Genomic DNA, 57,671 nt, shown 5'->3' with positions numbered 1-57,671 from the left:
CGGGGAACTCTTCGTAAATCAGATATTCTCCGCGATTACGATCCAGCATCATCAAACCTTGTTCAAGGCTTGGAACTTCCCGAATGGTCAGGTTTTGGACTGCATAGCTGTCGAATTCCTGCCCGAAACTGTTGTTGATGACTGTAAGCCCCTCAAGCCCGCGCAGATCCGACCATTGGCGATAATTGATATCAATGTTGGCTTTGGTCCAGATGACCGTACGCGTCCCTTGGAATGCCGGATAAAAATAATCCATGTATTCAAGTCGCGGCACCGTAAAGAAGGCACCTGCGATCATATCGATGCCACCCTCACGCATGTGCTGCTGCACACGCCCCCAACTACCGGTATTGACGACTTCAATGTTAATGCCCGCGGCATCACCAACCCGCTGCAGGAATTCAGCAGCCGCACCAATCAGATGACCAGAACCATCGTCGGCTGGCCAAAGATAGGGTGGGTAATCCGGGTTTCCCGATGCAATCAAATGGTTGCAATCCCGCACGCCACCATTATCGACCGCAAAATTCTGTGAGGCGTCCTTGGCATGGGCAATGTTTGCTGCGATTAAACCAGCAACGCAAATGGACGCTAAATACCCTGTCCGGGTCATCAACTGCATATCCATCACTCTCCAACCGCATCACCAATCTCGCAGCGTCGATTATTTTGTGAGTAATGTAAGGAGACTCACGAGCATATTCATCATCCGGTATGTGTTTTTTTTCGCACATTACCACAATTACACACCAACCGTTGGATGATACTGAAATCAAAAAAGCCCCCGCAAAGCGGAGGCTTCTTTTAAAATCTTCAGATTGCCCGGAACTGTCAGCAAAAGGCGGAAAGAGAAAGGCAAAATGACTTAGGCGGAACGGCGCTTCATGCCCTGGTTTCCACCACGGACTTCACCACGACCACCTTCGGCACGGCGCGGACGATCACTGAAATCACGACCGCGGGTATCACGATCTCGATTTTTGAAACCGCGTTCGCCACGTGGTTTGTCAGCAAAACGACGCTCGCCATCACGTGCCGGTGCACCTTCGCCACGCGGGCGGAAGTTGGTGCCACGGTCCGTGCGCTCGGTACGATCAGAACGCTCTGCACGATCAGGGCGCTGGTCGGCAGCAGCGCGATCAAAGCGCGGCTTGCGATCAAAACGGTCACCACCGCGGTCGTTGCGATCCGAACGGGCCGGACGATCACCACCGCGATCACCACGCGGCTGATCTGACTGGCCAAAACGACGGTCGCCATCACGACCACCGTCACGATCACCACCAAAAGCCCGACCGCCTTCGCGATCCCCTTCGAAACGGCGTGCACCATCACGGTCACCTTCGGCACGACGCGGGCCGCCGAATGAACGGGCACCGTCGCGGGCACCATCACGGCCACCAGCAAATCCACCGCGACCACCACGGCCAGCATCGCGACCGCCGCCGAAACCACCACGGCCACGACCGCCATCACGGCCGCCGCCAAATCCGCCGCGACCACCACGAGCACCATCGCGACCGCCACCACCCGACGAACGGGCCGGAGGAGCCGAATGGAATTCATGATCTTCGTCGATCTCGACCTGCTGGCCGATCACGCGTTCGATGTTACGCAGATGACGAACGTCACGCGGTTCGCAGAACGAAATCGCGATGCCTTCGGCACTGCCGCGACCGGTACGGCCAATGCGGTGCACATAGTTTTCCGGATCGGTCGGCAGGTCATAGTTGATGACATGCGTGATGCCCGGAACGTCAATCCCACGTGCTGCAACGTCAGTTGCAATCAGGACCGGGAACTGGCCATTACGGAAGTTACGCAGGATTTTCTGGCGAATACGCTGCTGCTTGTCACCATGGATGGCGTCGGTATCGACACCTTCATCGCGCAGTTGGAACGAAAGCTCGTCCGCATCGGCTTTGGTTTTGGTGAAAACCAGAACGCGTTCGCTTTCCTGACGTTTCAGCAACTGAACCAGAAGCGAGGTCTTGTCGTGACGTTTCACGAACATGCCGCGCTGGGTCACACGCTCGGTCACGCTGGACTGCGGCGCGGTTTCAACCTTAACCGGATTGTTCAGCAAACGGTCGGTCAGATGTTTGACAGCTGGCGGCATGGTTGCCGAGAACATCACCGTCTGGTGATCACGCGGCAGCACTTCGGCAACGGTCAGAACGTCTTCCGAGAAGCCCATATCGAGCATACGGTCGGCTTCGTCGAGAATGAAGACTTCGATGTCATCAAAACGAATGGTATTGCGTGACATATGGTCAAGCAGACGACCCGGGGTCGCAACCAGAATGTCAACACCACGGCGCAGTTCCTGAATCTGCGGACCCATCGGCGAGCCACCGTAAACAACAGAAGAGAACAGGCGAATGCCTTTTTTGAAATCACGCAGGCACTGACCGATCTGGTTTACCAGTTCACGCGTCGGCGCAAGAATAAGCGCGCGCGGCTGGCCCGGTGCCGGGCGTTTCGGGTTTTCGGCAAGGCGCTGCAACAGCGGAAGGCAGAATGCAGCGGTTTTACCACCGCCCGTCTGGGAAATCCCCATCAGGTCACGACCCTCAAGCAAAGCCGGAATGGTTTTTGCCTGAATCTCGGTCGGTGCGGTGAAACCAGAAGCTTCAACGTTGCGCAGCAGGGGCTCGATAAGGTTGAGCCCTTCAAAATTAGTCATAAAGGAAAGTCCTTCAAAATCCGGTCGGCGCCATGTTCGCGCCATGATGTGCCTGCTCGACAGCAATAGCGACCGGTGCACGGCGATCAAGCCGCTGCTTCGGACCCTGCATGAGAGGCATATGATGAGGCCATGACGTCATCACGTCATCGCCGCCCTCGCCTTTTCACACAGTTCCTGACAGCTCAATCTGCCCTACAAGCGAAGGAATGAACGGGGTGATACATGCCCCCCGAAACAAAGTCAATCAATCCCTGCGCCGGGCAGCCATGCAAAAACGCATTCACCATTCCCATATGTAACGCGGAATTAATCTATGCATGCCTAATTTGTGTGCATTATCGGTCGCTTAAATAACGCGTAAGGGGAAGAAATATGCGTTTTCGGGTTGTTACGGGGATTTTTTCGATCCCGGCCATCTGCCTGCTGACACTTCTCGCGATTATCGCGACAGTCGCTTTGAATTATCAAAGCAGCCTGCGTAACGGTAAGTTCGAACAGATCGAACATCTGACCGAGGGTGCGGTAACGATCGTTGATTCATATATTGCCAAGGTCAAAGCGGGCGATATGGATGAAAACGCCGCCAAGGCAGAAGTGCTTTCATTGCTCAATGCGTATCGCTTTGATGGGGAGAACTACATATACGCCACCGATTATAACCATTGCATGGTTCTTGATCCGCTCAGCCCCGAAGATGTCGGCAAATGCAACCCCGACAGCAAAGTGCGCCAGATGATCGTCAAAACCGCCAAGGCCGGTGGTGGCGTGATAACCTATGAAACCAAAAAACCAGGCATGGGCGATACATTGGTCGAAAAGGCCGCATATGTTCGCCCGATTCCGGGCTGGAACTGGGCATTAGGTGCGGGCGTCTATATGGATGACGTCGCCGCAGAATTTCAGTCTGTGATGCAACGTATCGCGATTATCTCTGTGATCGCGATCGTCATCGCCGGCGTGTTGTCCTGGTTCGTCGGCACCCGTATCACCAAAAGCATCGTCGGCCTGAACCGTTCGATCGCGACAATTGCCGAAGGCAATTATCAGGCACCAGTTGAGACGGATTCCAACTTTACCGAAATCGGCGACATGGCATCTGGCGTTCTTGCCCTGCGTGACAAATCCGCGCAGGCCCAGCAGCTTGAAAAAGACGCCGCCATCCAGAAACAGAGAGCCGAAGAAGAACGGCGCACCAATATCCGCAACATCGCCAAAAAACTCGAGAGCGAAGTTGGTGGTATTGCCGGTGCCGTTGACCAATCGGTTAAACGCAGCGGTGAACTTGCAGTTAGTATGTCACACAACGCCGAAGGCATTCTTGATCAAAGCCAGCAGGTCGCATCTGCCGCCGGGTCCGTGTCACAGAATGTTGACGCGGTTGCCGCCGCGACCGAGGAACTTTCTTCCTCGATCACGGAAATCAACGTTCAGATTTCTCAGATGTCAAACACTGTCGAACGCGCAACGCATGAAAGCCAAAGCGCCTCTGACGATGTTGGCGGCCTGTCCGAAGCCGTTGATAAAATCAAGGAAATCGTCAGCCTGATTAACGACATCGCGGGCCAGACCAACCTCTTGGCCCTGAACGCAACCATCGAAGCCGCCCGTGCAGGTGATGCGGGCAAGGGCTTTGCGGTGGTCGCAAGCGAAGTCAAAAACCTTGCCACCCAGACCGGGCGCGCGACCGAGGAAATCGCGGCCCAGATCAACGGCATCGTCGAAGGCACCGAGCGTGCGGTTACGGGTATTTCGCGCGTGTCGGAAACCATTGATCAGGTCCGGTCTGCGTCAACCGCCATTGCGGCGGCAATTGAAGAACAGGGCGCAGCCACACAGGAAATCGCGGGCAATGCCAATCGCAGTGCGGATGGCGTCAAACAGATTTCGTATAGTGTCGATCAAACCATGAAGAACGCGCAAAGCACAACCACCCATGCGGGCGATCTGCGCAACGCGTCCGAAGAACTTTCGTCGCGGTCTTCGGAACTGACACAGATCATTCACCGCTTCTCGAACGATCTGATCAAGCAGGCTGAGAATTGATCGCTGCGAAGAAAATAGCCTCAAACAAAACGGATGAGGCTTAAGCAAAACGGGCCATTTCGCAGGAAATGGCCCGTTTTCTTTATCGAAAAGGATCTAAGCCGATCTATTCGGCGGGAAGATCATTTTCCCGACGGAAGGAATGAGACGGGTAAACACCCAAAATCCGGACCTCGTGCGAGAAGAACTGAAGTTCTTCAAGCGCATGGCGAAGACCAAGCTGTTCTGGATGGGCTTCGACCTCGGCAAAGAACTGGGTTGCGGTGAAATGTCCCTCGACCATATAGCTTTCAAGCTTGGTCATGTTGATCCCATTGGTCGCAAAACCGCCAAGCGCCTTGTAAAGGGCCGCCGCAACGTTACGGACGCGGAAGACAAAGCTTGTCACTACCGGCGTGCCGTCATTGGCGATATCAAGCGGCTCGCGCGCCAGAATGATGAAACGGGTCGTATTATGTGCCGCATCTTCGACCTCGGTGCGCAGCACATCAAGGCCATAAATCTCTGCTGCCAGAACCGGAGCAATCGCAGCAATGCTTTTATCGCCCAGATCGGCCACTTCCTTTGCGCAGCCTGCCGTATCTGGCCCGACAACGGTATTAACGCCAAGTTCCTGACGGATTTTACGGCACTGGCCCAGCGCGTGAACGTGGCTTCGGATTTCCTTGATATCCGAAATCCTGGCACCGGGAACTGCGACAAGCGCGTGATTGATGCGCAGGAACGTCTCGCCAATGATATGCACTCCAGAGTCAGGCAAAATGTGGTGAACATCCGCTACACGACCGGCCAGAGTGTTATCAATCGGGATCACCGCCAGATCGACATCACCATCGCGCAATGCACCAAATGCGCCCTCAAACGTCCGGCAAGGTACGGTCGTCGCACCCGGAAAGGCGCGCCGCGCTGCCTGATCGGAATAGGCACCGTGCATTCCCTGAAAAGCAATACGTTGTTGGGCAGTCATCTGGTTGTTTCCTGATATCTAATATGATTTCCATGTCATGCCCCGCGGCTTTACCGCCAGACAAGACATAGAAAAGCCTAATTACGCGCCCAGCACAAGTCGTGCGCGTTCAAGGTCTTCCGGGGTATCGACGCCAAGCGGCACGCCGTTCACAAGGGCAACCGCGATCACCATGCCGTTTTCAAGTGCGCGCAGCTGCTCAAGCTTTTCACGCTTTTCAAGTTCGGCCGGTGGAAGACTTACAAACCGGTCAAGTGCTGCCCGGCGATAGGTGTAAAGACCGATATGATGGTAAAGCGGCCCGTCGCCATGCGGGGCCGTTGCCCGCGTGAAGTAAAGCGCACGCGCCACACGACCGGCACCAAAGGCCGCTACCGCCTTCACCACATTGGGATTTGTACGTTCTTCTTGCCGCGAGATTTCAGCCGCCAGAGTCGCGATGTCGACATTCGGATCGACAAGCGGCTCAAAAACCGCACGAATATCGGCTGCATCAATCGTCGGAAGATCACCCTGAACATTGACCACGGCGTCGTATTTTCCATCCGGGTCAAAGCCTTGCAACGCCTGATGCACCCGATCCGATCCGCTTGGCAAATCCGGATCGGTCAAAACGGCAATACCACCAGCCGCCGTTACCGCGTCGGCAATTTCCTTTTCGGCGCACGCGACGATAACCGGGCCGATTCCGGCCTCGGTTGCCCGGCGCCAAACATGAACAATCATCGGTTCGCCGTGAATATCAGCCAACGGCTTGTTGGGCAGGCGTGTCGATGCCATACGGGCAGGAATAACGACAACGGGGTTGCGCGGCGTAGTCATGTAGGCCTCCGGTCTGGCTTGATCCTGCTTTGATCTCGCGCAAAGCGCGCGTCTGATCACCTGTGCAAGAAGCAATGTCGTGAATCGGCGGGACAATAGCCGGTTTTGGGGATTCTGCGAAAGACGGAATTGAATATGACGAAGGTATATCTCGTCTGTTTTCGCCTTTATGTTTAAGAAAGGTTGATGCAAATCTCTGAAACGTATAGTTTCCCTCCGACCGGTCTGACCTGCTGTCGCATGCGCGTTCTTGTGATCTTTAAGAGCGTTTTGGGGGCGCATGGGTCAGCTGTTAAAAAAGAAACCTGAGAGTGATTAGGCTGTAGGGATCCCGTCATGAAAACGATGGAAATCAACAAGATCGTCGCCGGTGTTATCTGTGCTGTGCTTTTGGTTATAGTTGTTGGCAAGATCGGAAGTGCTCTTGTGCACCCCGAAGAACTGGAAACGCCCGTTTACCCGTTCTCCGAGGATCTGATGGCTGGTGCCAACGCACCGGCTGCCGCACCGGCAGAGCCGGCTGGACCAGAACCGATTTTTGCATTGCTGGCATCAGCTGACCTTGCCGAAGGCGAGAAAGTCTTCAAAAAATGCGCATCCTGCCACGACACCGAGAATGGCGGCCCGAACAAAACCGGCCCGAACCTTTATGGCATCGTCGGTAACAAGTTCGCCCACAAGGATGACTTCGCCTATTCCGACGCCATGGCGAACCATGGCGGAACCTGGGGCTGGGAAGAACTGAACCACTTCCTGTACAAGCCGCGCGATTATGTCGAAGGCACGAAAATGAGCTTCGGGGGTCTGAAAAAGGCCGAAGATCGCGCTGCTGTCATCGCATGGCTTAACAGCAAGTCGGACAACCCGCTGCCTTATCCTGATCCGGCAGAAGCCACCGCAGCTGAAGGCACCGACGCCGCAGCAGATGCAGCCGCAGATACCCCGGCCGAGGCCGCGGAATCCAACGATGCCCCTGCTGAAGAAGCACCTGCCGCTGACGCCCCGGCAGAGCCCGCAGCAGAAGGTGAAGCACCCGCCCAATAAACGGGTGGGAAATTCACCGGATAATCAATTGATTTTTTACAGGGGACAGGTAACTGTCCCCTGTTTTCGTTTGCCACTAATCGTTTCAAAACAAGGAATGCGTTTTAATGGAAAATCTCGACCACTTTCTGGAGATCGCCCACAAACTGGCCGATACCGCCCGTCCGGTCGTGCACCAGTATTACCGCACCCCTGTTGCCGTGGACGTCAAAGCCGATGCAAGCCCGGTGACCATTGCCGACCGCGAAGTTGAAACCGCGATGCGGGCAATCCTGATTGCGGAACTTCCCGATCACGGAATTCTTGGCGAAGAACATGGCCGCCACAATATTGATGCCGATTTTGTCTGGGTCCTTGATCCGATTGACGGCACCAAGTCATTCATCGCGGGCAAACCAAGCTTTGCGACACTGATCGCCCTTTGCCACAAAGGCGTTCCCGTTATTGGCATTATTGATCAGGCCATCACCAATGAACGCTGGGTTGGTGTTATGGGTCGCGCCAGCACAATGAATGGTGACGAAATCAACGCCCGCGAATGCGAAACGCTTGATGCTGCCACCTTCTTTACCACGGCACCGGAACTGTTCCGCACCGATGCCTCGGCGCGCGCCTATAAGGCAGTTTCGAACAAATGTCGACAGCCGATGTATGGCGTTGATGCCTATGCCTATGGGTTGGTTGCGCTTGGCTTTGCCGATACCGTGGTTGAATGTGGTTTGCAGGCCTATGATTTTTGTGCCCTTGTCCCGGTCGTCGAAGGTGCCGGTGGCGTTATGACCGATTGGCAGGGCAAGCCGCTGACGATTTTCAGTGACGGTTCCGTCATCGCGAGTGGCGACGCCCGATGCCATCAGGACGTTCTTTCGACCATCCGGGCAGCAACGGTCTGATCTCTGCGCCCGCTTTCCGTTAGGCCGCATCATGTTCGAATGGGTCATCATCCTGTTTCTGGGAACCGGACTGCTTTACGGCCTGCAATCACGCAGGCTGCAACGGCGTAACATATCCTCGCCGATGATGATGGTTATAACCGGTGCGTTGATCGCATTGCCATTGGGCATATGGCACGAAGCACCCCTTGCCCCGTTCGCTGATCGCATCCATTTCGCCACCGGGTTTTCCGAAATGACGCTGGCGATCATTCTGTTTCTTGATTCCGCTGTCCTTGACTATCGCAAGGAAAAACCTGCCATACGGCTTGCCAACCGGTTGCTCCTGATTGGGTTGCCGTTGACCATCGGTGTGACATGGGCTTTCATCATTGGCCTTCACCCTTCCATCGGGATTCTTCCGGCACTGATCCTTGCCCTGATTGTAAGCCCGACCGATGCGGCCCTTGGCCGACCGGTATTGGAAAACAAATCGGTTCCCGATCCGATCAGACAGGGGATCAATATCGAAAGCGGTCTGAATGACGGGCTGGTTTTACCAATATTCACAGCCGTTGTATTGCTCGAAGCCGATATTGTCGGTGAAGGCAGCAACAACTGGCTGACCGAGGCGATCATCGAAATTTCCGTCGGGGCCGGGGTTGGGCTTCTGGCTGGCTATGTCATCGGCCAGATCGTCAATCACGCGGTTACCACCAACACCATCCTTGACCGGTTCGAACGCTTGCTTGGCGTGCTTTCAGCACTTTTCATCTTCTTCCTGTCTGAGAAGCTCGGAGGGAACGGCTTTGTCGCGGCCTTCGCTGGTGGTCTTGCATTGAACATATTCTCCGAAAAGGTCCGCGAAACTATCGAAAGTTTTGGCGAAGCAGAATCAGAACTACTTACCATGCTGACCTTCTTCATTTTCGGTCTGGTGGTTATCCCGGCTGTGTATCAGCTTTGGACATGGGAGATGCTGATCTTCTCGATTGTCAGCCTCGCGATCCTGCGCCCGCTTTGCGTCTGGATTTGCATGATCGGCAGCCCCTACAGTCTGGCGGAAAAACTCTATGTCGGCTGGTTTGGCCCACGCGGCATCGCGTCGGTTATTTACCTGCTGATCATGATCACCATGATCGATCCAAAGGGCTATGAATCCCTGATTGCTGCCGCCGTCATGATCGTCGCCATCAGCGTAACCGCACATGGTCTGTCGGCTGCCCCGCTTTCAAATATGCTGGTGCGTCACCTTGCAAAAAAAGGCGCCCGGTCCTGAGGATATCCCAGCCGGGCGCAAGTCTTGGTTTGCAGTAAGAGAGCTCTGGATGGAGTGCAAAATCCAGAGGGCCCGGCTACCAATCCGGACCAAGGACCTTTGCGCCTGAATGCAAAGGCCCGGCATCGTCATCCTTCCCAACCGGTTGGGAACGAAGGGTGACGAATTCAATAAATCAACGCTCGGTCAGCGCCAACCGGACACCCAACGCGATAAACATCCCGCCAAGTGAACGTTGCAGCCAGATACCGAGCGACCCGTTAGCCCGAAGGCGGGTTGCGGCAAATCCGATGGCAAACACCACGACCGTCTCGACACAAAAACCGATGACATTCACCAGGGTACCAAGCACCAGAAACTGGATCGCACCATCCCCCGCCACCGGATCGACAAACTGGGGCAGAAACGCCATAAAGAAAATCGCGACCTTAGGATTAAGGACATCGATCATCGCGCCCTGACGCCATGCGTGAAACGCTGTCATGGTTGGTATCGGAGGCCGCTTTACCGCAGATATTTCAGATGCCGCATCATCCGGACCACGCTTGGCAAAACTGCTGCGCAAGGCACCGATCCCCAGCCACACCAGATATGCCACACCAACCCATTTCACCACCGAGAATGCCAGTGTCGATGTGGCCAGAATGGCCGAAAGCCCAAGGGCTGCGGCAACCACATGGACAAACGCACCGGAACAAACGCCAAGACTGGAAAACACCCCGATCTTGCGACCATGGATCGCGGTCTGGGCACTGATATAAGCCAGATCCGGCCCGGGCGAGATATTGAGCAACAGGGCGGCAATCAGAAACGGCGTATATTGGATCAGAAGATCGGCCATCACGCATCGACCTCCAGGCAATAGTAAACCAGATCCATTGAAAGTGACTTGGCACCGGCCTCGATCAGCATGGAATGAAGCTGCCCGCGATGATGTGTTTGGTGGTTGAACATATGCGCCAAGACAATCTCGCGCGGCAGTGTATATGCCCCGGCCAGCATCGATTGATAGGACAGATCACTTGCCAATGTGTCCGCGTCAAGTTGTTCGGTAAAGGCGATGATTTTGGCATCCTGTGCCTCACGCGCGGTTCGGAATTCTGAAAATCCGGCGTACAGCACGGCATCAAGCGCCAGACGTTCAGGCACCCCGACCAGACGCCCCAACCACAGACGATCCGCCACCAGAATATGGTTCAGTGTCTTGATGATCGACGGGAAAAAAGCAGCCCGCGGGGCGGTAAGTTCGCCCGCTTCAAGACCCGCACATGCGTCCAGAATATGCTGGTTCGCCCACGCATTATAATTGGCCATGCGCTGAAAGTAGGCAACTCCGTTCATAATATTTCATCCATCTTGATTCCGCCTCCCCCGTCACTTCAAAAGCTTTATCTGGCCTTTGCGTCGTAGGGGCCTGTCGTCTGGTTAGCACCACCTGTCGCATCTGCTGTTGTGTTCATGGCAAGGACGGGCGGTTTGGGCATCCGTTTGGTCAGGATCACGATATTACCCAGCAAAGTCAGGCCAACGCCTAGAACGATATTGCTGTCCCAGACAAATCCTTCAAACCAGGTCGACAGTAATAGCGCTACTACCGGAAACATGACGGAACTGTATGCCGCGCGATCCGGGCCGATCTTGCCCAGAAGTGTCAGATAGGACCCAAACGCCAGAACAGAGCCAAACAGGGAAAGGTAAATCAGTGCGGTAATAAAAGACGGGCTGGTGTCAAAGGTAAACGGAATACCGGTAACAAGGATGTATCCGATCAACAGGATCGAGCCATACATCATGCCAAAGGCATTGGCCTGCAACACCGGAATACCGCGCGCCTGATTGCGTGCCGATGCCATATTGCCAAGCGACGCGATATAGCTGCCCGCAAGCGAAACCAGCAACCCAACGCTACCACCCGCCGCCAGATCAAACGTTGCGAGATCGCGCGCAAACACCAGCGAAATCCCGCCAAGCCCGATTGCCGCCCCGATCAATGTCCGGGTTTCCGGGCGTCGCTTGAAAAAGATCGCACCATTAATCATGTTCATGATCACGATGGTCGAAAACACTACCGCCAGAAGACCCGACGTCAAATGCGCACTTGCGATGTAAATCAGTACGTAGTTCAGCGAAAACAGGCATATGCCAAGGGCCGCCATAAACACATGATCACGCAGGGAATAGCGCATAGGCAAACGGCGGATAACACACCATGCCATCAAAATTACTGCCGCCAGGACAAAACGATAGGCAACAGCCAGTTCCGGCCCGACCGAAAGCTGATACTGGATTGCGATCCAGGTGCTTCCCCAGATCAGAACAACAACACTATATAATCCAAGCGGGCCCATGACGGCACTCCAACGAAATCAATCGTTGGTATTTAGGGCAGTTTTTGCCAAACAGACAAACCAGCAAAACTCATCTATTCATTAGACACACTAATGGACTTTCCGTCCCATCCCTAAGATTTATCGCTTTTACCCGATTCTGCCCGCACCGGCCCGATATCATCATTTTCGCCATCATTTGCGGCATCGTCGACAACCGACATGTCATCTCCGGGTTCTTTGACGTCATCGGTATCGAGAACATCATCACCACGCTTCTTGCGCATTTTTTCGCGCAGGCGACGACGCTGCCATTCCTTCCAGATTGCCAGCAATTCTGTGCGCGAATGGAACATCGGCAGATGGCGTTTGGGCTTGACCGGTTTCTGTTCGACCGCCATGCCAACTTCGACAATCTCGTGCGTATCATCGATCCGACGAACAATCAGTTCAACCATGCCATAGGCAACCCGGTCCCCAGGTTCGATATCGCCCGAAAGGTTGCGTTCAAGGATTTCGGCAACGGTCGCTTCTTCGTCCGCGTCCCCAACCACAAAGCCATACAAACGGCCAAGATCGGCAATACGGGTATCGGGTGGGAAACTGAAATCACCAAACAGGTCGACGTCATTTGCCCCCTCGGCCGGACCGGCGAACAATTGATCAAGCAGTTCGACATGGCGCGGTGGGGTAATGATATAAACCTGATCACCGCCTTCGATGCGCCCGGCACTGTGCGGGCGTAACGATTTGCCGTCGCGCAAAATCAGGCTCGGCCGTGCCCAGCGCGGAATACGTTGCCCGGTTGCCACCGCACTTTCGCTGTGAACGCGATAAACGACAATCTCCTGATTGGCGTTGCCCGGCAGTTCAAGGTCGATACGATCAACCGGCCCGTGTCGCGGCGGAATCATAATGCCCAGCCAGCGCGCCATCAGCCGGATTGTCCACCCCTGCAACAGCAGCGACGTGATCACAACAATAAAGGCCGTGTTGAAAAGAAGCTGGCCATATTCAACACCTTCCACCATCGGCACGATCGCAAGCAGGATGGAAACCGCCCCGCGCAAACCAACCCATGAAATAAAAGCGGTATCATTGCGTGAGAAGTTGAAGAACATCAGGCAAAGCCATACCGCAACCGGGCGGGCGACAAACACCAGTACAAGCGCCAGAATAACCCCGGGAATGATCACATCACCAAACTGTGACGGTGTTGCAAGCAACCCCATGGTGACAAACATCACGATCTGCGCCAGCCAGGTGGTTACGTGCTGGAACCGGCGCACCCCGACACTCATGCGCATCTGACTGTTGCCGGCATAAAGACCGGCGACATAAACTGCCAAAAAGCCACTGCCACCAACGATACTGGTTGCGCCAAAAAGGCTAAGCGCGCAGGCAAGCGTTACAATCGGAACAAGGGCAGGTTCAAGCTTGACCCGGTTGATCATCTGGACGATGGCCATGCCACCCAGAAGACCCAAAACAGCCCCAAGTCCGATTTGCAGGACAAACCGTTCAAGCAGCTCCAGCGCCAGATTATCGCCGCCGCCCTGCATGATCAGTTCGACCAGTGAAATGGTCAGAAACACCGCCATGGGATCGTTCGAACCGGACTCGACTTCAAGTGTGCTGCGCGTACGGTCGCGCAAATTTATCCCGCCCACCCGCAAAAGGAAAAACACCGCCGCCGCATCCGTCGAACTGACAATCGCCCCGAACAACAAGGCCACCAGCCATGGTACATCAAGCACAAGCCAGGTGACCCCGCCAACGACAAACGTGGTCAACATGACCCCGACCGTCGCCAGTACGAGCGAGGGTGCGGCTGCAATCTTCAAGGTTCGAAGCTGGGTTTCAAATCCGCTATCAAACAGGATCATCGCAAGCGCAATGGACCCGATAAAATAAGCCAGCGGCGCATTATCGAAATTGATGCCGCCAATCCCGTCCTCGCCAGCACCAAGGCCGACAAACAGGAAAACAAGCAACAAGGGTGCACCAACCCGGAAACTGATCAGACTGGTAAAGACCGCAACAACGACCAGAACCGATGCAATCAGGATCACCAGATTCATCGATTCGATCATATTCGCGTCTCCATCCTGTTTGTCATTATCGTGAGACAGGCCGAAAAACCCGTCAGGTTCCTGTCAAATGTTTTCTAAGACAGGAAAGTTTGAAATGCGTTACGGCAACACATCTTGCAATGATGTGCTTAAAGCGCCCAAAGGCGGCATTCTTGCGGCAGTATTACCCGATATTTGGTCAAATATCAGGCAAATGAAATCAATTCTCTCCACCGGTTATAATTCAGCACAGCCAATCATTTATCGCCATCAAGCATTGCCGGAACAAAGCCGGTTTCTTTGGCTGTAGACAGGGCAATTTCCGGAATAACCTCGACCACGCCGGGGACTTCCTTGATCGTGTCCGTCACAAAGCTTTCAAGATGAGAAGTATCGCGCAGGCGCAATTTCAACAGAAAATCAAATCGGCCGGTCATGTGATGACATTCAAGAACCTCGTCTGCCTTGATCAGCGACTTGACCAGTTTCTTGTTTCCCTTGGCCGGGTCGGTGCGCAACCAGACCATTGCGGTAAGTGCGCGACCAATCGCATTGCCGTCAACTTCGACGCGGTAAGCCTTGATAACCCCCTGTTCGCGCAATTTGCGCACACGGTCATTCACCGCCGAAACAGAAAGGCCGACCTTCGTCCCCAGCGCCGAATAAGACAAAGACGCGTCATCCTGCAAAATGTCGATCAACTTGCGATCAATGGCATCCATAAAACATCCCCCTGAAGAATTTTTATCAATATCAGACGATCTTACACGAAAACTGTGTAGGCATGAAACTTTCGGGTCGCCATCAACAAATGGTAGGACTATTTCGCTGATCAAGGCTGGATTTTTTATAAAATCAGTCTTATTCGTTGATGATCATGCATCTTTTTCGTGTTTCTCCGGATGACGATGCGCTTCGCGGCGCCCTTTTAATGACCGGTGCTGCAATCCTTTTTGCGGCGATGGCGGTGCTTATCCGCTACATCACACGCGAAGTTCATCCCTTCGAAGCAGCCTTTTTCCGTAATCTGTTCGGGTTGATCCCAATGATCCCCTGGATGCTGCGCGACCGGTTGGTTGGTCTGCGTACGCTGAAACTGAAATTGCATTTCATCCGGGCGGTCATCGGACTGGCCGGAATGCTATGCCTGTTTTCGGCACTTGCCATTGCCCCGGCGGCACAGGTGATTGCAATCAATTTCACGGTCCCGATCCTGACCACCATCCTTGCTGCCCTGATCCTTCATGAAACCGTTAGGGCGCGCCGCTGGACGGCTGTGGCACTCGGCTTTATTGGCGCAATGATCATTGTGCGTCCGATTGGACAAACGCTTGAAACCGGTGCGATCCTTGCCCTTCTGGCAACCCTGTTTACTGCCTTTGCCGTAACAACGGTCAAGATGCTCTCGCGCAGTGAAAGTGCCAACGCCATCGTCACATGGATGGGCATGATCATGACGCCCCTGTCACTGATCCCGGCCCTTTTCTTTTGGCAAAATCCGACATGGGAACAGCTTGGGGTACTTCTTGCAATCGCCGTTCTGGCGACTGCGGGACAACAGCTTTTTGTGCGCGCCAATCGCACGGCCGACCAATCCTATGTCATGGCCTTCGATTTCCTGCGTCTGCCATTTGTCGCGGCCCTTGCCTTTATCATGTTTGGTGAAACCGTCGATTTCTGGACCTGGGCCGGGGCGTCGCTGATCATTGGCTCAACCCTTTATATCGCGCGCCGCGAAGCTGTTCTGGCCAGAAAGGAAAAACGCCGCCGCCGTATGCCGACAACGGCAGCCGCGGATTCTCAGGCGATCCCGGTCACCAAGGCGAAAACCATCAACCCGCCCGAAGATCCGGAAGGCACCCCCGAAAGAAAAACAGGAAACAAAACAGGCCGCATTGATGCGTAAGTGGTTTAACAGCCTGCCCCCCTATCTTCAGGCATCTGTTTTCGCCGTGATTGCATCGCTTATGGCCGCCCTGTTTTCGGTGATTGTCCGCATAGCAACCCGTGAAATCGATCCGCTGCAGGCTGTTTTCTTTCGCAACTTATTTGGGCTTCTTTTCATCGCTCCCATCGCGCTCCGGTCCGGTTTTGCACAGATGAAAACCCAGCGGATGCCGCTGTTTCTGTTGCGCGCTTTGCTGTCGATGGGGGCCATGAGCTTCTGGTTCTCCGCCATTGCCTATATGCCGCTGGCCGAAGCAACGACGCTGAACTTCACCGTCCCGCTGTTTGGTACCGTCCTTGCCGCGATATTTCTGGGTGAAGCGGTTCGAAAATACCGCGTAGCCGCCCTTCTGGCAGGCTTTATCGGTGTCGTCATCATTATCCGCCCCGGCAGCGAAACCATGCAACTGGCAAGCCTTCTGCCAATTGCCGCCGCCCTTTGCATGGCCAGCGCAGGGTTGACGATCAAGTCGCTGTCCAGAACTGAAAACAGTACAACCATCGTGCTTTACATGATGCTGTTGACCACGCCACTGACATTCATCCCCGCGCTCCTCGTCTGGCAGACACCAAGCCTGCAGGCGCTTGGTTTGATGGCACTGGGTGCGTTTATCGCCAACATCACCCAGATCTGTAACACCAATGCTTTTCGAATATACGATTACAGTTTCGTCGTCGGCTTCAACTATCTGCGCCTGCCCTTTGTTGTCGCCATCGCCTTGGTCATGTTCGGTGAGGTCCCTGAAATCTGGCTGTTGCCCGGTGCGGGTTTGATCATCGGGTCCGCACTGTTCATTGCACGGCGCGAAGCCAAACTCGCCAAAGAAGCAAGACGGATCAATCGCGGCCCGTCAGCCGCGGCGATTGACCTTGACCCGCCCCCGTCACGCGATAATCGACAAAATATTAATGGGCCAGAACGCAGATGAAAAACTGGTTCAAAAACCAACCTGCCACGATACAGGCCAGTTTTTATGCCCTATCGGCAGCGATTCTTGCAGCCTGCTTCACATTGACAATTCGCTTTTCCACCGAGGAACTTCACCCCTATCAGGCTGTATTCCTGCGATTTCTGTTCGGACTGCTGATGATCGCACCAGTAGTTATGCGCGGTGGATTCGCCCCCTTACGCACCAAACGCCTACCGCTTCTTGGATTGCGCGGTATTCTGTCGGCATCGGAAATGTGTTTGTGGTTCTTGGCGGTGCTTTATCTGCCACTGGCCGAGGCCACGACACTTAACTTTACCGTCCCGTTATTTGGCACCATTCTGGCCGCGCTGATCCTGCGCGAAACCATCCGCATTCACCGTTGGCTTGCTGTTTTTGTCGGATTTATTGGTGTTGGGTTGATCATTCAGCCCGGAACGGCCGCCATGCAACCGGCAAGCCTTCTGCCAATTGCCGCAGCCATCTGCATGGCGAGTGCCGGGCTCATCACCAAGCGACTGGTTGCCACCGAAAGCACCACCGCCCTTCTGTTTTACCTGATGCTGATTACAACGCCAGTTTCCTTAATTCCGGCCCTGTTTGTCTGGCAAACGCCAAGCTGGCATGTGCTTGGCCTGATGGTGCTGGCGGCCGCGATGATGAACGTCATGCAGGTTTGCAATGTCAAAGCTCTGCAACTTGCCGATTACAGCTTCTTTGTCGGATTTTCCTATTTGCGCCTGCCGATCATCGCCATTCTGGCCCTGATCCTGTTTGGCGAAGTCCCCGACATCTGGATATTTCCCGGTGGTGCCCTGATTATCGCAGCGGCAGTCTATGTTGCCTTGCGTGAACGCAAAATTGCCTGAACAGCAAACCTGAACAGTTCGAAAACCACCCGGCCAGCCGGGACCACACCCACACCGCAACATCCAAACGCTTCCCCCTGAACTCAGACGGTCAAATGCCCTTGCCCGATAAACAAATAATTTGGTATAGAATTACCTATTATTTGTTTATCGGGATTAAAACAGGGAATTTCATGTCATGCAGGTCAAGGGATCCATTGCCATTGTCACCGGGGCTGCATCGGGCCTGGGCGCCGCCACTGCGCGCGTGCTTGCAGCCGCCGGGGCAAAGATTGCGGCCTTTGATCTGAATGAAGCAGGCGCCAAAACAACAGCAGTCGAACTTGACGGCATCGGTTACGAGGTTGATGTATCAAACGCCAAAAGCGTCGAAGACGCGATTTCCGACGTTATCAAGACCCAAGGCATTCCATCCATTTTGGTCAATTGCGCAGGCATCCTGCAAGGCGAACGCATTGTTGGTCGCGAAGGCCCGGCAGATCTTGATGCATTTGCGCGCGTGATCAATGTTAATCTGATCGGGACATTCAACATGATGCGCGTTGCCGCAACCGCCATGAGCCGCAATGAACCGACAAAAGGTGGTGAACGCGGGGTTATCGTCAATACCGCATCCATCGCCGCCTACGAAGGTCAGATCGGGCAGGCCGCTTATTCGGCATCCAAGGGCGGCGTTGCCGCGATGACCTTGCCAGCAGCGCGCGAACTTGCCCGGCACGGCATCCGTGTCGTTTCGATTGCTCCGGGCATGTTTGGCACGCCCATGGTCACCGCCCTGCCCGACGAAATGCAGCAGGCACTTGCGGCCAATATTCCCTTCCCCAAGCGCCTTGGCGATCCGGCGGAATATGGCCGATTGGCCCTACATATATGTGAAAATGAAATGATTAATGGCGAAACGATCCGCATCGATGGCGCGGTAAGGCTGGAGCCCAAATAAGCCAGCCCCCCAAACGGGAACCGCTGCCACGAAAAACGCCCTGCCAGTCCCGCAATGGCAGGGCGTTTATTTTCCAGCTTTGATCAAGGATCAGCCCCTACCGTCCGACACAGCACCTAGTGGGCGATAACCGTTTCGGCAAAAGTCGCCAGATCGATGTCTTTTTGCGTAACACCACCCGCGTCGTGAGTTGTCAGCGTGACCCCCACCTTGTTATAAACATTGAACCATTCCGGGTGGTGATCCATCTTTTCGGCCTGTATCGCGATGCGCGTCATGAAACCAAATGCCGAATTGAAATCACCGAACATGTAAACCTTGCCGATTGATAACCCGTCTTCTGCCAGTTTCCAGCCATCGAGTTTAACAAGCGCAGCTTCGATGGCGGTTTTGTCCAGTTTGCTCATTGTGACCTCCTGCTTTTTGCTTGATCCCATTTGACCATGACATCGGAAACTTGCCAAATATTGAACGGCGCAAAGCAGTCCTTATTTCAAAAGGCAATGCACACGTTCTCGCAACACCGGTAAAAGGTCACTTTCAAACCACGGGTTCTTTTTGATCCAACCGGTATTGCGCCAGCTTGGATGCGGCATCGGCAGTAGCCCGTCTGGCAAATACTCGGCAAATAGATGTACGGTTTCGGTCATGCTTTTTGCCCGGCGGGGGCCAAGATAACGTTCCTGCGCATACTGCCCGATCAGAAGTGTTAATCCAACATCGGGCAAATGTTTTAGCAATGCATCATGCCATGTCGGTGCACATTCGGGGCGCGGTGGCAAATCACCACCACGTTCAAACCGGCCGGGATAACAAAATCCCATCGGCATGATGGCAAGCTTGCCCGGATCATAGAAATCCTCAACCGGCATTTGCAGCCAATCGCGCAACCGGTCCCCCGATGCATCATTCCACGGCAGCCCGGTTTCATGCACCTTCGTCCCCGGTGCCTGCCCGATCACAAGGATTCTGGCACCCGCCGCCATCCGCACGACAGGTCTGGGGCCCAGGGGCAATGCACTTTCGCATATCCGACAGGCCCGGACATTGACCAGAAGATCGTCAAGTGCGGGGTCACCACCTGGCGGATCGATTTCGGGAAGCCTGCCGGTTAATCCGGCCATTGCATGCTCCTGTTTTGAGGTATCGAACTATGCGTCGGGAAGTTCGCCACCGGCAACAACCCATTCCTCGGCCATGGCGTCGCGATACCATTCCACCATTTCAGGCAATCCAAGAATGGTTTCCATATAGGCATTACCGATGGGATCAAGCGACACGTCATAAGTTTTGAACCGGGTCACCACCGGCGCAAACATCGCGTCTGCAATCGAAAAATGCCCAAAAAGGAAGTCTCCCCCCTGACCAAACTGCGTGCGGCATGTTTTGAAAATCTCGCAGATGCGCGCGATTTCTTTTTCGACGATCTCGCTTCGGCCACGCCCGGGCAATGTTTTGCGTAAGTTCATCGGCATGTTGCTGCGGATCGCACCAAACCCGCCATGCATTTCAAGCGAGACAGACCGCGCAATCGCCCTCACATCAAGATCAAGCGGCCACAACATCGCATCAGGTCGACTGTCGGCAAAATATTCCAGAATACTCAACGCTTCCCAAATGGTTTTCCGGCCATCAAAAAGTGCTGGGACCTTTTTGCTCGGCGAGACGACTTCGGCCTTGGCATGCCATTCTTCGCTATAAAGCGGGATCAGCTTTTCCTCGAAATCGATCCCTGCCACACGCAGGCCCAGCCACGCGCGAAGCGACCACGAAGAATAGTTTTTATTACCGATATACAGAATGGGGCGCGTTTCCATAGGAAGGTATCCTTCATTCAAACCAAAAGGGGCGGCCAACACACTATCGGGCTATTCAAAACCCGGTTCAAGGCCGTTCAGTCACCGGGCCGTGCTCGGTTTTGGCGATCCGGCAAATGATCATTCAAGGTCTGCCAATCAATGTCGCAGTCACCCAGCACATCCCGAATTATATTTCCGGATGCGGGGTTTTCTTTTGGGCGATTGCCGATTGACGGTGGCATCCGTAAGATCGAAGTCATATCTCGCAATAACAGGCCTAAACAGACTGCCTGCTCAAGAGCCCCACCACTCTCGCCAACACGTCACCACAAGGGAAGTATCAAATTGTTCGATCACATTATCTCGTCTGAAAAGCCCTCCAACCCGGTCCGCATCACGGCAGTTCAAGAATCCGATTTCAAAAAATGGCTCGGCAAACAGTCCGATGCTCATCAGGCATGGATTGCCTCGTCCGGCTATGATGGCAAACGCGGCACCCATCTTGCCCTTGCCGGTGACGCGGGTACCATTCAGACAATCGTGATCAGCTATGTCGACGATGCCAAAACCCAGTGGGATTTTGCTGGACTTCCGACTGCCTTGCCCGCGGGGGAATATATCCTGACAGATGATGTTACAAAAAATGATGCCATATGCGAAAAGGCCGTTCTTGGTCTTTACCTTGGCGGGTATCGTTTTGATCGCTACCGCAAGTCAGAAGCCAGCACCGCGAAACGTGCGCTATTTGCCATTCCGTCAAACGATGCGACCAAACGTGCTGAAAATATCGCGCGTGGTATCGGACTTGCACGCGACCTGATCAATATTCCGGCCAATGATATGGGGCCGGAAGAACTCGAAGCCGCCGCACGTCGCCTTGGCGAGGAGTTTGGCGCAAAGGTGACGAGCATCATTGGCGAAGACCTGAACAAACGCAATTTCCCGGCGATCTACACGGTTGGCAAAGGCAGCGATCGTGCCCCCCGCCTGATTGATCTTCATTGGGGTGATGAGAACGCGCCCAAGGTCACACTGGTCGGCAAGGGTGTCTGCTTTGACACCGGCGGCTATGACCTCAAACCGTCAAGCAACATGCTTCTGATGAAAAAGGATATGGGGGGATCGGCACAGGTTCTTGGTCTGGCCCGTATGATCATGGCATCGGGTCTTCCGGTGCGCCTGCGTGTTCTGATCCCGGCTGTTGAAAACATGGTTTCGGGCAAGGCATACCGGCCAAGCGACATCCTTCAGACCAGGAAGGGCATCACCGTCGAAGTTGGCAATACCGATGCCGAAGGTCGCCTGGTTCTTTCCGATGCCCTGACCGAAGCCGCGGCCGAGGATCCCGAAATCCTGCTTGATTTCGCAACTCTGACCGGGGCTGCACGTGTTGCACTGGGCCTTGGCCTGCCGGCACTGTTTTCCAACAATGACGACCTTGCCAATGGCCTTCTGGAAAATGGTCTGGCGCTGAATGATCCGATGTGGCGCTTGCCGCTGTGGGATGATTATCGTCCGATGCTCGATAGCAAAGCAGCCGACATGAACAACATTTCCGGTTCGCCCTATGGCGGTGCGATCATTGCGGCTCTGTTCCTTGATCGCTTCGCCGAAGGTGCAAAAGCCTGGGCCCATATCGACCTGATGGCGTGGAATCCTTCGGCACGTCCCGGACGTCCCGAAGGCGGCGAAGCCCAGGGAATCCGGGCCGCTTTCAAGCTCATTGCGGATCGTTACGGAAAGTAAACATTTCGATTTTCCCAATTAGACCTTTGACATCCGCGCAGGGGTCAGGTAGACAGGTTACGTATTCGTAACAAATTAATTGTTGGGCACAGGCATGTCGATCGAGATCAAACCGTCTCAGGCGCTTGACCTTTGGCGTATCGCGATTGTTGAAAGCGTGCGTCGGGACTCTCCCGACCTATCGGCTCGCCAGATGGCCCTTATGCTGACTGTTTATCTGACCCCGGCCCCGCATACCGTTCGGGGCCTTTCCGACGCCCTGAATATCTCCAAACCGGCGATTACACGTGCGCTTGATCGCCTCAGTTCACTGGGCATGGTCAAACGCAAGGTCGACGAAGATGATCGTCGCTCCGTTCTGATTCAGCGCACTGTGAAGGGTTCTGTCTTCCTGCGCGAATTTGGCGATATTATCGTGTCCGCGGGGAAGAAAACCGAATAGATCGATCTCTTGATCCGATGACGTTCGGGTCTCGTGACAGTAGGTCAGGCGAAATTGAATTGATATTCTGTCGCCAATAGCTGGTCTGAATATCAAAGGTCGGGAAATGGGACAGAAAATCTGTCCTAAAGCTAAAACTCTCCCTTCTCATACGTAAGAATAGGTATCAAACAGACCAGTTGGTTTGTTCGAAGCTTCTGTATTTCGTCAAACAGAATATATTTTTAGTGTTTAATATCAAAACGTTACTGACAATCACCTGTGTCACGAGCCCAAAACACGCAGCTTTGACGCCAAGAAATAATACCCGATCCAACTTTCGGCCTAGCGGGTCCGCGCCACGCTTTCAGGCATGTCAATCAGGGACAAAAGCAGGGCGGCAACAATCAAAACACCGCCACTGATCCGGCCAATCGTGTTTTTTCCACCACGTTTCAACAACCATGGCATCAGTCTTGCGGCACCAAACGCATACATCATTACGAATGTGTAATCAAAAATCACAAACGTGATCCCAAGGATCACCAATTGCGACCAAAGGTCCACCGAAGGATCGATGAACTGCGGGAATAATGCACCAAAAAACGCGATCGCTTTCGGGTTACCCGCTGCAACCAGAAAACCTTCGCTAAACAACCGACGTTTTCGTACCGGCTCAAACCCTGTTCTGATTTTTATTTCGGTATCATTATCATTTCTTGATACCTTGGGTTTTCGCAGGATTGCCGTCAGACCGATGACAATCAGGAACGCGACGCCGCACCATTTGACAACGCCAAACGCCGTCACCGATGTCGCCAGCAACGCCCCCAAGCCAACCGCGGCAATCACCATCTGGATCATGTTTGCGGTCACATCACCAAGGGCGGTAATCATGGTCGGGCGCGGTCCATAACGTAACGAATGCGACATGCCGATCAGGACACTGGGCCCAGGCGTTGCCACCATAAGCGATACAAGTGCGCAAAAGCTGAGCCATGTTTCAATCGACATTACATTCCCCGGATTACGTCAATCAAGACGGAATATCACGCCCATGTCACCATACAAGTGCACTCTGTGCACTGCTGGCATCTGCCGATCAGGCATCCTGAAAACAGGTACCCCGGCAATGGATCACACCGAACAAAAACCATTTGGGTAAGGAGAAGGAAATTGTTTTGAATTACCGATACGGTATCGGCGGGTATGCCTTTAGGCGGGCGAAATAACCTTAGCGGCCCGGCTTCTTGTCGCCGGGCCAGTTATCATAAAATTTGCGCACCTGAACCGAACGAATTGATTCTGGCGGCACGATGCCGCGTGCGGTTGCCAGAAGCCGGTTCTGAAGTGCTGCAAAATACCTATTGGTTGTTGGACGGAACGGAGAGAACGGTGGCTCGGATTTGATTTCCTCGCCCTTTTCTTTCGCCGCTTCTACGGCTTCTTTTTCTGCTTCGAGTTCTTCTGGCGTTTTGGGCGGTGGCGGTGCAATCAGCTCCGGCCCGTTATAGACAAAACCACGTTTGCCTGCTTCAAGTTTCTCGTATCGGTTCTGGGTATCGCGATACATGATGCGTTGCAGATCTCGCAGGAACGCATTCAATAATTTTGGCTCTGCCTGCTCGATGACCGCACGATCAGCAACACTTGATGCTTCAAGCCAGACATAGAACACCATTTGCCGGATCGCGCCGCTCTTGGGCAAAACAACGGTAAGCGCAATTGAATCCGGTTCGATCACCGTTTCCGGAATTTGCGGTTCTTTTGGCTCGGCACTTTCAGACGGCTTTGCGTCCTCTTGCCCACCGCCCGATGCCTGTGCATCCGGACCAAACAGCGCAATCCCGATCATCATCGCCAAAAGCGATTTGAAAAGGCAGTTCCTGAACGCCTTCGGTTTTCTTGCCGGTTCGGTCATGAACAGTTTGCTTTCAGCCCGTTATTAATTTTACGCAATACCCAACGAACGCCAATTGTCCCGTCAAGTTCCGATTTGGGGTCAGCTCTGCACAAGCTCCAGCCCCGCAGCACGCAAATCAAGTGCTGCTGCCAACAAAGCCTTTGTATAGGATTCTTTCGGATTTTCAAAGACTTCGTCGGCATTTCCGCTTTCGACAAGCCGCCCACCCTGCATCACCATTACCCGATGCGAAAGCGCACGCACAACCCGAAGGTCATGGCTGATAAACAGATAGGCCATCTTGTGGCGCGCCTGAAGATCGCGCAAAAGATCAACAATCTGCGCCTGTACAGACATATCAAGTGCCGAGGTCGGTTCATCAAGCACCATGAAACGCGGCTTTAAAACAAGTGCACGCGCAATCGAAATACGCTGGCGCTGTCCGCCGGAAAATTCATGTGGATACCGGTCCATCGCATTTAACGGCAAATCAACTTCGCGCAGGGCTTCGGCAATGCGTTCGGTACGCTCCTGCCGCGACATTTCCGGATGATGGATTTCAAGCCCTTCGCCCACGATCTGGCTGATTGACATCCTCGGGCTCAGGGATCCGAACGGGTCCTGAAACACCACCTGCATGTCGCGGCGCAGGGCCCGCAAATCCGCCCCGGAAAACTGCCGCACATCTTTACCGTCAAACCAGATATCACCAGTGGACGACAAAAGCCGCAAGATCGCCATCGCCAGTGTCGTTTTGCCCGATCCGCTTTCGCCGACAATACCCAGCGTCTCGCCCTGCCTCAGGGTAAGCGATATATGGTCTACGGCATCAAGGTAATATTCCGGACGCCCCAAAATCCCCTTCTTACCAATCGGGAACCGCACCAGAATCTCATTGGTTCGGATTAGTTCCTTTGCATTTTCGGGCAATGGCGGGGCATTACCACTTGGCACTGCCGCCAGAAGCTTTTGGGTATAAGGATGCTGCGGATTGTCAAAAAGCCCCCGGCCTGTGCCGCGCTCAACCACCTCGCCATCCTTCATGACGCAGACATTATCGGCCATCTTCTGCACGATCTGAAGATCATGGGTAATCAGCAACAAACCCATGCCAAGCTTGGCCTGCAAATCCTTCAATAATTCAAGGATCTGTGCCTGAATGGTTACATCAAGGGCCGTGGTTGGCTCGTCGGCAATCAGCAATTCCGGTTCATTTGCCAATGCCATGGCAATCATCACGCGCTGGCGCTGTCCACCCGATAATTCATGTGGCAATGCTTTAAGCCGCGAAGCCGGATCAGGAATACCCACCAGATCAAGCAGTTCAAGAATACGCGCCCGTGCTTTGGCACCGCGCAATCCCTTATGCAGCAGCAACACCTCGCCGATCTGCTTTTCGATATTGTGCAGCGGGTTTAACGATGTCATCGGTTCCTGGAAAATCATTGCAATCCGGTTGCCGCGGATGTTTCGCAGGATTTTCGCATCCGTTCCGACCATTTCCTGCCCGTCAAACAAGATCGAACCACCCGGGTGGCTGGCCCGCGGATAGGGGAGCAATTGCAGGATCGAAAGTGCGGTCACCGATTTACCCGATCCGCTTTCCCCCACAAGCGCCATGGTCTCCCCGCGCTTCATGGCAAACGAAACGCCTTTGACCGCCGGGACACCGGCAAAACTTGCCGAAAGATTCCTTACTTCCAGAAGCGGCTGTGTCGATTGATTGGTCGTCATAACCGTTCCCCTAGAAGGTTTTTCGTGGATCAAAGGCATCGCGCACCGCCTCGCCGATAAAGATCAGCAAACTCAGCATAATCGCGATTGCAAAGAACGCCGTCATGCCAAGCCACGGTGCCTGAAGGTTGTTTTTACCCTGCGCAAGCAACTCGCCAAGCGACGGCGATCCGGGCGGCATGCCCAGCCCCAGAAAATCAAGCGATGTAAGGGCCACGATCGAACCGTTCAACACAAACGGCAGGAACGTAATCGTTGCCACCATCGCGTTCGGCAGAACATGGCGATACATGATGCGATAATCGGTCATGCCCAATGCGCGCGCGGCCCGAACATATTCGAAATTGCGCGCACGCAGGAATTCCGCACGCACAAGCCCCGTCAAACTCATCCAGCTAAACAGCACAAGAATGAACAAAAGCGTCCAGAAACCGGGCGCAAACAGGCTGGCCAGAATGATCAGGATGAACAACTGCGGCAATCCGGACCAGATTTCGATCACACGCTGGAAACCAAGGTCAATCCAGCCACCGAAATAGCCCTGTACCGCACCAGCCGCGATCCCGATCACCGAACTGATCGCCGTTAAGGCAAGGCCAAACAGGATCGAAATCCGGAATCCGTAAATCAGGCGCGCCAGAACATCGCGCCCAAGATCATCTGTTCCCAGCCAATGCCGGAACGATGGCGGGGCTGGCTGTGCCTCGCGCATTTCAAAATCGATGGTATTGTAAGAAAACGGTATCGGCGGCCAGATGGCAAAACCGTGTTCCTCGATCTTGCCAAGGATATAGGGATCATAGAAATCCGTCTCGACGTCAAAATCGCCGCCATAAACGGTTTCAGGGTGGTCTGACAGGATCGGGATATACCAGTTATCGTCATATTTGACGAAGATCGGCTTGTCATTGGCCACCACCTCTGCGACCAGACAGATGACGAACAGGATCGTGAAAATCACAAGCGACCAGTATCCGCGCTTGTTGGAACGGAAATTTGCGATCCGGCGCTTGTTCAACGGCGAAAGAATGATGTTGTTCATGATCAATTCTCCCGCGCTTCAAAGTCGATCCGCGGATCAATCAGGTGATAGCTGAGATCACTGATCAGGTTCAGAACAAGACCAAACAACGTAAACAGATAAAGTGTCGCAAACATCACCGGATAATCACGCTTCATCACGGCTTCAAAACCCAGCAATCCAAGTCCGTCGAGTGAGAAAATCACTTCGATCAGAACCGAGCCGGTAAACAGCAGCCCGATCAGTGCACTGGGAAAACCGGCAATCACCAGCAACATCGCATTGCGGAAGACATGTCCGTACAGAACCCGCTTTTCCGTCAGTCCCTTGGCCCGCGCGGTCACCACATATTGTTTGTTGATTTCATCCAGAAACGAGTTTTTGGTCAGCATCGTAAGTGTAGTGAATCCGCCAATGGTCAATGCCGTAATCGGCAATGCCAGATGCCAGAAATAGTCCGCAACCTTGCCCAAAAGCGACAATTCATCAAAATTCGATGATGTCAGCCCCCTTAACGGGAACAGATCGAAATAGGTTCCACCGGCAAACACCACGATCAGCATTACGGCAAAAAGAAAGCCCGGAATGGCATAACCGACAATGATCGCCGCCGATGACCAGACATCAAAATTCGATCCGTCCCGCACGGCCTTGGCAACGCCAAGCGGCACGGAAATGATATAGATGATCAATGTCGACCAAAGGCCAAGCGATATCGAGACCGGCATCTTGTCGATCACGATATCGACCACATCGCGATCCTGAAAATAGCTTTGGCCGAAATCGAACGTCAGATAATTTTTCATCATCATCCAGAAACGTTCATAAGCCGGTTTATCGAACCCGAACTGCTTTTCAAGCTGGGTGATGATTTCGGGGTCAAGTCCCTGAGCCCCACGGTAGTTCGAGGTCGAGGAAAAATTGTTTCCCCCGCTGGCACCGCCGCCGCCCCCACTATCAGCCCCCTGATTGCTGATGCGCGCGGTAGCGGCAACGTCCGTGCCCTGTAACTGGGCAATCATCTGTTCGACCGGGCCGCCCGGCGCGAATTGCACGATTGCAAAGTTCAGAACCATAATCCCGAACAGCGTCACCGGGATCAGCAAAAGACGACGCAGGATGTAATTCAGCATGGCCTAGTACCCTCCCTTCTTAAGCTGCCGCGACTTTTCGGGATCAATCCACCATGTCATGACCGATGTTCCCTTAAGCGGCACCTCTTCAGGTCGCCCGAACACATCCCAATAGGCCATCCGATCCCCGCCAAGATAATATTGCGGGATCACGTAAAATCCCCACTGCAACACGCGATCAAGCGCGCGTACCCGCTGCACAAGGCTTTCGCGTCTGTCTGCTTCGATAACCAGATCGATCAGTTCATCAATAACCGGATTTTTGATACCTGCAAAATTCCGGCTGCCCGGCTGATCTGCTGCCTGCGATGACCAGAAAAACCGCTGCTCGTTCCCCGGTGAAAGACTTTGCGTCCACCAGAAAGTCGTCATATCGAAATCATAGGCCTGAATACGATTGACCCACTGCCCGGTATCAATCATGCGAATATCCATGGTCACGCCAAGCTGACGCAGGCGGGCTTTAAGAACCAGCGCGATTTTCTCAAGCCCTGGCTGGCGGATAATCAGCTCGAACCGGAACGGCTCGCCGGTCTTGCTGTTGACCAGTTGCATGTTGCGCAACTGCCAACCCGCCTCCTGCAAAAGCTTCATCGAATGACGCAATGCTTCGCGTCGACCATTGGGCGCATCAAAGTTCGGCAATTGCGGCGGCTGGGTGAACAGTTCGGGCGGCAGCTGACTTCTGAATCCTTTCAGAATATCAAGCTCCTCGCCTTCCGGCACGCCGGTTGCCGCAAGTTCCGAATTGGCGAAATAGCTGACATTGCGCTTATACGCGCCATAGAACATCGCCCGGTTCAGCCATTCGAAATCAAACGCATATTGCAGCGCCTCCCGAACACGGATGTCAGAAAACAGGGGCTTGCGTGTGTTAAACACATAGGCCTGCATACCGTTTGGCAGATTGTCAGGCAGGAATTCCTTCCTGATCTGGCCGTTCTGGATTGCCGGGGTGTTGTATGCCGTGCTCCATTCGCGCGATGAATGTTCGCTTCTGATCATGTATTCACCGGCAAAGAACGCCTGACGTGATACATCGGGATCAAGATAGGTATCAAACCGCAGCGTATCGTAATTATTGCTGCCGCGATTGACCGGCAAATCCGCCGCCCAGTAATCCTTGACCCGTTCATAGGTGATCTGGCGACCGGCCTCGAAAGACTTGATTTTATAGGCCCCACTGCCGACAGGAGGATCAAAGGTCGTCTTGGAAAAATCCCGCCCTTCCCAGTAATGCTTTGGCATGATGGAAAGTTCGGCAACAATCATCGGCAATTCGCGATTATTGCCCGGCTTGAAATCAAAACGCACCGTCAGATCGTCAAGCGCTTCGACTTTATCGACCTGCGCGTAATATTGCCGGTAAACCGGGCTGCCTTTTTCAATCAGGATATTGAATGAAAACACCACGTCTTCGGCGGTGATATCAGTGCCATCCTGAAAGCGTGCCCGAGGATCTAGATGGAAAATAACAAAGGATCGATCGACCGGATATTCAACGCTACGCGCAATCAAACCATAAAGTGACGAAGGCTCATCCGCACTCGACACCATCAGACTGTCATACATAAGCCCAAGGCCGCTTGCTGCCGTCCCCTTAAGCGTGAAGGGGTTTAATGTATCAAACGAGACGATGGAACTTTGCACCAGCGTCCCGCCCTTGGGCGCATCCGGATTGACGTAATCGAAATGCCGAAAATCAGGACCGTATTTCAGATCACCATAAAGCGATATGCCATGTGACACAGTGGTTAGCGGACTGAGCTGTTCCTCTGCTACCGGAACTGTCGGGGCCGCTGTAATGTCGGGCTTGTCGCCTGTCTGTGCCGCTGCCGGACCGGCCATTGCGATTGGTAATCCGATCACAACCGCCAGAAGCATCCCCCCGACATAACGGGAAAACGTTCCCCGGCTCCCGTTTTTCCGTGCGATGCACGTCTCGCCTTCTTGCCGCGTCATATTTATTCCTGAAATGTGCCCGGCTCGAAGCCCGAACCCCGGCAGGGCCAATACGCATCATTGAACCATCTGACATCATTACGGACGCAATGATCGGAACGTTCCGGACAATTCCCGCCAAGAAAACGGGACCGGTTACACCGACGTTACGTCCACAAAGCCATTTGGCCCAAATGACATATTCATAATGAGGAATAAAATGGTTCAATTTCAAGGCATCATCTTGAAACTGTCATTCCGTTCCTGATTCTTTTTGCACAAGCTTGCGCTTGCCTGTCTCGATCTTGATTTCGCTCATCAACCAATCGCGAAATGCCTTCACTTTTCGCCGCTCCAACCTTCCTTCGGGATAGCACAGCGAATAGGCATAGGGACTATCAACCGGCAAATCGAACGGCACCATAAGTCTATTGGTCACAACATATTCCCCGATCATTGCCGGATCGGAAATTACCGCACCAAATCCGCTGGCCGCGGCCTCCATTGCCATATCAAGGGTCGCAAAAACAGGTCCCCGGTCCGGATCGACGCCCTCAATCCCGGTTCCCTTTAACCAGATACGCCAATCCTCACGCTGTGCCGAACAATGCAGCAGGGTCACATCGCCAAAGTCTTCCGGTGTTTTCAGCTGCTTTGCCAGATTGGGATGACATACCGGCAAAAGCCGTTCCCCGGTCAGAAATTCATGCACCAGCTGGTCGCCCGGCGTATCAGCAAAACGGATGGCAATATCGGTTTCATTGAAATCAACCGGGGCGGCATCGTCACTATAGGTGCCAAGCTGTACCTGCAGGTCAGGATGTTCCATCTGAAACCGGCCAAGACGCGGCACGATCCAGCGCATGGCAAATGTCAAGGGCGACAGGACCTTAAGCTGGGTGTCATCAGGCCGGTTTTCGATACGCGAAACCGCCAGTTCGATCGAATCGAATGCCGCCGTCAAGGACGCCAGCAAGTTCCGACCCGGCCGGGTCAGTTTCAATCGGCGGTGATGACGTTCGAACAATTGCCGCCCCAGCACATCCTCCAGGTGCTGAACCTGTCGACTGACCGCCCCTTGTGTAACATTAAGCTCATGTGAAGCTTTGGTGAAACTTTCAAGTCGACCGGCCACTTCAAAGGCACGAAGCGCGTTTAACGGTAATGGATGGCGTTTCATGACGATCATCTTGCATGATTAAAACTCATGCAATGATGACAAAAGATGGTTTGAGCGCAAGTGTTTTTAGGCGTAACTCTGGGTTTAGCAAAACGAAACACATTCAGGCCGCATACAAACTGAGAGCTGGCCGATAGATTGAAGGAATAAGATCATGGTCGCGATCACCAAAGATGCCGGTGCTTTTGTCACCACCCGCCGTCACCACAACACCGCAAATGTTATGGAACTGCCGCGTCAGTGGGCAAAACGTTATGTTCTCCGCCAGAAGCTTGCGATGATGGACAGCCATCTGCTGCGCGACATTGGCTGGGACGTATATGAAGCCCGTATCGAAGCAGCCAAGCCGTTCTGGAAAGCCTGAGCATTTCGCTTAAAGGCGCCAAACCGAGAGTATTTATTATGTCTCCCCGACTTTTCCGCTTGCAGGGGCCACTTTCTTTCCCTCTGCAGGTTATTGAAGCCCTGACAAGCGTCTTCAGCCTCCCGACACGCAAAACCGAGACCCGCACCCGCTATTGACGGTTTTGTGTCCCTGATTGCCGGCCATCCCCCGATGGTCGGCATTTCTTTTGCCTGATCGGATCAGCAAGACGGATTATTTTGACGGATACAGATACATCAGGTTCGCGGCGTTCAGCACCGAATACATCACTGCGAACTGGGCATCGAATTCATATTTATCTGGGCTTGGGTCAAACAGCTCGTAAATCTGGCCAACCGTGCGTTTGCCATCGATGCGTGACAAAATCCCCGGGCTTGCTGGCGGAAGACCGCGCGTTACCGACAATCCGGTAAAATTGATCTTGATATGGCCGGTCTTCGCGACAGAGCGGGCCAAAGCAGCCCCGTCAATACGCACAAAAAACGGCACCGCATGACGATCCGGGACCGGTGGCTTGATCTTGTTATCCGATTTGACCACATAAAACAGATGCTTGGTAATATTGCCCGCCATCAATTCAGCCAATGCCGCGCGCTTGCGAAACGGCACATGCACGGCCTTGTCCAGAACGTCGTGGCGCGAACAATAGGTCGTCGGATCATAGCGCATCGGTTCGATGAATTGCTGAAGCCGCAAACCGGCCTTCTCAACAAAATCAAAAACCTCGTCCACGCGATAGGCCCGATCCTGCTGATGCAAAAGCAGATCGTAAAACCCTGACTCACCCCCCTGAATATGGTCATTCACAAACGGGTTACGCTTCAACCAGTTTGTACCCGGCAGTGAATCGAACAATGCCTTGCCAAGGTTAAGCCGTTTGCGCCCACCCGCCTCGGCAGAGAGGCGTTCCATCATTTCCTGCATATGGTAGACGCCGATCCGGCCAAGTTCGCCGTACACCATCAACCCCATACCGCCTCTGGGTTTAAGCGCATCTGCCAACGCCTTTAAACCGGCGTCCGGATCAGGCAGATGATGAAGCACCCCGCAGCAATCAATATAATCAAACGGCCCATATTGCCCGGCCAGATCAACGAACGACCCGGTAACGAATTTGACACTCTTTTCAAGATTACGGCGCTTGATCCGGGCCTCAGCGATCTTGCGCGAGCTTTCCGAAAGATCGATATAAACAATCTCGACCTTGGCCTTGCGATCACGCGCCTGCTGCGCGAGCATCACCAACGCATCCCCGGTGCCGCCCCCGGCAACAAGAACTTTTATCTTTTTGCCATCAGCCGATGGATCGCGGCCGCCAAACACGAAATGAACCACTTCGTCCCAATTGCCGGGGGACCCTACGACAAGACGCTTGTCCTCATCTTTCGGGTCACGCGCCGGATAAGGAAATGTTTCATATTGCGCCCGTGTTTTGTCGGACGGTTGCGGCGCGTCTGGCTTTTTCCGGATTTCGGACATCTATAAATTCCAATGGATCAACAGGTGCTGTGGCAAGCCCGAAAACAAGCCTGCAAGCAGCAATGCTATCAGGGACGGCAACATCCTATAAAATTTCAAGGATTTGATTAATAGAATAATCACCTTGGGACGAACTCATTCCCGACACCGGATCACAAGCTTCCCTGTTGCGGTCCGGTTACGGATCGCCGCAAGTGCCTCCATCGCGTTTATCAGCGGATATGTCGCAGACACCAATGGCGATATTTCCCCAGACGACAGCAGCTCCAAAAGCTCGGCCATGCCAGCCTTTGCGATATCGGGGTTCTGTTCAAGATAAGCCCCGAAATAAAAGCCCAGTGCAGCAACATTCTTGACCAGAAGGATATTGGCAGGAATTTGTGGCACCGATCCGCTGGCAAATCCGATCAGAAGGATACGTCCCCCCGACGCAACACAGCGCAGGCTCTGATCAAACACATCGCCCCCGACCGGATCATAAACCAAGTCGACACCTATTCGCCCGATGCGGGCACAGATTTCCTTTACCCGGGCCCGTATGCTTTCGGATTTGTAGTCAATTACATGATCCGCACCATGCGCTTTGGCGATGGCACATTTATCAGCCCCACCCGCGGTTGCGATCACGGTCGCGCCCAGAAGTTTCGCGCATTCCACCGCCGTCAGGCCAACACCCCCGGCAGCCCCATGAACCAGAACCACTTCACCCGGCAGCAAATTGGCGCGATACTTCAAACCAAACCATGACGTTCCATACGCAATCTGGAATGCAGCCGCCACATTGAATTCAACATTTTCTGGCAACCCCGTCACAAGACTGGCATCAACCGAAATCCGACCGGCATATCCACCCCAGTCAGGCAGGGCCATGACCCGGTCACCAATGGTAAAACCCTGAACGTTCGTCCCAATTGCAGAAACGGTACCGGCAATTTCAAACCCCGGCGCAAACGGACCAGTCGGGCGTTTCTGATATTTTCCCTCAAGAATCAGGGTATCGGCAAAATTAACGCCACAGGCGGCAATATCGATGATGATTTGATGGGCTTGTGCGATCGGTTCTTCGCAGTCGATCAGCATCGGCGCCTCGCCGAAAGCCTCGCATATCCATGCTTTCATCGCTGTCTTCCATCTTATGATCCTGCCCGATCACGCACAGTGTGCCGTGCACGCAGCGATCAGACAAGCGAAAGACAGATACGGTATTGAAAACGGCGGAATACAGACAGGAACGGCTTAGAAAAACTTCTGACGCCTGCGTTTTCGCGTCACCAGCAAAAGAAGTATTCCGGGCACCAGCAATATGACAAACGCCGGGGCCAATAGCACGGGCACAAACGCATTGTCCCAAATCCAGGCCGAGATATAGCGCTGGATCACGGACTGTAACAGGTTCAGGCTTCCGGCATCCAACCGATACCAGAGCTCCCCTGCCGCGACAAAGCGGAACGTTCCCGTCTGAAGCGAGGTAATGCCATCACCGACCAGTACAGCAAGACTGGAAAACAGCAATATCCATCCCAACGCTCTGAAAAGCCACATAGCCGTCTCCGAATTCCCGGTCTGAACTTTTCGTTATCATCACAGACATGCCGACGGCTTTGCCCCGTCAGCATAAAGGTTTCTGCGAATCACCCTATCGTCCCGGTACATCTGGAACCATAGCCTGAAACCTTAGAGGCGATTAATCAACAAGAAGTAAATATTGGACAAATTGCTACAACTTTATCGGTCAAGTGATTGTAAAAATGGCATTTGTTGGCTGTTTGGATAGTGACCAGAACAAACATCAAAAAGTAAGGGATTTTGCCTTGTCAACCGGGATCGGGTCGGCTAATGTCCGCCCGCTTTCGCGATATATACAAGATCGCATGTGGAGAGGTGGCCGAGTGGTTTAAGGCGCACGCCTGGAAAGCGTGTTGGGGTGTAAGCCCCTCAGGGGTTCGAATCCCCTCCTCTCTGCCACTTTGCAGCCTGCGGGCCGCAGCGATACCAAAAGCTGCAAAAAACTTCCCTTCTTCGATGTGAAATACGAAAATGCGCGCACAACTTTTGTGTGTCGTGTTTCTTATTGCCCGCTAAACTGCACGGTAAGGCACAAATCAGGTACCTGCATCATCATAGGGACGTGGCAAAACATGGCGACAATTGAAGGCGGCTTTCTGCATACGGCGGTTCTTTTCCTCGGTGCGGCCGTGGTTGCAGTACCGATCTTCAAAAAGCTGCGTCTGGGTTCCGTGCTGGGTTATCTGTGCGCCGGGGCACTGATCGGGCCGTTTGGCCTTGCCATGATTGCGGAACCGGAAGAAGTTTTGCATTTCGCCGAATTTGGCGTTGTTCTTCTGCTGTTTATTATCGGTCTTGAATTGCGCCCCCAACGCCTGTGGGCAATGAAAAGCGAGATTTTCGGGCTGGGGATGGCGCAGGTGGCCATCACCGCCGCCCTTCTTTACGCCGCCCTAATTGCATTTGACTGGCCATGGCAGCAGGCGATGATTGCCGCCCTTGCCCTGTCCTTGTCCTCAACCGCGTTTGCCCTTCAAATCCTTGAAGAAAAGGGCACGCTTAACAGCGACCATGGCAACACAGCCTTTTCAATCCTGCTGTTTCAGGATCTTGCTATCGTACCACTAATCGCGCTTGTCGCGTGGCTCAGCCCGATAAGTGACGGCGACGAAGCGGGTACCGACTGGATTTATATCGCCAAAACCATCGGTGCAATTGCGTTGGTCATCGGGGCTGGGAAATATCTGCTTAATCCGTTTTTCCGCATCATCGCCCTGACCCGCGCGCAGGAAATCTTCACATCCGCAGCACTGCTGCTCGTGATTGGCGCGGCTCTTTTGATGCAGGCCGTCGGGCTTTCTATGGCACTTGGCGCATTTCTGGTCGGTGTCATGTTGGCGGATTCCGAATATCGCCACCAACTTGAAACCGATATCGAACCGTTTCGCGGCATTCTGCTCGGTTTGTTTTTCATCGCGGTCGGCATGTCGGTCAACTGGCCGCTTGTCGCGGATAATATCGGGATCGTCCTGGCATCGGTTGCTGGTCTGATGGCAATCAAGGGGATCGTCGTTTATGGACTGGCCCGGATATTTGGCAAATGTCACGCAACCGCATGGCGGACTGCGGTCACCATCCCGCAGGGCGGCGAATTTGCCTTTGTCCTGTTTAGTCTGGCGACATCGCTTGCGGTCATCAGCTCCACACGCGCCAACCTTCTGACCGCCATCGTCACCCTTTCGATGGCTGCCACCCCGCTTGTCGGTGCGATTGCCGAAAAACTGTCGGCCAAGCTTCGCAAGGATGATCAGCCCGATGTCGATGGCGTTGAAACAGCTGAACTGCAATCAGTGGTCATTGTCGGCTTTGGCCGTTTCGGACAGATCATTTCACGTGTTATGGCAGCCCGCGGCATCAATGCCACCGCAATCGACAACGACCCGAAACGTATTCAGATGGCCAGCCTCTATGGCAACAAGGTCTATTTCGGTGATGTCCGGAGAAGTGATGTTCTTGCCACCGCCGGGGCGGCGAATGCCGATCTGATCTGTCTGTGTATAAATGATCGTGACGCGACCACACAGGCCGCCAAATATATCAGCGAACTGTTTCCCAAATCGAAACTGCTGGTGCGCGTTTATGACCGCAACCATGCACTTGATCTGATGGAAATCGGGCTTGGCGTGGAACAGCTTTATCGCGAAACCTTTGATACGGGTGTTTCCATGGCACGACACGGGCTTTCAATGCTTGAAACCGAACAGGATGTGATTGATCAGATTGCTGATGAATTTCGCCGTCGTGATATCGACATGCTGCACGCACAAGTGGCCGAAGGCCGCATTGCGGGCATGGCAAAGGTTCATGAAAGCTATCAGCTTGACCGCAACGATGCCCGCACCAACAAGGATGACCCGGCAATGTCGCGGCTGTAATTATCCGGTCCGTTAACCTTGGGCAAAAGCCCGAAGCTTGTCGCGCATCACCAGAACCGAATGCTCGTCGGTGTAATCTTCGAGGCGGTCCAAAGCCACCCATGCCAGATCATCGGATTCATCGGTGATTTTAAGCGGATCGCGCATATCGGCCTCGAATAGGAACCGCATGTCATAATGCAGATGTGCAGGCCCCTTGGCATTTTCGGGAATTTCGTGGATATCGATATCAAATATCGCTGACGACAAGGGCCGTATCCACGAAAGACCGCTTTCCTCATAGGCTTCGCGCTGGGCGACAAACAATACGTCGCGCACTCCATCACAATGCCCGCCAAGCTGAAGCCAGCGTTTAAGCTTCCGGTGATGGGTCAGCACCACATGACTGCGTTCCGAATTCACGACAAAAGCCGATCCCGTGACATGTGACGTTACCGGATCATTTTCAAATGCCTTGGGTTCACCTGCGATAAAGTCACTGATACGCATGTGATTTTCCAGGTCACGATCAGACTGTGAGACAAAGCTGGCAAGGTCGATCTGCATGATATTCCGGTGTTTGAAATTGACGGTTTGCCGACCCTAGCCGAAGCCGCCACAACAGAACAACCGAAAACCCGGAAGCATAAAGACGAAGCCAACCTATTTCCGGACTATCAGATTTACCGCCTCGGAAATCTCCGTTCCCCCATCGGTCAGTTCAAGAATCTCCCGCCGGATTTCCGGGGTTTCGATCAATTTGGCGAGAAACTGCGCAACATTGCCACGCTTGACCGTGCCGTAAGGGATGGCAAATCCGGCGTTCACGCGCCCGTCCTGATCTTCATGCAACAATGTTCCCGGCCGGAGGATCACCCAATCGGCATCGGATGCCGCAACATCCGCATCGGCGCGCTTTTTCTCGGTCATATAATGTTCAAACCGCGGGTTGGGGTCTTTGCCGCGCCCGGCTTCGGGGAAGGCAGAAACAAGATAAAGCCGCGAAATGCCTTCCTGCTTCATCGCGGCCACCACATGCCCCGGTCCGTCGCAGTCAATCCGCGTGGTCCGGTCAAGGCCGCTTCCTGCCGCCCCGGATGAAAAAACAACAATGTCGTGGCCCCAGATCAAAGGGGCGAGCGTTTCTGCCGTCAGTTCCATCAAGTCACCGAGAACCGGCGTAATCCCCGCATTCCTGACGTTGTCGGCCTGTTCGGGTTTGCGATGCAGGCCCGTAACCTGATGCCCATTTGCCAGTAAAAGCGGTGCCAGACGATGCCCGATACCACCCGTGACGCCGATAATGAAAATGCGTGCCATATCCTGCCTCTATCCTTCGCATCGGAAATCGAACCTACCTGAAAACTAGTTTGCGCCCCCGTGATGTCAATAAAGCCCGGCGTCACCGCGCAGCATGCAGATGGGCATGAAATTGCCACAAGAAATTTTGGAACGTTTTGAAATCACAGCCGTTGGTGAGGTGTAACGCTCGACATCAATGAAAGGAGAGACGTTATGCCTGCGATTGATACCGCAAAGATTCTTATTCTCGCTACCGACGGTTATGAACGGTCGGAACTGCGCGTTCCGCTTGATAAGCTCTCGACCCATGGGGCAGATGTCAAAATAGCATCGCCCAAATCATCCCCGATCAAAAGCTGGGATAAAAAGGACTGGGGCGACACCGTCGAGGTCGATATCGAAGTCAAAGATGTCGATATCAACGATTACGACGCGCTGGTTATCCCCGGCGGTCAGATCAACCCCGATCTTCTGCGCAATGACGAGGCATCCGTCAGTCTGGTCCGCGAATTTGTCGCGTCAGGCAAACCGGTTGCAGCAATTTGCCACGGCCCATGGCTTCTGGTCGAAGCCGGTGCCCTGCGCGGGCGCGCAGCAACCTCATACAGTTCGATCAAAACCGACTTGCTAAATGCCGGTGCAGTCTGGCGCGACGAACCGGTGGTCTGCGATCAGGCCATCATCACGTCGCGCAATCCCAACGATCTTGATGCCTTTGTTTCCAAGATCGTCGAGGAAGTTAGCGAAGGCAAACACAGGCGCGCGGCCTGACAAGCCGCATGAAAGGCAGCCTTGCCCGCAACTGCACACGGACGGATGGGAACCATCCGTCCGTGTGCGCATCAGCAATCCGATCACCCTACTCCGGACCCTTATTCCGACCCCTTATTCCGGGCACGGATCCTTGGCATTCAGAAGATTGCCGGTCGAATACCAGATATCATGCACGCCCTGGCTCAGATCAAGGCGTACCGGTGCATCTTCTCTCCCTTGAAACAGGGTGTCATAAACCTTGGCTTGCAGCGGTGAACTGCACCCCAATGGCTGGGTTGGCATCCCGGGAAAATCAAGCTCAAGCCCCGCTTCGATCTGGGTTTGCGAAAACTCATCGGGCGGCGATGGCAATGTCAGAATATTCTGAAAATCAGGATCCCGGGCGATGTAATGCGTCAGATGCGCCTCATCCCCATAGCCAAACAGGTAATAGACAAGCTCGGCCGGTTGATCGATCCCGAAATTGAAATGCCGGAAAATAACGACATCCTCGATCTCAACCGCGACATTATCCAGTAATACCGGTCCCGGTGTCCCGCCGCCTGCATTGGAATAACCGTCATAGACTGTCGCGGTAAAGCTGGTCACCCTGCCTGATTTGATATCGGGCAGGGTGAATTTGTCATCATCGACATTGATCAGGTTATAGGGCTTATCAGGATTGGCTGCGCGCAATTTACGGTACTGCGCCATCGCATCATCCGTCAGATGCGCGCGCAGAACCATCTGGTACATATGCTTTTCCTGAGTGAACATCGGCATATGCAGCAAAAACAGCGTTTCCGATCCAACCATAAACATGCCGTGATTGCCCGGTGCATCGGCTTCGGCCCCATTACTGGTATGGCTCATTTCACCCATCGGCGGATGGGCCTTCGCCATCTCCACCAAACCAGAAAACATGGTAACGGTAACCGCGATCATTATCGCCGGTTTCCTGAAGACAAGAGGTCCGATCATTGTGCCTGCTCCATGAATTGTTTTACCTCTTCCACCAGTGACGGGTTTTTCGCCGATCCGGCATCGCGGAAAATGAATGAGAAATCCGATGCTAGCGTATCGCTGCCAGCAATCGTCGCATTGGCATGACAAAAATCGCAGGATTGATCCTGGATGTAGGTTTCCATGGTTGTATTGGCGACTTTCAGATTACCCTCGGACTCAAAGGTGCCATAGCGCAGCGGTATCGATGCATTCGCACCGGGCTCCATGACTGGGGGGCTTGGGCTGCCATCCCACAACACATTGACCAGCTTGTAATACTGAAACACCGATTTCCCGCCGGTTTGCGATGCGATCTTTTGGGCAACACCGGCATTTAGCGTATCCATTTCACTGGTTAGGGCCTGTTCGCGCGTAACCTGTACGGGCTGATCGCGGGGATAAAGATCCTTGCACTGGTTCTGATCGTTACAGTCAATGCGCGGCTGATTGGGTTTGCAATCCGGTCCGGTACAATTCGGGTTGTTAAAGGAATATCCGCCAGGCGGTAAAGTTGCCTGCCCGTCGGGCACATTGTCGACCTGCTCGAAGGTTGCCCAGATCAGATCGGGGAATGTATCGGTCTTGTGAATGATATGAAGCCCGACCAAACCGACAACTTCTTGGCTGCATTCACCGGTATCAGGACGTTTCAGCCATGCAACCGATGTCAGATACCGGTCATAAATGTCGCTTTGCCCTGTCAGGACCCGCCACGCTGCCTTGATCTCGAACGCTCCAAGCGCATCCTGACCTTGCGGTTCCGTCGGTGGAACACGCAGGAACTTGCCACTTGGCAGGGACAATCCCGCCGGATGTCGACCATCAGCATTGGTTGCGACCCGCATCTGATAGGCAGCGTCATAAAGCGCATTGTTCATGATGTAATCGAACTCGGCCTTGCCGACCTTTCGTTCGAAAAACACCAGATTGCCGTTCTGATCTGTCAACCATCCGCCGGTGGCTTCCATGATCTCGTCGGACTGGGTATCACGCGTACCACTTGAAAGATGGAACCGATGGGCAGTATTGACCGCATTTTTTGAAAGCGTTGTTAAAATCTTTGCCGAACCAGCCGGATAACCCAGCAACATCTTGTCACTTTTACATCCCGACGGCACGGCTTGCGGCACGCCCCAATCGGTCGGCTTGGCCGCATCAGGCAGGAAGATCGCCTGCGCATCCTTGAAACTGCCCCAGACCGGTACGCTGGTTAAGGGTGAGGTCGGATTTTCCGGTACCCCCCAATTTTCCACCGAAACGTTTTGATCTGGCTCACCTGCGGCCGATGGTGTTCCCGGCCATGAACTGCTGACCGGCCAGTTCATCGCGATGAACATTTGCCACGCATAACAATTGTTACCCTGCTGGGTTGGCAGGAACAGATTGTCACTGGTCATGAACGACCCGCTTGTCGGATCGAAAACCAGTTGATCCGGGCATTGCTGTGCCGATTGGGCTATTTCCGTCACCCGGCTGATATTGATTTCATCCGCCCTGCCAGCCGGAACATCAATCACCCAAAGAAGTCCCGCAATCGCCAGGATACAAAACCCCGCAATCACACAGCCTGCCCCCAAATGTAATCGGTTCATCATAACGACTCCCTCTGTCGCAAACAGCATCCGGGGCAGATCACAACCTTGACCCCACCCCGGATGCGTCCCCCCGCCCCTGTTAATGACTGGGAATAACCGCCAAACCACTTTCCCACGGATGATCAGCATCCGATGGATTGGCCGGTTCATTCGGGTTCAGAACCCGGAGACTGACGGATCCCGGCTTTGCCGATGACGATACAGCAACATCCATAATGAAGCCCTGCGTACCGCCACCGTCGGTCTGGCCCGGAATCGCCGATGCATCTGGCAGGAACTTGGTCACTTTGGCCTTGATCCCGGGGTTGGAAAACTCAATCCGCGCGTTGTCGATCGTGGTGTTTTTATCCGCTCCCTGCACGATCAGAACAAAGCTATTCACCGTTCCCGGTACCATCAATGCCGGAAGATCGGTCGGAGATTCCCCATAAAACAGATCAATCGGCACGAACTGAACCGGCCAGGGCTGCATACTGCCGCTGCTGCGGCTTGAAACGCATTTCATCGGTGACTGCAACGGTTGGTTCGGAGTCATCTGCGTTGCCGAAAGGGCAATTTTCATCTGGTTGGCGATATCGCCAATATGAGCAATCTTCTGACCATTGATCGTGCAGTCATTGATCGTGAAACCGGCACTTGGCGGAATATCAAACACCGCATGCAGTATCTGGTCCGAATTGTTCGGACCGGTTCCCGCCGTGCCACGGGTGATTTTCCAATACTGGCTGATATCCTCGCCATTCGGCCCCTTCCAGTTCGAAAGGTTCTGGGGCTGCTGGATATAAAGCCCGACCGGATCGGTCAGTGAAATACGGTAACGTGCCGCAGCCCGGTTGGCGATGAAACCGATATGCGGATCGGAATTACGATAGTTCTGACCGTATTGCGCACAACAAATCAGGCTTTGCGGATCGCGGCTGCTTAAATCCGGACGCTGAATGGTTGCCGCCGCGGCAAGGTAAATTTCAGCACTCAGCGTATTGGGGCCTGACGTCAGATGCAGCGCCCCGCCCGACTGGCCGGGAACCCGCACCGTGCCGCGGTTCCACTTGTTGGTCACGTCATAGGCCGGACGTCCGGTGGTCGGATCCATGACAGGATCGCCTTTTTTACCGGTCGGCTGATCAACCGTGTAACGCAAATAAAGGTCTTCAAGCTTGACCGCCGGATCAACATACATCTGATAAAGGCCAAGGACCGCCTCGGGATTGATCCGCCACATCGTCAGGTAATAGGCCGGGTTTTCGCAGGTAAACATGACGCTTTGCATCTTGCTGCCCGACGCATCATAGGTAATCGACCATTCACAATATTCATCAAGCCAGCCACGTGGGCCGGATGGCGAGAAATCAACGTATTCCCCGGTCCAGTCGATCTCCGGACACCGTTTGGCCGGGATTTTCAGGATCGGAGCCGAACCGCTCGGATCATAGAGCTTGTAAAGCGTGCCATCGACGGTGATCTCGCCACTATCGGCAAGGCTCATGACCTCATCCATGGTCAATGGTCGATGCAGTTGCGGGTTTTTGGATGCCTCGGGTGGGGTCAGAAAGGCGATCAAGCGGTTCGGGAACGGGGTCCAACTGATGACTGCGTCACCGGCTTCACCAAATCCCTCGGTCAGCGGGTTATAGTAATCCGCCCGTGGTGCATCATTCAGGTTCGACCACGGATCACCAATGATCGCCATCTCGGTCCAATCGGCAACATTATTGTTCCAATCGGTTTCAAAAGCCGACAGTTCGTTTTCCATACCAAGCTTTTTGTAATCCTTGGGTGCCTGATGGGCGGGCGACGTAAATCTGGCAAAGGGTGTGCTCATTTTCGGTCTCCTGGGTCACGGTTATGATCAATGAAGCGAACAGCAGCCGCGCGGTGCCATCTGTCCAATAATCGGTTGGCGCGGATCCCCCCAAACCAGCTGGGGAATAAAGCCGGGTAGCGCTTTGTACTCGTCAGCCGTCACAACACGGCCGGTATCGAGGTGGGTCACAACAAGGGAAATTTGCGGTTTGTCTTCGGGGCGAAGATCAAGCGAATAGATGGTCGGCCCGGCATTCAGAACACGTGACACACCCTGTGTCACACAACGTCCTTTATCATCGACGAGCCCCATGCCGATCCGGCTGAACCGGCCGACATAATGCATGTTGCAGCTTGTTGCGTCGTTCGGGGTCGCGTCGGCCTGATTGATGAAAACATCGATCAGATAACTGTCATGGGTACAACGAACATCGTCAAAGACCACCCATGGACCATCGTCCATGATCTTGGCTTCGGCACGTGTTGCGACAAACGGATCGGCGGAAACACCGGCCTCTTTTACCACCTTTCCCGGTATGGATGGCTTCGCCTTTACTGCCGTCGGGGATTTCTTGCGCGCCGCGTCACCTGTGAACTGCTTGGCAACAGGTTCGCTATAGTCATACCCGATACGACGGCTATCCTGAGCCATTTCACCGATTGAAGTATAGCGCCAATGGTCTGCGCTGGAATAACTTACATCCGTCGCACCTGCGCCCAAAAACGGTTGAAGCGGTGTCTGGGTGGTGAATTGCGCGCCGGGATGATTGCGGATCCAGACTTCAAGCATCCGGTCGATATTGGCGTGATAGGACAGGAACAGCGGATCAAACGCGGTATAGGCATTGTCGCCCATATCCGGCCCCAGCCAGCCGTGATAATTGTCGTGGGGCTGTTCATAAAGACCGTCAAAATTGACATCGCGATAAGGATACAGATTATCGGGCTGCGGCGGGTGAAACGCCGGGATATTGGCCCACGGGTAACCGGGGACTCCCTGCGGCGTGCTGAAAGTTTCGAATTCCAGCGCATCAACGACCTGCTGCTGGAAAATCCGCGCCATCGCATAAAACCTGGTGCGTTCCGCCCTGTCGGTATCACCGGACGTGTAAAATAACGGATTACGCTGGACGTATTTGCAGTCCGGTCCGCTCATCTTGCCGATCGCACACAGTTTGGAATTGCCATCCTTGGCCGCAGCATAACGTAACGGGTTGGGGCGCTTCTTGCCGGTGCCGGGATGGATATATGCCTCGTCCAGAAACGCTTGGGGCAAGCCTGCTTCGGGGCTACCATCGACACTGGCATCTTGTGCCATCCAGTCCCAATAGGGGATCGCAAAATCGATCAGTTCTTCCAGATACAGAAGATACGCCCGATGCCAAAGCGCAAAGGCTTCCTGATAATGCAGGCACCAGTTGGTGTGGATATAGGCAAATATCTGCCACGGTGCGCCGCGGTCCGGATTGCCAATCTGCATGATATCGTCAAGCTTGGCACGATAGGCATCAAGCTCGTCCTGACTTAACGACCGGATATCGGCCCGGATACGTTTGACCTTTTGCGGCAAATCCGGCGGCGGTATGCGGTCGGCCGGATCGAAGGGGGACGTTTGATCAACCCGCCACCCCTGATTAACCCAAAGCCGAAAGGTTTCCAGCGCATCAATCGGCCAGAATTGAGTCTGATCGGTGGTCAATGGCATGCTACGCGATGCCAGATGATTATAAATCGTCACCGACCATTCCTTGACCGAATCCACCTGATCCAGATCGATGAAATAACCGCGCATGCACCCGATCCAGCCCCGCGCCACTGCATCTCGCTCATTAGGCGCAATCCAATAAGGCGCGATAAACAGGTTTTTAACGTCAGAATTCCATGTCGGTTTCGCTACAATCATCGCCTTCCCCGAATAACCCCATGAGTTTTATTGAAGTTTTCTCCACTTTAGGTAGTGTTAAGTTTAGCCCTTCCGTACGGAGAAATTTTGCAAAGTTGGGCGAATAGTGATGGGGTTTTTGCAATTTCAGGGGGCTATTGCAGGATTTATGGCAGATGCGATTGATCTGAAGATTTTGGCGAAGCTCCAGAAAGACTGTACGCAAAGTCTGGAATCGCTTAGCGACAGCGTCGGGCTATCCCCGACAAGCTGTTATCGACGGATCAAGAAACTCGAAAGCGACGGGGTCATTCGCGCGCGCTGCGCAATCCTTGATGAAAAGAAACTCGGCTTTCAGGTCACTGCCATGTTTCTGATAAAGCTTGAAAAAGATAGCGCCGATATCGATCAACGCATGCAGCAGATCCTCAAAAACCGGCCTGAAATCCAGCATTGCTATCTGATCGCCGGTGATTTTGATTTTGTGATGATCGCCAAATTCCGCGATGCGACGGAATATACCGATTACATCTATCACTTCCTTGAAACCTACGCCGATATCCCGATCCAGACCTATACCTCCAAACTGGTGGTCCGTACCGTCCGGCAGGACTGGGCCCTACCGCTTTAGGCGACAAAAATGCCTCGGACAAGATCACGAGGCGCTTTTGAGTAGATGCTCAGAAAACCACGCTTGGCAACCATTGCGCCAAAGACGGCCACAACCAGATTACGAAAATGCCAAACACCTGAAGTGCTATGAACGGCACCACACCGGCATAAATCTGTCCGGTGGTGATTTCCGGAGGCGCGGCACTGCGCAGATAAAACAGCGAAAACCCGAATGGCGGGGTCAGGAACGATGTCTGCAGATTGATCGCAATCAGGATCGCCAGCCATACCGGATCATGGCCCATCATAATCAGTCCGGGGGCTATCAGCGGCAGCAGGATCACCGTGATTTCAACGAAATCAAGGAAGAAGCCCAGAACGAAAATCACCGCCATGCAGAAGAACAGCGCCCCCATCGGGCCACCGGGCATGGATTCAAGGATTTCCGCCACATGGTCTTCGCCGCCCAACCCGATAAATACCAGCGAAAACATGCTGGCGGTCAGGATGGTGGCAAAGATCATCGCCGTAACGGTCATCGTCGATGTCAGTGCGGATTTCAGAACGTCGGCCTTCCATGCCTGTCTCAGGCACGCGGCAATCGCGGCAATGCCGGCAATCGCCAGAACGACATATCCCGCGCCCAGAACATAATCAAACCCGGTCAGATCATTTCGCTGAAACCGGACCGGGGCAATCCCGGCCATAACAGCAAGGATCAGAAGGGCCGCAGTCCCCGACAGGACTAGCTTCCGGTTTGCTCCCTGCCGTACACCGGCCATCAGGATCGCGCCAATCGCGCCGACCGATGCGGCCTCTGTCGGGGTGGCGACACCACCAAGGATCGCGCCCAAAACCGCAATGATCAGCAAAACCGGCGGCAGGATAGCCCGGATTACCTCGCCCATATCCGGGCGGCCATCGTCACTTTTGACCGGCGGCATATCATTTGGCCGGAAAAAACCACGCAACAGGATATAGGCAATATAAATCACCACCAGCGTCAGACCGGGGATGAGGGCCCCTGCAAAAATCTGCCCGACCGAAATGGTTTCGATGGTGAACTTGCCCTGTTCGTACTGTGCCTGCTGATAGGCCGACGACATCACATCAGACAGGATAATCAAAAGCGTAGACGGCGGAATGATCTGCCCCAGCGTCCCCGCCGTGCACACAAGCCCCGATGCCATTTTCGGGTTATAGCCAGTACGCAACATGGTCGGCAGGGCAATCATGCCCATGGCAATCACGGTTGCACCAACAATCCCCGTCGATGCCGCCAGCAACGCCCCGACCAGCACGACCGAAATGCCAAGACCACCGCGCAACTGGCCAAACACCCGGCCCATGGTATGAAGCAAGTCTTCGGCAATGCGCGATCTTTCCAGCACCACCCCCATGAGGACGAAAAGCGGAATGGCAATCAGCACGTCATTGGTCAGAACACCAAACACCCGCTGGCCAAGGGCACCCATCAACGCAATATTCATCGCGTCCGTTGCCCAACCGATAAAGGCAAAAATCACCGCCACACCAGCGATGGAAAACGACACCGGGAAACCAAGCAAAATGCAGCCCATCAGGGCCGCAAACATCAATAAATCAAGGTATTCCATCAGGCGGTACGCCCCCGCAAAATGATAATTTGCCGCAGAAGACAGGCAACCGACTGAATAATCAAAAGAATACAAAAGGCCGGAATCAGGGATTTAAGCAACCAGACGGCCGGAATCCCCCCCACCGAGATCGCGCCTTCCAGCATCGAAACGGAATTAACCACCGACGGCCATGACCAATACAGCAATGTCGCCATCGACGGGATCGCAAGCACGACATAGCCAAAGGCATCAATTCTGGCCTTGGTCGTTTCGTGTGCCGCAGCATAGAAAATATCGACCCGCACATGTCGATCAACCAAAAGCGTATAACCCGCGCCCAGCATGAAAAGCCCGGAATGCAGGTAAAGCACGCTTTCATTCAACGCGATCGAACTGAACCCGAAAACATAGCGCAGCAAAACCACGGCAAACTGCAAAAGAACCATCAGAAGTGCAAACCACCGCACGGTCATTCCGGTCCACTGGTTCACCTGATCCAGCGCATCAGCAAGGCGTTGCATGAAATCCCCCGCGAAACAACAAGACCGGCGCGAGCAAACCCGCGCCGGTCTTCAGTTCTATCAGAAGCCAAGGACCTTGGCGCGCGCATTCATCTGACCGTTATCGGCATAGGTCATGTAGCCGCCAATAAGATCACGATAGGCAACAAAGCTCTCAGTCGTTTTGCGTGTCAGTGCATCGTCACTTTCGCGAAGCTCGCCAATCACTTCGGCTGCTGCCTTGCCCATTGCTTCGATCACATCATCGGGCAACATGCGCACCTGCACTTCCTGCTCGGCAACAAGCTGTTTCAGGGCCATCGCATGCTTGGTCTCGTACTCGGTCCAGACCTCGTTATAAAGGCTGTCACAGGCAAATTTGACCACGGCCTTAAGGTCGTCGGGAAGGTCGGCATATGCCTTGGCATTTACCGCGCATTCCTCGGCCGAGGACGGCTCGCCCACACCGGGCCAGTAATAGTTCTTGGCAACCTGATAGAAGCCAAGCGCACTATCGGACCACGGACCGATGAACTCGCCTGCATCAAGCGCACCGGACTGCAATGCCTGGAACATGTCACGCCCGCCCATGGCCTGAACCGCCATGCCAAGCTTGGCACACATTTCCGAGGCAAGGCCGGTGGTACGGAATTTAAGCCCCTTAAGGTCTTCGGCCGATTTGATTTCATTGCGGAACCAGCCAGCCCACTGCGGGCCAGAATTCCCGCACAAGAACGGTTTCAGGCCAAACTGGCCATAAATCTCGTCATAAAGTTCCTGACCGCCACCATGGGTCAACCAACCGACCTGTTCGTCTGCACGCAGGCCGAACGGCTGCGACCCGAAAAGAAGAATGCCCTTGGATTTTGATCCCCAATAAGCCGGAACCGCGTGATAAATGTCCGCAGTCCCTTCGGCAACCGCGTCAAACACGCCGTTGCCCGGTACCAGTTCACCGGCAGCATGCAACTTGACCTCGATCCGGCCACCCGAAAGGGTCGTGATGCGATCAGCCAGTTTCTGTGCGGCAACGCCTGGCCCAGGCAGGTTTTTGGGCCATGCGGTTACCATGTTCCACTGGCGTTTATCCTGTGCAATGGCTGGCGTTGCAAAGGTTGCCGCCATGGCGGCAGCCCCGGCACCCGCGACACTGGCAGTCAGAAATTCACGTCTTTTCATTTTATATAGCCTCCTTGATGAAGAACCCTGATTGGTCGGGAGCATTTGCCCCCGGCCCTTCTTTTGTCAGATTACTTGCCGAGAATCCCGGGAAGATTAAGCCCGTGTTCTCGTGCGCAATCCAGTGCGATTTCATATCCCGCATCGGCATGACGCATCACACCGGTTGCCGGATCATTCCAAAGGACGCGTTCGACCCTGCGTGCGGCATCTTCCGTGCCGTCACAACAAATCACCATGCCGGAATGCTGCGAAAAGCCCATTCCGACACCGCCGCCGTGATGCAACGAAACCCAAGTTGCCCCCGATGCCGTGTTCAGCAGCGCATTAAGCAACGGCCAGTCACTGACCGCATCCGAACCATCTTTCATCGCCTCGGTTTCGCGGTTCGGGCTTGCGACCGAACCACTGTCGAGATGGTCGCGACCGATCACCACCGGGGCTTTCAATTCGCCGTTTTTGACCATCTCGTTAAATGCCAGCCCCAAACGGTGCCGCTGCCCCAGACCGACCCAGCAAATACGTGCCGGCAAGCCCTGGAACGCAATGCGTTCACGCGCCATATCCAGCCAGTTATGCAGGTGTTTGTCATCCGGGATCAGTTCCTTAACCTTCTGATCCGTCTTGTAGATATCCTCGGGATCGCCCGAAAGTGCCGCCCAGCGGAACGGTCCGATCCCCTTGCAGAACAGTGGCCGGATATAGGCCGGAACAAAGCCCGGAAACGCAAAGGCATTTTCAAACCCTTCTTCGAGGGCCATCTGACGGATATTGTTGCCGTAATCGACCGTCGGGATACCGGCATCGTGGAAGGCAACCATCGCCTCGACCTGAACACGCATCGATGCACGCGCAGCCTTTGCCACGGCTTTCGGATCAGATTCCTGCTTTTCACGCCATTCCGCGACAGACCAACCCTGCGGCAGGTAACCATGCACCGGGTCGTGGGCCGATGTCTGATCAGTCACGATATCGGGGCGAACATCGCGTTTGACCAGTTCCGGGAACACGTCGGCAGCATTGCCGATCAGGGCAACCGACTTCGCCTCGCCCGCCTTGGTCCAGCGATCAATCATCGCCAATGCTTCGTCCAACGAATGGGTTTTTTCATCGACATAACGGGTACGAAGACGGAAATCGGCCCGCGTTTCATCGCATTCCACGGCCAGACAGCACGCACCGGCCATAACCGCGGCCAATGGCTGTGCACCGCCCATCCCGCCAAGACCACCTGTCAGGATCCATTTGCCCTTAAGGCTGCCGCCATAGTGCTGACGCCCGGCCTCGACAAAGGTTTCATAGGTGCCCTGAACGATGCCCTGTGATCCGATATAAATCCACGACCCCGCCGTCATCTGGCCATACATCGCCAGACCTTTTTTATCGAGTTCGTTGAAATGATCCCAGTTGGCCCAATGCGGCACAAGGTTGGAGTTCGCAATCAAAACACGCGGCGCGTCCTTGTGGGTGCGAAACACGCCCACCGGCTTACCCGACTGCACCAAAAGAGTCTGGTCATCTTCCAGTTCCTTCAGACTGGCAACGATCTGGTCAAAATCCTTCCAGGTACGTGCCGCCCGGCCAATGCCACCATAAACCACCAGCTCATGCGGGTTTTCGGCCACATCGGGATGCAGGTTATTCATCAACATGCGCATCGGTGCTTCGGTCAGCCAGCTTTTGGCGGTGATTTCCGTACCGGTTGCCGGATAGACGTCGCGCTGGTTATGCCGCGGATTGTTGCTCATGATTTGCCTCTTAACGTCGGGGCCAGTTCGGCCAATTTTTCAAGAATGGAAGTCAGATGCGTGCGCAGTTTTGCGGCACGGCTTTCGTCATAGGCCCAGGGTGCTGCCTCGGCCTGAAGATAGGTCGATTGCGCCAGTTCCATCTGGATGGCGTGCTGATTGATATCGGGGCGACCGTAATGGCGCGTGGTCCAGCCGCCTTTGAAACGGCCATTAACGATGCTGGTGTAATCCTTCGCCGCCCCACAGATATCGCGCGTTGCCGCCTCGATCAGCAGATCGCAGGTCGTACCCAGATTGCTGCCGATATTGAAATCGGGAAGCTTTCCGTCAAACAGGAACGGGATGTGCGACCGGATCGAATGGCAATCATAGAGGATCGCAACCCCGTGCTTTTCGCGCACCCGGTCAAGCTCGCCTGCCAATGCCTGATGATAGGCGCTGTGAAAATGATGGGCGCGAAATGCGATATCATCCTCGTCAGGTGCCTGATCCCAGATGTTTTCACCATCAAAATCAGTCAGCGGCACCAAGGTCGTGGTGTTCTGGCCGGGATATAAACTTATCCCTGCCGGGTCGCGATTGGCATCGATCACGTAACGATGGAACGTTGCCCGAACCGTCGTGACATTATCGAGAAGCCCGTCATAAAGCGTATGGATATGCCAATCCGTATCGGCAAGTTCGCGCCCGCGATCATTCAGTTTTGCGGCAATGTCGTCTGGAACATAGGTCCCCGTATGGGGCAATCCCAGAACGATGGGACCATCGCCGTGCCTGACTTCAACCGGATTGCTCTTGGTCATGCGTTGCCCCCCACCACAAAACCCGAAAGTTTCGCCGCCGAAACAAGGCTGCCGTTGGTGACCAGCTCCGCCGCCTTCGCCAGATCAGGTGCCATGTATCGGTCCTGCTCGACGCTTGGAATGTCTTTGCGGACCATCGCCAGAACATCCTGCAAACCGGCACTGGTTTTCAGCGGACTGCGGAATTCAACGCCCTGTGCCGCACAGATCAGCTCAACCCCCAGAATATAAGAAAGGTTGGCATTCATCCGGGCCAGTCGACGGGCACCGTGGGCGGCCATCGATACATGATCTTCCTGATTGGCACTGGTGGGCGTGCTGTCGGTCGAGCACGGATTGGCAAGATGCTTGTTCTCGCTCATGAGGGCTGCTGTCGTGACCTCGGCAATCATCAAACCAGAATTCAAACCCGGATCGGGGGTCAGGAACGGCGGCAGGTCATGTGAAAGTGTCGGATCAACCATCAACGCCACGCGGCGCTGGGCAATCGCCCCGATCTCGGCAACAGCAAGGGCAATCTGATCGGCGGCAAAGGCCACCGGTTCGGCATGGAAATTCCCGCCCGAAACAATCCGGCCATCTTCTTTGAGAACCAGCGGATTATCGGTGACCGCATTGGCCTCGATCTCCAGCGTCTGCCCGGCGAAGCGCAGCAAATCCATGGCTGCCCCGGTCACCTGCGGCTGGCAGCGGATGCAATAGGGGTCCTGAACGCGGGTATCGCCTTCGCGATGGCTTTCGCGGATTTCTGATCCGTCCATCAATGCGCGCATCGACCGCGCGACATTGATCTGCCCCGGATGACCGCGCAGCGTATGGATTTCATCAACCAGTGGGGCTGTCGATCCCATGATCGCATCGGTCGAAAGCGAGGCAGTGACAATCGAACTGGCCGCGTTGCGCCACCCCGAAAACAGCCCGACTAGCGCACAGGCGGTTGAAAACTGTGTGCCGTTAATCAGGGCAAGCCCCTCTTTCGGGCCAAGGACCACGGGCGTCAAACCTGCCTTTTTCAGGGCATCCGCACCGGCCATGGTTTCGCCGCGATAGACCGCTTCGCCGGCACCGATCATAACCGCCGTCATATGGGCCAGCGGCGCCAGATCGCCCGACGCCCCGACCGAGCCCTGTGACGGGACGACCGGGGTTACACCATGTTCCAGCATCCCCTCGATCAGATCGATAATGTCCCAGCGCACCCCCGATGCCCCCCGCCCCAGCGACAGCAATTTCAACGCCATCATCAAACGCGTGGTCGCGATATCAAGCGCATCCCCCACCCCGCAACAATGGCTCAGGATCAGGTTGCGTTGCAGGGTTTCGGTATCCTTGGCGGCAATCTTGACCGATGCCAGTTTGCCAAAACCGGTATTGACCCCGTAAACCGCATCGCTGCCGTCGGCGGCAGCACGGACCATGGCATGTGCAGCCTCGACCCCGGCCTTGGCCGACGGGTCCAGCTTCACGGCGGCCTGACTGCGCCAGATATGTTCAAGATCGGCCAGTTTCACAGACGCGGGGATCAGGGTGACAGTCATTTTGCATCCTTGTCGAATACAGGTTTCGGGGCGCGTGGGCAGGGCTCCGATACGCTTAGCGCGCGACCGGAACCCCACCGAAAATACGTTCGAACAGCGGGTTGAACCCGATGCGATATGAAAGTTCTGCCGGGTGCGACACATTCCAGATCGCCAGATCAGCCCGCATCCCTGCCCTGACCTGCCCGGTATCGGACAGTCCCAGTGCACGGGCGGCATGGGCCGTTGCACCGACCAAGGCTTCTTCGGGGGGCAGGCGGAATAATGTGCAGGACATATTCATCGCGAGCAGAATCGACATCAGCGGCGATGTCCCAGGATTGCAATCGGTTGCAACCGCCATTGGCACGCCATGTTTCCGGAAGGCGGCAACGGGGGGCAACTGTTTTTCATGCAGGGTATAAAATGCGCCGGGCAACAGGACCGCGACCGAGCCGGATTTGGCCATCGCCATCGCGTCTTCTTCGTTAGCATATTCGACATGATCGACCGACAATGCGCCATAGCTCGCGGCCAGTTTGGTGCCGCCGATATTTGAAAGCTGTTCGGCATGCAGTTTGACCGGGATGCCAAGCGCGCGGGCAACATCGAACACACGGGCAATCTGTGCCGTGTCAAAAGCGATGCCTTCGCAGAAACCGTCAACCGCATCGACCAGCCCTTCGGCATGGGCGGCGCGCAATGTCGGGATGCAGACCTCGTCTATATAACGATCCGGTTCACCCTTGAATTCAGCCGGGGTAGCGTGGGCACCAAGGAAGGTCGTTTTAATCCGGACCGAACGATGTTTTTCAATCGCGCGGGCTGCGCGCAGCATGTTCAGTTCGGTCTCGCGGTCCAAGCCGTAACCGGATTTGACCTCGATCACGCAAACACCCTCGGCCAGCAGCGCATCGACCCGGGGCAAGGCACTTGCCAGCAATTCATCGACACTGGCGGCGCGGGTTGCGCTTACGGTTGAGACAATACCACCGCCCGCACGGGCGATTTCCTCGTAACTTGCCCCTTGCAGGCGCATTTCGAACTCAACCGCGCGATTGCCGCCATGCACGACATGGGTATGGCAATCGATCAGGGCCGGGGTGATCAGACGGCCTTCAAGATCGCGATAGGGGAATTTTTTGCTGTCTTTATAGTCTTCGGGGATCGCATCGGCATCGCCGACCCAGACGATCTTTTCGCCTTCAATCGCGACCGCGCCCTTATCAATCATACAATATGATAATTGATTTTCGCCCGGCGCTTTATCGATCGCGACAATTTTCGCATTCCCCAAAAGCATGTAAAGCTCACCCTTGATAAGTCTGTTATTAAATATAATATGTACGTACATAATATCACTGTCAAGACGGGTAGAAGCAATGACGGTTCTCTGGGCAAATCAGGCACTTACCACCAAAGGCTGGGAAAACAGCGTCCTGATCGAGATCGATGAAAGCGGCAGAATCACAAAGGTTCAGGCCGATTCCCCTGCCACCGGAAACCGCGTTGGTACGCTTCTGCCCGCGATATCGAACCTGCACAGCCACGCGTTTCAGCGTTCGATGGCCGGACTGACCGAAAAACGCGGCCCCGATCCCCGTGATACCTTCTGGACATGGCGACAATTGATGTTCCGCTTCCTGGATCAGCTCACCCCGGATCACGTGCAGGACATTGCGGCCTTTGTGCAAATGGAAATGCTCGAAGCCGGATACGCCAACAATACCGAGTTCCATTACCTGCACCATCAACCGGGCGGCGTTCCCTATGACAATATCGCCGAGATGGCCGAACGCATTGCGGCGGCGGCAAACATCACCGGTATCGGCCTGACGCTTCTGCCCGTGCATTACCAGTTCGGCGGTTGCGACAAACGCCCGCTGGGCGCGGGGCAAATCCGGTTTGGCAATGATCCGGAACGCTTTGCCAAATTGTATGAGGAAAGCGAAAGGGCGTTGAAATCCCTGCCGTCCGACACACGCATGGGCGTTGCCCCGCATTCGCTGCGCGCCGTTGGTCGCGAGGACCTGATTGCCACCACGCGGCTGTCAAAGGACGGTCCGGTTCACATGCATCTGGCCGAACAGGTCGCCGAGGTCGAGGAAGTCGCGGCATCCTGGGGCAAGCGCCCGGTCGAATGGCTGCTTGAACATGCCGATGTCGATGAAAACTGGTGCCTGATCCATTGCACGCAAATGCAGGAACACGAAACGCTTGGCCTTGCCAGAACCGGGGCTGTTGCCGGGCTTTGCCCGATCACCGAAAGCAGCCTTGGCGATGGTATCTTTGATGGTGTGCGCTATCTGAATGCGGGTGGAAATATCGGTGTCGGATCGGATTCCAACATTCGCATTTCACTTTCCGAAGAACTCCGCACGCTGGAATACAGCCAGCGTCTGCGCGATAAATCGCGTGCCGCCCTTGCCACCCCGGAAAAATCCACCGCCCGCCGGTTGTTCGATGCGGTTGCCAAAGGCGGCGCACAGGCGGCAGGCCGCGATGCCGGCCGGATCGAGGTTGGTGCGCTGGCCGATCTGATGGCGCTTGATGGCACGGCAGTTGACCTTATTGGTCGGACAGGCGATACGATCCTCGATACATATGTCTTTGCCGGAGATGATCGCATGGTGCGTGATGTCTGGTCGGCCGGTCGCCATGTCGTGACCGAAGGCCGCCATATCGCACACGATACGATCACGGGCCGGTATCGCAAGGTGATGGAACAACTCAAGGAAGCGGTGTGAGCACCACCACGGAACTGACAAACTGGCAATCGGTCCATGACGAGGTCCTGCGCCGCATTCACACCCGTGAATGGAAACCCGGCGACCAGATCCCCAAGGAAGTCGAGCTGGCCGAGGAACTGGGCTGCGCACGTGCGACCGTCAACCGGGCGCTCCGCGAACTTGCCGCCGAGGGCTTCCTTGATCGCCGCCGCAAGGCGGGAACCCGAGTCGCGACCCATCCGGTGCGACGCGCGCGGCTTGACATCCCTGTCATACGGCTGGAGATCGAGGGCCGCGGCCAGAAATACACCTATGGCCTGCTGTTAAGCGAACGCCGCAGCCCGCCGCCGGAAATCTGCGCCAATCTGGGCGTCACATCTGATAGCGACATGCTGCATATCACGTCACTGCATCTGGCCGATGGCAAGCCCTATATGTTCGAAGAACGCTGGGTTTCGGTCGCCGCCACCCCGGAAATTGTTGATGCTGATCTATCCAAAATCAGTGCCAATGAATGGCTGGTGCTTCATGCCCCCTACACCAAGGGCGACATTTCATTTTCCGCTGTGCTGGCATCCGAAAACGAAGCCAAAATCCTGCGCACCCAAAAGAATGAACCGCTGTTCCTGATCGAACGCACGACCTGGGAGGGGGAAAAGGGCATTACCTCGGCCCGGCTGGTGTTTGCACCGGGATACCGGATGCATACGGCGCTTTAGATCCTCCCGAAGAGCCTTTGGTTTATGCGCATATCCGCCCTTTTTTCAGATTTCCTGAAAAAGTTCTTGATTTGTTCTTTTAGTTATGGCATAAAAGTAAAGTCAACGGGAGAAATGCACCCGGACCGAAACCCGCAAGGCCTTGTAGGCTCTGCGGGTTTTTGCGTTTGGGGCCGGATCAAAGAGGGGATCAGGATGCAGCAGCAAGGATCGAGGCAGGGTAGCGGGGCAGCCCGCAGGATATGCGTCGGCGGATGGCGGAGCCATTATGGCGGTGTTCCGCGCCGGTCCTAACAGGTTTCAAACACCCTTATTTGTCATGACGGGAGAGGTGCGTCTTGTCGGGGAAAGGACCCCGAATTTGCCGAAAGCGGCAGCAATGGGAGCAGTGGCGGCATCGGATTGTAGCCCGTCGGTGGTGGACAGGTTGGGGCAATACGCCCGAAGACCGTCTGTCGGTA

Annotated in this window: 51 protein-coding genes and 1 tRNA gene (1 of these 52 running past the window's edge); 17 read left to right on the top strand and 35 right to left on the bottom strand. The window is 54.5% G+C overall.

The features are described 5' to 3' along the window. Together SMB34_RS03055 and SMB34_RS03050 are read right to left on the bottom strand one after the other, a co-directional pair. A protein-coding gene (locus SMB34_RS03055) for a substrate-binding periplasmic protein (protein ID WP_240478732.1) crosses the window boundary here: on the bottom strand, positions 1-622 show its 5' portion. 221 nt of this gene lie to the left of the window's left edge; the window shows 622 of its 843 coding nt (coding positions 1-622); the start codon lies at positions 620-622; its stop codon lies beyond the left edge, outside the window. A gap of 243 nt (positions 623-865) precedes the next feature. Next, on the bottom strand, positions 866-2,686 hold the full coding sequence (locus SMB34_RS03050) for a DEAD/DEAH box helicase (RefSeq protein ID WP_037987624.1): 1,821 nt from the start codon (positions 2,684-2,686) through the stop codon (positions 866-868). 375 nt (positions 2,687-3,061) lie between these two features. Here SMB34_RS03050 and SMB34_RS03045 point away from each other — a divergent pair, with 375 nt between their 5' ends. Continuing rightward, entirely contained in the window at positions 3,062-4,732 is a 1,671-nt protein-coding gene (locus SMB34_RS03045; RefSeq protein ID WP_037987623.1) for a methyl-accepting chemotaxis protein, read from the top strand. A 106-nt stretch (positions 4,733-4,838) separates the two neighbouring features. Here SMB34_RS03045 and SMB34_RS03040 read toward each other — a convergent pair whose 3' ends face one another. After that, entirely contained in the window at positions 4,839-5,699 is an 861-nt protein-coding gene (locus SMB34_RS03040; protein ID WP_037987622.1) for a prephenate dehydratase, read from the bottom strand. 81 nt (positions 5,700-5,780) lie between these two features. After that, on the bottom strand, positions 5,781-6,521 hold the full coding sequence (locus SMB34_RS03035) for a 3-deoxy-manno-octulosonate cytidylyltransferase (RefSeq protein ID WP_037987669.1): 741 nt from the start codon (positions 6,519-6,521) through the stop codon (positions 5,781-5,783). A 336-nt stretch (positions 6,522-6,857) separates the two neighbouring features. Between SMB34_RS03035 and SMB34_RS03030 the strand changes: the two genes are divergently transcribed. From SMB34_RS03030 to SMB34_RS03020, 3 genes are all read left to right on the top strand, one after another. After that, on the top strand, positions 6,858-7,565 hold the full coding sequence (locus tag SMB34_RS03030; RefSeq protein ID WP_007088801.1) for a c-type cytochrome: 708 nt from the start codon (positions 6,858-6,860) through the stop codon (positions 7,563-7,565). A 107-nt stretch (positions 7,566-7,672) separates the two neighbouring features. Continuing rightward, a complete protein-coding gene (gene hisN / locus SMB34_RS03025; RefSeq protein WP_007088800.1) occupies positions 7,673-8,458 on the top strand; it encodes a histidinol-phosphatase in 786 nt (261 codons plus the stop codon). Positions 8,459-8,489: 31 nt separating this feature from the next. Then, entirely contained in the window at positions 8,490-9,716 is a 1,227-nt protein-coding gene (locus tag SMB34_RS03020; RefSeq protein ID WP_037987621.1) for a cation:proton antiporter, read from the top strand. 175 nt (positions 9,717-9,891) lie between these two features. Here the strand turns inward: SMB34_RS03020 and SMB34_RS03015 are convergent, their stop codons facing one another. From SMB34_RS03015 to SMB34_RS02995, 5 genes are all read right to left on the bottom strand, one after another. Beyond that, positions 9,892-10,557 carry a LysE family translocator gene (locus SMB34_RS03015; protein ID WP_037987620.1) on the bottom strand — a complete coding sequence of 222 codons (666 nt, stop codon included), beginning with the start codon at positions 10,555-10,557 and terminating at the stop codon, positions 9,892-9,894. Then, complete coding sequence (locus SMB34_RS03010) at positions 10,557-11,057, bottom strand: DinB family protein (protein ID WP_037987619.1); 501 nt, start codon at positions 11,055-11,057, stop codon at positions 10,557-10,559. Before SMB34_RS03010 ends, SMB34_RS03015 begins: the two co-directional genes overlap by 1 nt. Before the next feature lie 47 nt (positions 11,058-11,104). Further along, entirely contained in the window at positions 11,105-12,064 is a 960-nt protein-coding gene (locus SMB34_RS03005) for a DMT family transporter (protein ID WP_037987618.1), read from the bottom strand. 113 nt (positions 12,065-12,177) lie between these two features. Further along, a complete protein-coding gene (locus SMB34_RS03000) occupies positions 12,178-14,136 on the bottom strand; it encodes a potassium/proton antiporter (protein WP_037987617.1) in 1,959 nt (652 codons plus the stop codon). Between the two features lie 236 nt (positions 14,137-14,372). Then, positions 14,373-14,837, bottom strand: coding sequence for an Lrp/AsnC family transcriptional regulator (locus SMB34_RS02995; RefSeq protein ID WP_007088794.1), 465 nt, complete (start codon positions 14,835-14,837; stop codon positions 14,373-14,375). A 149-nt stretch (positions 14,838-14,986) separates the two neighbouring features. Between SMB34_RS02995 and SMB34_RS02990 the strand changes: the two genes are divergently transcribed. From SMB34_RS02990 to SMB34_RS02975, 4 genes are all read left to right on the top strand, one after another. Next, positions 14,987-16,021: a DMT family transporter gene (locus tag SMB34_RS02990; protein WP_007088793.1), complete on the top strand. Its 1,035-nt coding sequence runs from the start codon at positions 14,987-14,989 to the stop codon at positions 16,019-16,021. Then, the gene (locus SMB34_RS02985) at positions 16,014-16,991 is read left to right on the top strand and encodes a DMT family transporter (RefSeq protein ID WP_037987616.1); all 978 of its coding nucleotides are present in this window, start codon (positions 16,014-16,016) and stop codon (positions 16,989-16,991) included. Before SMB34_RS02990 ends, SMB34_RS02985 begins: the two co-directional genes overlap by 8 nt. Further along, complete coding sequence (locus tag SMB34_RS02980) at positions 16,988-17,860, top strand: DMT family transporter (RefSeq protein WP_037987615.1); 873 nt, start codon at positions 16,988-16,990, stop codon at positions 17,858-17,860. Before SMB34_RS02985 ends, SMB34_RS02980 begins: the two co-directional genes overlap by 4 nt. 178 nt (positions 17,861-18,038) lie before the next feature. Next, positions 18,039-18,800, top strand: a complete 762-nt coding sequence (locus SMB34_RS02975) for an SDR family NAD(P)-dependent oxidoreductase (RefSeq protein WP_037987614.1) — start codon at positions 18,039-18,041, stop codon at positions 18,798-18,800. A 116-nt stretch (positions 18,801-18,916) separates the two neighbouring features. Here the strand turns inward: SMB34_RS02975 and SMB34_RS02970 are convergent, their stop codons facing one another. From SMB34_RS02970 to SMB34_RS02960, 3 genes are all read right to left on the bottom strand, one after another. Continuing rightward, positions 18,917-19,207 (bottom strand): 4a-hydroxytetrahydrobiopterin dehydratase, encoded by a 291-nt coding sequence (locus SMB34_RS02970; RefSeq protein ID WP_007088789.1) that lies wholly within the window; start codon positions 19,205-19,207, stop codon positions 18,917-18,919. An 81-nt stretch (positions 19,208-19,288) separates the two neighbouring features. Continuing rightward, positions 19,289-19,924 carry a uracil-DNA glycosylase family protein gene (locus tag SMB34_RS02965; RefSeq protein WP_007088788.1) on the bottom strand — a complete coding sequence of 212 codons (636 nt, stop codon included), beginning with the start codon at positions 19,922-19,924 and terminating at the stop codon, positions 19,289-19,291. Positions 19,925-19,951: 27 nt separating this feature from the next. Continuing rightward, positions 19,952-20,617, bottom strand: coding sequence for a glutathione S-transferase family protein (locus SMB34_RS02960; protein ID WP_037987612.1), 666 nt, complete (start codon positions 20,615-20,617; stop codon positions 19,952-19,954). Between the two features lie 327 nt (positions 20,618-20,944). Between SMB34_RS02960 and SMB34_RS02955 the strand changes: the two genes are divergently transcribed. Then, positions 20,945-22,345, top strand: a complete 1,401-nt coding sequence (locus SMB34_RS02955; protein ID WP_037987611.1) for a leucyl aminopeptidase family protein — start codon at positions 20,945-20,947, stop codon at positions 22,343-22,345. Positions 22,346-22,439: 94 nt separating this feature from the next. Further along, positions 22,440-22,787: a MarR family winged helix-turn-helix transcriptional regulator gene (locus SMB34_RS02950; protein WP_007088785.1), complete on the top strand. Its 348-nt coding sequence runs from the start codon at positions 22,440-22,442 to the stop codon at positions 22,785-22,787. A gap of 324 nt (positions 22,788-23,111) precedes the next feature. Here the strand turns inward: SMB34_RS02950 and SMB34_RS02945 are convergent, their stop codons facing one another. From SMB34_RS02945 to SMB34_RS02915, 7 genes are all read right to left on the bottom strand, one after another. After that, complete coding sequence (locus tag SMB34_RS02945; protein WP_037987610.1) at positions 23,112-23,780, bottom strand: LysE family translocator; 669 nt, start codon at positions 23,778-23,780, stop codon at positions 23,112-23,114. A 220-nt stretch (positions 23,781-24,000) separates the two neighbouring features. Further along, complete coding sequence (locus SMB34_RS02940; protein ID WP_037987609.1) at positions 24,001-24,687, bottom strand: hypothetical protein; 687 nt, start codon at positions 24,685-24,687, stop codon at positions 24,001-24,003. Positions 24,688-24,768: 81 nt separating this feature from the next. Then, positions 24,769-26,403 (bottom strand): ABC transporter ATP-binding protein, encoded by a 1,635-nt coding sequence (locus SMB34_RS02935; RefSeq protein ID WP_007088782.1) that lies wholly within the window; start codon positions 26,401-26,403, stop codon positions 24,769-24,771. Positions 26,404-26,413: 10 nt separating this feature from the next. Then, positions 26,414-27,445: an ABC transporter permease gene (locus SMB34_RS02930; protein ID WP_037987608.1), complete on the bottom strand. Its 1,032-nt coding sequence runs from the start codon at positions 27,443-27,445 to the stop codon at positions 26,414-26,416. A gap of 2 nt (positions 27,446-27,447) precedes the next feature. Next, positions 27,448-28,557, bottom strand: coding sequence for a microcin C ABC transporter permease YejB (locus SMB34_RS02925; RefSeq protein ID WP_007088780.1), 1,110 nt, complete (start codon positions 28,555-28,557; stop codon positions 27,448-27,450). 3 nt (positions 28,558-28,560) lie between these two features. After that, a complete protein-coding gene (locus tag SMB34_RS02920) occupies positions 28,561-30,519 on the bottom strand; it encodes an extracellular solute-binding protein (RefSeq protein ID WP_051682092.1) in 1,959 nt (652 codons plus the stop codon). A 232-nt stretch (positions 30,520-30,751) separates the two neighbouring features. Continuing rightward, a complete protein-coding gene (locus SMB34_RS02915; RefSeq protein WP_037987665.1) occupies positions 30,752-31,678 on the bottom strand; it encodes a LysR substrate-binding domain-containing protein in 927 nt (308 codons plus the stop codon). A 154-nt stretch (positions 31,679-31,832) separates the two neighbouring features. Here SMB34_RS02915 and SMB34_RS02910 point away from each other — a divergent pair, with 154 nt between their 5' ends. Continuing rightward, a complete protein-coding gene (locus SMB34_RS02910; RefSeq protein WP_037987606.1) occupies positions 31,833-32,042 on the top strand; it encodes a DUF1127 domain-containing protein in 210 nt (69 codons plus the stop codon). Between the two features lie 234 nt (positions 32,043-32,276). Here the strand turns inward: SMB34_RS02910 and SMB34_RS02905 are convergent, their stop codons facing one another. The 3 genes from SMB34_RS02905 to SMB34_RS02895 form a co-directional block, all read right to left on the bottom strand. Next, on the bottom strand, positions 32,277-33,542 hold the full coding sequence (locus SMB34_RS02905) for a class I SAM-dependent methyltransferase (protein WP_037987605.1): 1,266 nt from the start codon (positions 33,540-33,542) through the stop codon (positions 32,277-32,279). A 135-nt stretch (positions 33,543-33,677) separates the two neighbouring features. Further along, complete coding sequence (locus tag SMB34_RS02900; RefSeq protein ID WP_007088775.1) at positions 33,678-34,661, bottom strand: NADPH:quinone oxidoreductase family protein; 984 nt, start codon at positions 34,659-34,661, stop codon at positions 33,678-33,680. 117 nt (positions 34,662-34,778) lie between these two features. Further along, positions 34,779-35,084 (bottom strand): hypothetical protein, encoded by a 306-nt coding sequence (locus SMB34_RS02895; RefSeq protein ID WP_007088774.1) that lies wholly within the window; start codon positions 35,082-35,084, stop codon positions 34,779-34,781. A 333-nt stretch (positions 35,085-35,417) separates the two neighbouring features. On the opposite strand from SMB34_RS02895, the gene SMB34_RS02890 reads away from it, so the two are divergent. Together SMB34_RS02890 and SMB34_RS02885 are read left to right on the top strand one after the other, a co-directional pair. Continuing rightward, positions 35,418-35,507: transfer RNA gene (locus SMB34_RS02890), tRNA-Ser, on the top strand. Positions 35,508-35,680: 173 nt separating this feature from the next. After that, complete coding sequence (locus tag SMB34_RS02885; RefSeq protein ID WP_007088773.1) at positions 35,681-37,483, top strand: monovalent cation:proton antiporter-2 (CPA2) family protein; 1,803 nt, start codon at positions 35,681-35,683, stop codon at positions 37,481-37,483. Positions 37,484-37,495: 12 nt separating this feature from the next. Here SMB34_RS02885 and SMB34_RS02880 read toward each other — a convergent pair whose 3' ends face one another. Together SMB34_RS02880 and SMB34_RS02875 are read right to left on the bottom strand one after the other, a co-directional pair. Continuing rightward, positions 37,496-37,972 carry an NUDIX hydrolase gene (locus SMB34_RS02880; RefSeq protein WP_139328090.1) on the bottom strand — a complete coding sequence of 159 codons (477 nt, stop codon included), beginning with the start codon at positions 37,970-37,972 and terminating at the stop codon, positions 37,496-37,498. Positions 37,973-38,125: 153 nt separating this feature from the next. Beyond that, positions 38,126-38,782: an NAD(P)-dependent oxidoreductase gene (locus SMB34_RS02875; protein ID WP_037987604.1), complete on the bottom strand. Its 657-nt coding sequence runs from the start codon at positions 38,780-38,782 to the stop codon at positions 38,126-38,128. Positions 38,783-38,977: 195 nt separating this feature from the next. Between SMB34_RS02875 and SMB34_RS02870 the strand changes: the two genes are divergently transcribed. After that, the gene (locus tag SMB34_RS02870; protein WP_007088770.1) at positions 38,978-39,535 is read left to right on the top strand and encodes a DJ-1/PfpI/YhbO family deglycase/protease; all 558 of its coding nucleotides are present in this window, start codon (positions 38,978-38,980) and stop codon (positions 39,533-39,535) included. Positions 39,536-39,649: 114 nt separating this feature from the next. Here the strand turns inward: SMB34_RS02870 and SMB34_RS02865 are convergent, their stop codons facing one another. The 4 genes from SMB34_RS02865 to SMB34_RS02850 form a co-directional block, all read right to left on the bottom strand. Then, the gene (locus SMB34_RS02865) at positions 39,650-40,462 is read right to left on the bottom strand and encodes a hypothetical protein (protein ID WP_139328064.1); all 813 of its coding nucleotides are present in this window, start codon (positions 40,460-40,462) and stop codon (positions 39,650-39,652) included. A 32-nt stretch (positions 40,463-40,494) separates the two neighbouring features. After that, entirely contained in the window at positions 40,495-42,114 is a 1,620-nt protein-coding gene (locus SMB34_RS02860) for a hypothetical protein (RefSeq protein WP_007088768.1), read from the bottom strand. A gap of 82 nt (positions 42,115-42,196) precedes the next feature. Continuing rightward, positions 42,197-43,939, bottom strand: a complete 1,743-nt coding sequence (locus SMB34_RS02855) for a hypothetical protein (RefSeq protein WP_037987603.1) — start codon at positions 43,937-43,939, stop codon at positions 42,197-42,199. Between the two features lie 27 nt (positions 43,940-43,966). Next, entirely contained in the window at positions 43,967-45,823 is a 1,857-nt protein-coding gene (locus tag SMB34_RS02850; RefSeq protein ID WP_240478730.1) for a tyrosinase family protein, read from the bottom strand. A gap of 109 nt (positions 45,824-45,932) precedes the next feature. Here SMB34_RS02850 and SMB34_RS02845 point away from each other — a divergent pair, with 109 nt between their 5' ends. Continuing rightward, on the top strand, positions 45,933-46,433 hold the full coding sequence (locus SMB34_RS02845) for an Lrp/AsnC family transcriptional regulator (protein ID WP_196871093.1): 501 nt from the start codon (positions 45,933-45,935) through the stop codon (positions 46,431-46,433). A gap of 49 nt (positions 46,434-46,482) precedes the next feature. On the opposite strand, the gene SMB34_RS02840 is transcribed toward SMB34_RS02845, so the two are convergent. The 7 genes from SMB34_RS02840 to hutI form a co-directional block, all read right to left on the bottom strand. Continuing rightward, positions 46,483-48,030 carry a TRAP transporter large permease gene (locus SMB34_RS02840; protein ID WP_037987602.1) on the bottom strand — a complete coding sequence of 516 codons (1,548 nt, stop codon included), beginning with the start codon at positions 48,028-48,030 and terminating at the stop codon, positions 46,483-46,485. Beyond that, the gene (locus SMB34_RS02835) at positions 48,030-48,533 is read right to left on the bottom strand and encodes a TRAP transporter small permease subunit (protein WP_037987601.1); all 504 of its coding nucleotides are present in this window, start codon (positions 48,531-48,533) and stop codon (positions 48,030-48,032) included. The genes SMB34_RS02840 and SMB34_RS02835 overlap by 1 nt, the downstream gene beginning before the upstream one ends. A gap of 60 nt (positions 48,534-48,593) precedes the next feature. After that, complete coding sequence (locus SMB34_RS02830) at positions 48,594-49,691, bottom strand: TRAP transporter substrate-binding protein (RefSeq protein WP_007088762.1); 1,098 nt, start codon at positions 49,689-49,691, stop codon at positions 48,594-48,596. A gap of 71 nt (positions 49,692-49,762) precedes the next feature. Further along, positions 49,763-51,439, bottom strand: coding sequence for a urocanate hydratase (gene hutU, locus SMB34_RS02825; RefSeq protein ID WP_037987600.1), 1,677 nt, complete (start codon positions 51,437-51,439; stop codon positions 49,763-49,765). Then, positions 51,436-52,245, bottom strand: coding sequence for an N-formylglutamate deformylase (hutG, locus tag SMB34_RS02820; RefSeq protein ID WP_037987599.1), 810 nt, complete (start codon positions 52,243-52,245; stop codon positions 51,436-51,438). Before hutG ends, hutU begins: the two co-directional genes overlap by 4 nt. Beyond that, positions 52,242-53,783 (bottom strand): histidine ammonia-lyase, encoded by a 1,542-nt coding sequence (gene hutH, locus SMB34_RS02815; RefSeq protein WP_037987598.1) that lies wholly within the window; start codon positions 53,781-53,783, stop codon positions 52,242-52,244. Before hutH ends, hutG begins: the two co-directional genes overlap by 4 nt. A gap of 55 nt (positions 53,784-53,838) precedes the next feature. After that, positions 53,839-54,996, bottom strand: coding sequence for an imidazolonepropionase (gene hutI / locus SMB34_RS02810; protein WP_420835044.1), 1,158 nt, complete (start codon positions 54,994-54,996; stop codon positions 53,839-53,841). A 148-nt stretch (positions 54,997-55,144) separates the two neighbouring features. Between hutI and SMB34_RS02805 the strand changes: the two genes are divergently transcribed. Beyond that, on the top strand, positions 55,145-56,509 hold the full coding sequence (locus SMB34_RS02805; RefSeq protein ID WP_037987596.1) for a formimidoylglutamate deiminase: 1,365 nt from the start codon (positions 55,145-55,147) through the stop codon (positions 56,507-56,509). Then, the gene (locus tag SMB34_RS02800; RefSeq protein WP_037987595.1) at positions 56,506-57,210 is read left to right on the top strand and encodes a GntR family transcriptional regulator; all 705 of its coding nucleotides are present in this window, start codon (positions 56,506-56,508) and stop codon (positions 57,208-57,210) included. Before SMB34_RS02805 ends, SMB34_RS02800 begins: the two co-directional genes overlap by 4 nt. Positions 57,211-57,671 lie beyond the last annotated feature (461 nt).

Source organism: Thalassospira permensis NBRC 106175, from assembly GCF_000714555.1.
In the GTDB taxonomy this organism is placed as follows: domain Bacteria; phylum Pseudomonadota; class Alphaproteobacteria; order Rhodospirillales; family Thalassospiraceae; genus Thalassospira; species Thalassospira xiamenensis.
The sequence above is the reverse complement of the archived record's forward strand: the minus strand, read 5'-3'. Positions and strand labels throughout refer to the sequence as shown.

Excerpts from the sequence above, each read along its gene's own strand:
- SMB34_RS03050 (WP_037987624.1), bottom strand. The coding sequence starts at position 2,686 with ATGACTAATTTTGAAGGGCTCAACCTTATCGAGCCCCTGCTGCGCAAC.
- SMB34_RS03045 (WP_037987623.1), top strand. The coding sequence starts at position 3,062 with ATGCGTTTTCGGGTTGTTACGGGGATTTTTTCGATCCCGGCCATCTGC.
- SMB34_RS03040 (WP_037987622.1), bottom strand. The coding sequence starts at position 5,699 with ATGACTGCCCAACAACGTATTGCTTTTCAGGGAATGCACGGTGCCTAT.
- SMB34_RS03035 (WP_037987669.1), bottom strand. The coding sequence starts at position 6,521 with ATGACTACGCCGCGCAACCCCGTTGTCGTTATTCCTGCCCGTATGGCA.
- SMB34_RS03030 (WP_007088801.1), top strand. The coding sequence starts at position 6,858 with ATGAAAACGATGGAAATCAACAAGATCGTCGCCGGTGTTATCTGTGCT.
- hisN (WP_007088800.1), top strand. The coding sequence starts at position 7,673 with ATGGAAAATCTCGACCACTTTCTGGAGATCGCCCACAAACTGGCCGAT.
- SMB34_RS03020 (WP_037987621.1), top strand. The coding sequence starts at position 8,490 with ATGTTCGAATGGGTCATCATCCTGTTTCTGGGAACCGGACTGCTTTAC.
- SMB34_RS03015 (WP_037987620.1), bottom strand. The coding sequence starts at position 10,557 with ATGGCCGATCTTCTGATCCAATATACGCCGTTTCTGATTGCCGCCCTG.
- SMB34_RS03010 (WP_037987619.1), bottom strand. The coding sequence starts at position 11,057 with ATGAACGGAGTTGCCTACTTTCAGCGCATGGCCAATTATAATGCGTGG.
- SMB34_RS03005 (WP_037987618.1), bottom strand. The coding sequence starts at position 12,064 with ATGGGCCCGCTTGGATTATATAGTGTTGTTGTTCTGATCTGGGGAAGC.
- SMB34_RS03000 (WP_037987617.1), bottom strand. The coding sequence starts at position 14,136 with ATGATCGAATCGATGAATCTGGTGATCCTGATTGCATCGGTTCTGGTC.
- SMB34_RS02995 (WP_007088794.1), bottom strand. The coding sequence starts at position 14,837 with ATGGATGCCATTGATCGCAAGTTGATCGACATTTTGCAGGATGACGCG.
- SMB34_RS02990 (WP_007088793.1), top strand. The coding sequence starts at position 14,987 with ATGATCATGCATCTTTTTCGTGTTTCTCCGGATGACGATGCGCTTCGC.
- SMB34_RS02985 (WP_037987616.1), top strand. The coding sequence starts at position 16,014 with ATGCGTAAGTGGTTTAACAGCCTGCCCCCCTATCTTCAGGCATCTGTT.
- SMB34_RS02980 (WP_037987615.1), top strand. The coding sequence starts at position 16,988 with ATGAAAAACTGGTTCAAAAACCAACCTGCCACGATACAGGCCAGTTTT.
- SMB34_RS02975 (WP_037987614.1), top strand. The coding sequence starts at position 18,039 with ATGCAGGTCAAGGGATCCATTGCCATTGTCACCGGGGCTGCATCGGGC.
- SMB34_RS02970 (WP_007088789.1), bottom strand. The coding sequence starts at position 19,207 with ATGAGCAAACTGGACAAAACCGCCATCGAAGCTGCGCTTGTTAAACTC.
- SMB34_RS02965 (WP_007088788.1), bottom strand. The coding sequence starts at position 19,924 with ATGGCCGGATTAACCGGCAGGCTTCCCGAAATCGATCCGCCAGGTGGT.
- SMB34_RS02960 (WP_037987612.1), bottom strand. The coding sequence starts at position 20,617 with ATGGAAACGCGCCCCATTCTGTATATCGGTAATAAAAACTATTCTTCG.
- SMB34_RS02950 (WP_007088785.1), top strand. The coding sequence starts at position 22,440 with ATGTCGATCGAGATCAAACCGTCTCAGGCGCTTGACCTTTGGCGTATC.
- SMB34_RS02945 (WP_037987610.1), bottom strand. The coding sequence starts at position 23,780 with ATGTCGATTGAAACATGGCTCAGCTTTTGCGCACTTGTATCGCTTATG.
- SMB34_RS02940 (WP_037987609.1), bottom strand. The coding sequence starts at position 24,687 with ATGACCGAACCGGCAAGAAAACCGAAGGCGTTCAGGAACTGCCTTTTC.
- SMB34_RS02935 (WP_007088782.1), bottom strand. The coding sequence starts at position 26,403 with ATGACGACCAATCAATCGACACAGCCGCTTCTGGAAGTAAGGAATCTT.
- SMB34_RS02930 (WP_037987608.1), bottom strand. The coding sequence starts at position 27,445 with ATGAACAACATCATTCTTTCGCCGTTGAACAAGCGCCGGATCGCAAAT.
- SMB34_RS02925 (WP_007088780.1), bottom strand. The coding sequence starts at position 28,557 with ATGCTGAATTACATCCTGCGTCGTCTTTTGCTGATCCCGGTGACGCTG.
- SMB34_RS02920 (WP_051682092.1), bottom strand. The coding sequence starts at position 30,519 with ATGACGCGGCAAGAAGGCGAGACGTGCATCGCACGGAAAAACGGGAGC.
- SMB34_RS02915 (WP_037987665.1), bottom strand. The coding sequence starts at position 31,678 with ATGAAACGCCATCCATTACCGTTAAACGCGCTTCGTGCCTTTGAAGTG.
- SMB34_RS02910 (WP_037987606.1), top strand. The coding sequence starts at position 31,833 with ATGGTCGCGATCACCAAAGATGCCGGTGCTTTTGTCACCACCCGCCGT.
- SMB34_RS02905 (WP_037987605.1), bottom strand. The coding sequence starts at position 33,542 with ATGTCCGAAATCCGGAAAAAGCCAGACGCGCCGCAACCGTCCGACAAA.
- SMB34_RS02900 (WP_007088775.1), bottom strand. The coding sequence starts at position 34,661 with ATGAAAGCATGGATATGCGAGGCTTTCGGCGAGGCGCCGATGCTGATC.
- SMB34_RS02895 (WP_007088774.1), bottom strand. The coding sequence starts at position 35,084 with ATGTGGCTTTTCAGAGCGTTGGGATGGATATTGCTGTTTTCCAGTCTT.
- SMB34_RS02885 (WP_007088773.1), top strand. The coding sequence starts at position 35,681 with ATGGCGACAATTGAAGGCGGCTTTCTGCATACGGCGGTTCTTTTCCTC.
- SMB34_RS02880 (WP_139328090.1), bottom strand. The coding sequence starts at position 37,972 with ATGCGTATCAGTGACTTTATCGCAGGTGAACCCAAGGCATTTGAAAAT.
- SMB34_RS02875 (WP_037987604.1), bottom strand. The coding sequence starts at position 38,782 with ATGGCACGCATTTTCATTATCGGCGTCACGGGTGGTATCGGGCATCGT.
- SMB34_RS02870 (WP_007088770.1), top strand. The coding sequence starts at position 38,978 with ATGCCTGCGATTGATACCGCAAAGATTCTTATTCTCGCTACCGACGGT.
- SMB34_RS02865 (WP_139328064.1), bottom strand. The coding sequence starts at position 40,462 with ATGATCGCGGTTACCGTTACCATGTTTTCTGGTTTGGTGGAGATGGCG.
- SMB34_RS02860 (WP_007088768.1), bottom strand. The coding sequence starts at position 42,114 with ATGAACCGATTACATTTGGGGGCAGGCTGTGTGATTGCGGGGTTTTGT.
- SMB34_RS02855 (WP_037987603.1), bottom strand. The coding sequence starts at position 43,939 with ATGAGCACACCCTTTGCCAGATTTACGTCGCCCGCCCATCAGGCACCC.
- SMB34_RS02850 (WP_240478730.1), bottom strand. The coding sequence starts at position 45,823 with ATGATTGTAGCGAAACCGACATGGAATTCTGACGTTAAAAACCTGTTT.
- SMB34_RS02845 (WP_196871093.1), top strand. The coding sequence starts at position 45,933 with ATGGGGTTTTTGCAATTTCAGGGGGCTATTGCAGGATTTATGGCAGAT.
- SMB34_RS02840 (WP_037987602.1), bottom strand. The coding sequence starts at position 48,030 with ATGGAATACCTTGATTTATTGATGTTTGCGGCCCTGATGGGCTGCATT.
- SMB34_RS02835 (WP_037987601.1), bottom strand. The coding sequence starts at position 48,533 with ATGCAACGCCTTGCTGATGCGCTGGATCAGGTGAACCAGTGGACCGGA.
- SMB34_RS02830 (WP_007088762.1), bottom strand. The coding sequence starts at position 49,691 with ATGAAAAGACGTGAATTTCTGACTGCCAGTGTCGCGGGTGCCGGGGCT.
- hutU (WP_037987600.1), bottom strand. The coding sequence starts at position 51,439 with ATGAGCAACAATCCGCGGCATAACCAGCGCGACGTCTATCCGGCAACC.
- hutG (WP_037987599.1), bottom strand. The coding sequence starts at position 52,245 with ATGACCAAGAGCAATCCGGTTGAAGTCAGGCACGGCGATGGTCCCATC.
- hutH (WP_037987598.1), bottom strand. The coding sequence starts at position 53,783 with ATGACTGTCACCCTGATCCCCGCGTCTGTGAAACTGGCCGATCTTGAA.
- hutI (WP_420835044.1), bottom strand. The coding sequence starts at position 54,996 with ATGATTGATAAGGGCGCGGTCGCGATTGAAGGCGAAAAGATCGTCTGG.
- SMB34_RS02805 (WP_037987596.1), top strand. The coding sequence starts at position 55,145 with ATGACGGTTCTCTGGGCAAATCAGGCACTTACCACCAAAGGCTGGGAA.